The sequence below is a fragment of the Richelia intracellularis HH01 genome (assembly GCF_000350105.1).
Lineage (GTDB): Bacteria > Cyanobacteriota > Cyanobacteriia > Cyanobacteriales > Nostocaceae > Richelia > Richelia intracellularis.
Window position 1 is genome coordinate 57672 of sequence record NZ_CAIY01000029.1, and the last position, 57671, is coordinate 115342.

Annotated in this window: 36 protein-coding genes and 1 pseudogene (2 of these 37 cut by a window edge); 14 read left to right on the top strand and 23 right to left on the bottom strand. The window is 34.8% G+C overall.

Going from position 1 to position 57671, the window contains the following annotated elements; translation table 11 throughout:
• Positions 1 to 326 carry the 5' portion of a DUF1997 domain-containing protein gene (locus RINTHH_RS03430; RefSeq protein WP_008232931.1) on the bottom strand. The gene continues 250 nt to the left of window position 1, outside the view, so 326 of the gene's 576 nt are visible here — the first part of the coding sequence; its start codon is at positions 324 to 326; its stop codon lies off the left edge, out of view.
• A 1007-nt stretch (positions 327 to 1333) separates the two neighbouring features.
• Here RINTHH_RS03430 and pheA point away from each other — a divergent pair.
• Positions 1334 to 2212, top strand: coding sequence for a prephenate dehydratase (pheA, locus tag RINTHH_RS03435; RefSeq protein WP_008232932.1), 879 nt, complete (start codon positions 1334 to 1336; stop codon positions 2210 to 2212).
• Between the two features lie 427 nt (positions 2213 to 2639).
• Here pheA and RINTHH_RS03440 read toward each other — a convergent pair whose 3' ends face one another.
• The 6 genes from RINTHH_RS03440 to rpsL form a co-directional block, all read right to left on the bottom strand.
• Positions 2640 to 3290 (bottom strand): LON peptidase substrate-binding domain-containing protein, encoded by a 651-nt coding sequence (locus RINTHH_RS03440; protein ID WP_008232933.1) that lies wholly within the window; start codon positions 3288 to 3290, stop codon positions 2640 to 2642.
• A gap of 464 nt (positions 3291 to 3754) precedes the next feature.
• Positions 3755 to 4072 (bottom strand): 30S ribosomal protein S10, encoded by a 318-nt coding sequence (gene rpsJ / locus RINTHH_RS03445; RefSeq protein ID WP_008232935.1) that lies wholly within the window; start codon positions 4070 to 4072, stop codon positions 3755 to 3757.
• Between the two features lie 220 nt (positions 4073 to 4292).
• Positions 4293 to 5522, bottom strand: a complete 1230-nt coding sequence (gene tuf / locus RINTHH_RS03450; RefSeq protein WP_008232937.1) for an elongation factor Tu — start codon at positions 5520 to 5522, stop codon at positions 4293 to 4295.
• A 30-nt stretch (positions 5523 to 5552) separates the two neighbouring features.
• Complete coding sequence (gene fusA, locus RINTHH_RS03455; RefSeq protein WP_008232939.1) at positions 5553 to 7631, bottom strand: elongation factor G; 2079 nt, start codon at positions 7629 to 7631, stop codon at positions 5553 to 5555.
• A 125-nt stretch (positions 7632 to 7756) separates the two neighbouring features.
• Entirely contained in the window at positions 7757 to 8227 is a 471-nt protein-coding gene (rpsG, locus tag RINTHH_RS03460; protein WP_008232941.1) for a 30S ribosomal protein S7, read from the bottom strand.
• 334 nt (positions 8228 to 8561) lie between these two features.
• Positions 8562 to 8933, bottom strand: a complete 372-nt coding sequence (rpsL, locus tag RINTHH_RS03465) for a 30S ribosomal protein S12 (RefSeq protein WP_008232943.1) — start codon at positions 8931 to 8933, stop codon at positions 8562 to 8564.
• Between the two features lie 394 nt (positions 8934 to 9327).
• Between rpsL and RINTHH_RS10675 the strand changes: the two genes are divergently transcribed.
• The 3 genes and pseudogenes from RINTHH_RS10675 to RINTHH_RS03475 all read left to right on the top strand — a co-directional run bounded on the left by RINTHH_RS10675 (position 9328) and on the right by RINTHH_RS03475 (position 10612).
• Complete coding sequence (locus RINTHH_RS10675; protein ID WP_155943896.1) at positions 9328 to 9468, top strand: histidinol dehydrogenase; 141 nt, start codon at positions 9328 to 9330, stop codon at positions 9466 to 9468.
• A 374-nt stretch (positions 9469 to 9842) separates the two neighbouring features.
• Positions 9843 to 10007: a hypothetical protein gene (locus RINTHH_RS10680; RefSeq protein WP_008232954.1), complete on the top strand. Its 165-nt coding sequence runs from the start codon at positions 9843 to 9845 to the stop codon at positions 10005 to 10007.
• Between the two features lie 187 nt (positions 10008 to 10194).
• Positions 10195 to 10612, top strand: a pseudogene (locus RINTHH_RS03475) (universal stress protein).
• A 396-nt stretch (positions 10613 to 11008) separates the two neighbouring features.
• On the opposite strand, the gene infB reads toward RINTHH_RS03475, so the two are convergent.
• The 5 genes from infB to rimP all read right to left on the bottom strand — a co-directional run bounded on the left by infB (position 11009) and on the right by rimP (position 17249).
• Positions 11009 to 14104, bottom strand: coding sequence for a translation initiation factor IF-2 (infB, locus tag RINTHH_RS03480; protein ID WP_008232961.1), 3096 nt, complete (start codon positions 14102 to 14104; stop codon positions 11009 to 11011).
• Positions 14105 to 14244: 140 nt separating this feature from the next.
• Positions 14245 to 14418 carry a hypothetical protein gene (locus RINTHH_RS10970; RefSeq protein ID WP_196794877.1) on the bottom strand — a complete coding sequence of 58 codons (174 nt, stop codon included), beginning with the start codon at positions 14416 to 14418 and terminating at the stop codon, positions 14245 to 14247.
• Positions 14419 to 14520: 102 nt separating this feature from the next.
• A complete protein-coding gene (locus tag RINTHH_RS03485) occupies positions 14521 to 14790 on the bottom strand; it encodes a YlxR family protein (RefSeq protein WP_008232964.1) in 270 nt (89 codons plus the stop codon).
• A 78-nt stretch (positions 14791 to 14868) separates the two neighbouring features.
• Positions 14869 to 16212 (bottom strand): transcription termination factor NusA, encoded by a 1344-nt coding sequence (nusA, locus tag RINTHH_RS03490; RefSeq protein ID WP_008232972.1) that lies wholly within the window; start codon positions 16210 to 16212, stop codon positions 14869 to 14871.
• A 575-nt stretch (positions 16213 to 16787) separates the two neighbouring features.
• Positions 16788 to 17249, bottom strand: coding sequence for a ribosome maturation factor RimP (rimP, locus tag RINTHH_RS03495; protein WP_044304528.1), 462 nt, complete (start codon positions 17247 to 17249; stop codon positions 16788 to 16790).
• A gap of 258 nt (positions 17250 to 17507) precedes the next feature.
• Between rimP and RINTHH_RS03500 the strand changes: the two genes are divergently transcribed.
• On the top strand, positions 17508 to 18704 hold the full coding sequence (locus RINTHH_RS03500) for an NAD(P)/FAD-dependent oxidoreductase (protein ID WP_008232977.1): 1197 nt from the start codon (positions 17508 to 17510) through the stop codon (positions 18702 to 18704).
• A gap of 1226 nt (positions 18705 to 19930) precedes the next feature.
• Here the strand turns inward: RINTHH_RS03500 and RINTHH_RS03505 are convergent.
• Together RINTHH_RS03505 and RINTHH_RS03510 are read right to left on the bottom strand one after the other, a co-directional pair.
• Positions 19931 to 20266, bottom strand: coding sequence for a hypothetical protein (locus RINTHH_RS03505; protein WP_044304530.1), 336 nt, complete (start codon positions 20264 to 20266; stop codon positions 19931 to 19933).
• Positions 20267 to 21367: 1101 nt separating this feature from the next.
• A complete protein-coding gene (locus tag RINTHH_RS03510; RefSeq protein ID WP_008232982.1) occupies positions 21368 to 22363 on the bottom strand; it encodes a metal ABC transporter solute-binding protein, Zn/Mn family in 996 nt (331 codons plus the stop codon).
• A 2481-nt stretch (positions 22364 to 24844) separates the two neighbouring features.
• Here RINTHH_RS03510 and RINTHH_RS03515 point away from each other — a divergent pair.
• Both RINTHH_RS03515 and RINTHH_RS03520 read left to right on the top strand, forming a co-directional pair.
• Positions 24845 to 26395, top strand: coding sequence for a helicase C-terminal domain-containing protein (locus RINTHH_RS03515; protein WP_008232984.1), 1551 nt, complete (start codon positions 24845 to 24847; stop codon positions 26393 to 26395).
• Between the two features lie 340 nt (positions 26396 to 26735).
• Positions 26736 to 26951 (top strand): DUF2839 domain-containing protein, encoded by a 216-nt coding sequence (locus tag RINTHH_RS03520; protein ID WP_008232985.1) that lies wholly within the window; start codon positions 26736 to 26738, stop codon positions 26949 to 26951.
• Between the two features lie 1989 nt (positions 26952 to 28940).
• Here RINTHH_RS03520 and ftsZ read toward each other — a convergent pair.
• Positions 28941 to 30221 carry a cell division protein FtsZ gene (ftsZ, locus tag RINTHH_RS03525; protein ID WP_008232986.1) on the bottom strand — a complete coding sequence of 427 codons (1281 nt, stop codon included), beginning with the start codon at positions 30219 to 30221 and terminating at the stop codon, positions 28941 to 28943.
• 1348 nt (positions 30222 to 31569) lie between these two features.
• On the bottom strand, positions 31570 to 32376 hold the full coding sequence (locus RINTHH_RS03530) for a cell division protein FtsQ/DivIB (RefSeq protein WP_008232987.1): 807 nt from the start codon (positions 32374 to 32376) through the stop codon (positions 31570 to 31572).
• A 933-nt stretch (positions 32377 to 33309) separates the two neighbouring features.
• Here RINTHH_RS03530 and RINTHH_RS03535 point away from each other — a divergent pair.
• Together RINTHH_RS03535 and RINTHH_RS03540 are read left to right on the top strand one after the other, a co-directional pair.
• Positions 33310 to 34581 carry an ATP-binding protein gene (locus RINTHH_RS03535; protein ID WP_008232988.1) on the top strand — a complete coding sequence of 424 codons (1272 nt, stop codon included), beginning with the start codon at positions 33310 to 33312 and terminating at the stop codon, positions 34579 to 34581.
• Positions 34582 to 34674: 93 nt separating this feature from the next.
• Complete coding sequence (locus RINTHH_RS03540) at positions 34675 to 39678, top strand: WD40 domain-containing protein (protein ID WP_008232989.1); 5004 nt, start codon at positions 34675 to 34677, stop codon at positions 39676 to 39678.
• Positions 39679 to 39720: 42 nt separating this feature from the next.
• Here the strand turns inward: RINTHH_RS03540 and RINTHH_RS03545 are convergent, their stop codons facing one another.
• Positions 39721 to 40038: a hypothetical protein gene (locus tag RINTHH_RS03545; RefSeq protein ID WP_008233008.1), complete on the bottom strand. Its 318-nt coding sequence runs from the start codon at positions 40036 to 40038 to the stop codon at positions 39721 to 39723.
• A 676-nt stretch (positions 40039 to 40714) separates the two neighbouring features.
• Between RINTHH_RS03545 and psbO the strand changes: the two genes are divergently transcribed.
• From psbO to RINTHH_RS03560, 3 genes are all read left to right on the top strand, one after another.
• A complete protein-coding gene (gene psbO / locus RINTHH_RS03550; protein ID WP_008233010.1) occupies positions 40715 to 41557 on the top strand; it encodes a photosystem II manganese-stabilizing polypeptide in 843 nt (280 codons plus the stop codon).
• Positions 41558 to 43470: 1913 nt separating this feature from the next.
• The gene (locus RINTHH_RS03555) at positions 43471 to 43704 is read left to right on the top strand and encodes a hypothetical protein (protein ID WP_008233013.1); all 234 of its coding nucleotides are present in this window, start codon (positions 43471 to 43473) and stop codon (positions 43702 to 43704) included.
• A 708-nt stretch (positions 43705 to 44412) separates the two neighbouring features.
• On the top strand, positions 44413 to 44904 hold the full coding sequence (locus RINTHH_RS03560) for a phosphate-starvation-inducible PsiE family protein (protein ID WP_044304533.1): 492 nt from the start codon (positions 44413 to 44415) through the stop codon (positions 44902 to 44904).
• Positions 44905 to 44944: 40 nt separating this feature from the next.
• Here the strand turns inward: RINTHH_RS03560 and RINTHH_RS03565 are convergent, their stop codons facing one another.
• The 4 genes from RINTHH_RS03565 to RINTHH_RS03580 form a co-directional block, all read right to left on the bottom strand.
• A complete protein-coding gene (locus tag RINTHH_RS03565) occupies positions 44945 to 46018 on the bottom strand; it encodes a tetratricopeptide repeat protein (RefSeq protein WP_044304534.1) in 1074 nt (357 codons plus the stop codon).
• A 90-nt stretch (positions 46019 to 46108) separates the two neighbouring features.
• Complete coding sequence (locus RINTHH_RS03570; protein WP_044304535.1) at positions 46109 to 46855, bottom strand: 16S rRNA (uracil(1498)-N(3))-methyltransferase; 747 nt, start codon at positions 46853 to 46855, stop codon at positions 46109 to 46111.
• Positions 46856 to 48874: 2019 nt separating this feature from the next.
• On the bottom strand, positions 48875 to 50788 hold the full coding sequence (gene sir / locus RINTHH_RS03575; protein ID WP_044304536.1) for a sulfite reductase, ferredoxin dependent: 1914 nt from the start codon (positions 50786 to 50788) through the stop codon (positions 48875 to 48877).
• Positions 50789 to 52895: 2107 nt separating this feature from the next.
• Positions 52896 to 54215 (bottom strand): sensor histidine kinase, encoded by a 1320-nt coding sequence (locus RINTHH_RS03580; RefSeq protein WP_008233024.1) that lies wholly within the window; start codon positions 54213 to 54215, stop codon positions 52896 to 52898.
• Positions 54216 to 54515: 300 nt separating this feature from the next.
• Here RINTHH_RS03580 and RINTHH_RS03585 point away from each other — a divergent pair, with 300 nt between their 5' ends.
• Entirely contained in the window at positions 54516 to 54851 is a 336-nt protein-coding gene (locus RINTHH_RS03585) for a DUF3155 domain-containing protein (protein ID WP_008233026.1), read from the top strand.
• 522 nt (positions 54852 to 55373) lie between these two features.
• Here the strand turns inward: RINTHH_RS03585 and RINTHH_RS03590 are convergent.
• Positions 55374 to 55904, bottom strand: coding sequence for a cofactor assembly of complex C subunit B (locus RINTHH_RS03590; protein WP_008233027.1), 531 nt, complete (start codon positions 55902 to 55904; stop codon positions 55374 to 55376).
• A gap of 52 nt (positions 55905 to 55956) precedes the next feature.
• Positions 55957 to 56304 carry a PadR family transcriptional regulator gene (locus RINTHH_RS03595; protein ID WP_044304545.1) on the bottom strand — a complete coding sequence of 116 codons (348 nt, stop codon included), beginning with the start codon at positions 56302 to 56304 and terminating at the stop codon, positions 55957 to 55959.
• Between the two features lie 929 nt (positions 56305 to 57233).
• Here RINTHH_RS03595 and RINTHH_RS03600 point away from each other — a divergent pair.
• On the top strand, positions 57234 to 57671 hold the 5' portion of the coding sequence (locus tag RINTHH_RS03600; protein WP_044304537.1) for a DUF3611 family protein. The gene runs 132 nt beyond the window's last position; 438 of the gene's 570 nt are visible here — the first part of the coding sequence; it begins with the start codon at positions 57234 to 57236; its stop codon lies beyond the right edge, outside the window.

The following is a 57671-nucleotide window of genomic DNA, read 5'->3' on the forward strand; positions in this document are numbered from 1 at the left end:
GGTGATAAGTGTCCTTTTAGATCTAAGTTGAATCTGTGGTTAATATAATCAACACCAACTATTTCGCAACCTATTGAATGCAAATATATTGTACCGTCAGATGCTGTCCAAACTTTTATATCGACGGTAGGTTGAATCTTCAATGAAACAAATACTAGTGGGCGCATGTGTAGGCGAAAAACGTTGTTACTCAGGGATTGAATACGACTGCTATCGGCTAAGGCGTTAATGAGGCGTTTAGGCTGATGCAAATACTGCTGGATAGGGATAGATTTTGGTGGAATATAAATATCCACTGACTGAAAAGCATTAAATTGGGTAAACATTAATTAGGTTGTCAAATTTTCTATGAGAGTCAATTATATTTATAATATCATTCAATTTATGCTGTTTATTTACTATTTTTATAGTATAAAAATAGTAAATAAACATAGTGATTTTAATTTTATACTAGTAATCTAAAAATATTTTACTGTTGTAGTAAAATATAATGAGTAATACCATATAAATGGTATAATTACACAATTTTAAATTTATTATCAGGCATGAATTCATGTAAATTATAAAGTCAAATCTCTCATTATATCAGACTTAGATAAATCACCATTTTTAGAGTTAAAGTAGTTATTTTTTTATCATCATAAATAGTTCGAATTAAATTATAAAATTGACTCTTAAATCTCTTTTTTAATACTGTAGATAGATATTATCAGTAATTCCTATAATCAGATTAGTCCTATATGTCCTTGAACTTATTTATAGATAAATAACAAAATCATCTGACTGAAGCTATGGCTAGTTATTTGTAGTGATATATATTTTTTCCATTTGTTAAACCTATTGTTGAAATAGATGATTTATGTCACAATCATTTTTAGTTTGGATAATAGTTTTGATGATTAATATTAATTCAATATTTAATTAATTGTGTCTTTTCTCTCATGTCTTTTATTTTTATCCTTAACTACTTGTAGATAAAACTACTTGTAGATAAAACTACTTTTCTAAATCCATAGCTGAACTTAATCTGAGCTATGTAATCATCGAGTATAACTCTTACAATAGCATTCAGTTCTAACCATGTTAGGTGTGGGTCATTTGATCCTTCATTTATTAGGTTATTTTGCAGCAATTGCTGCAAAATAACTCTATTTAGTTTTTAAGTAGAGCAGTATGACATGATACTCTGGCCATATTTTTTATAATTCCTCCTCTGTCTTTCTCACTTAAAGTTATTAGGAGATATATACAAATATAAATCGCTATTAGGGATCGATGATTATTAGTTAAAAGAATAAGCACTACAGTTAGCAATCTAAAACTTAAAACCAATATGACTATTTCTATTGCCCATTTAGCTCCTCCTGGTACTTATGCAGAACAGGCAGCAATCATCTATCGCAATTGGCTTACTCAAGTTACAAATGAACAAGCTTTTTTGTGTCCCCACTCTACCATTCCCCAAAGCCTACGTTCCGTTTCTGAAGGTGAGACTTCCTTGGCAGTTGTACCTGTGGAAAATTCAATCGAGGGGAGTGTTAATATCACTTTTGATACCTTATGGCAATTAAATAATTTACGTATTCAATTAGCTTTGGTTATGCCTATTACTCACATGCTAGTATCCTGTGCAAACGACTTGGCAACAATTCAAACAGTTTATTCTCATCCTCAAGCCCTAGCACAATGCCAAAAATGGCTAGAAGATTTTTTACCCCACGTACAAGCAATTTCTGCCAGCTCGACAACAGAAGCATTGAAAGTACTTAAAGAAGATATCACAGTTGCAGCGATATCTTCCCAAAGGGCAGCACAGTTATATGATCTACCAATATTAAGAACAAGTATTAATGATTACCCAGATAACTGCACACGTTTTTGGGTCATTAGCCAAAATCAGCAACCCAATACCTATAAGAGCCTTAAAAATACTGCTAGTTGTACCTCTATAGCTTTTACAGTGCCTTCTAATATACCTGGTGCTCTGGTCAAGCCACTACAGGTATTTGCCCATTTAGGTATAAATTTGAGGAAAATTGAATCACGCCCCACGAAGCGCTCACTAGGCGAATACCTATTTTTTATTGATTTGGAGGCAGATATAGCTTCCCCATCAATGGATTCTGCTCTGGCAGAATTATGTAATCATACAGAAGTAATTAAACTATTGGGTACTTATAATGTCATATCTGTTACCAACACTTCAATTTAAATTCAAGGATAATTACATCTCGATAAAATCTACGGCTTTGAGTCTCAACCTTGGAATATTGCAATGTTGACAGGAAACCTAAGGGGAGAAATTGTTACCTTATCACTCAAAATCAAAAAAACTACAAAAGTCCAGACATACTTGAAATTCTCTAATGATTTTTGTATTTAGGCTTAAATTCTTAAGTATTTTTGACTTGGTTTTTCAAATCCTCAAATCTAATCCGATATCAGTCACTTTAAATTAAAAGCAATTTTTCTGCTATTAATATTCTGGGGATTACCCAATGATAATTATCTTGTTATTTATCAATAAAATTTGAAAAGTTTCAGAAATCAAGTTATGCCTCATAATCCACTGTGATCTTTTTATATTTCAGATGTAGTTAAATTTAATAGATGAAGACTAATTTATGGCAGACCATAAATTAAAAGTTATTGTCAAAAGTGTCTTTTAAAACAGTGCGGGCAGCCAAATGGTTACGAGTTGAAGTGAGGATTTCCGATTCTCTCTGTAAACGCATACCTACATCCTGCATTTCCAACAATGCTTGCTGTTCCGTAGCCACTCCATATAAGTTACTGGCAATCCAATAAGAGAGTTCAACAGGTAAATTTGGTATATCTTCCGGTAATTCAATTTTCTGCCCAGTTAACTTACCTGAAAGGCGCATTACATCCCGTAATAACTGCCCTACTTCAGTCGTCATAGGATGCAGATCCTCTTTGCTTGGTATATCCTCAATCCATTCTACCAAACCTACTCGATAGGGTTTTTCCCTCATATATTCCAAAAGACGAAATCTTTGCTGTCCCATCGTTACCATTCTCATCCGTCCATCTTGCAGCCTCTGGCAATCAGTTATTTTTGCACAGCACCCGACTTGGGCAAGTGTACCCTGCACTGGATCTACCATTAGCACTCCAAACCTGCGATCGCCAGATAAAATAGTATTCATCATAATACGATAGCGGAATTCAAAAATATGTAGTGGTAATGAACGATTGGGAAAAAGAACTACTTCTGGTAATGGGAAAAGAGGTAGCTCGCAAACAGCAATGTTAGGGGATGTTGTCATTATAATTAGTATCGATTGAATCTTTTAAAAATTTCTAATCAGCTTTTTCCCTCATTCCCAATATGTTTTAGCATATTATTTCCCCCAGAGAAAAGTTCTCGAGAAATTATTTCTAGGATGCAAGTCAACAATACTAATATTTAACTCAACTTTAGAGATTATTCACAAAGTAAATTATTAAATACGTAGTTTCGACTATTACTAGTTTTATAAGCGATTAAATACACTGAGTCCTCGCATAACAAACTGCTGGGAATTTTACCCTTCAGACTATTTAAAGGTTACCTCATAAATAGCCTCTTCTCTAAAATGAATAACTTGCTTGTCTCTACCATTAAAAATCCTGATTTTTAGCAAATTTTGCTTAAGTGTCACCGATCAATCAATTATGAAATTTGAATTATACATGGTGATTTTAGAGTAGACACTTGCATTTTTTTTTCATCTAAAAGTGGGGTTTGACACTATAATTTGACTTCAATATCTACGCCAGAGGGTAAATCCAGCTTCATCAAGGCATCAATTGTTTTGGAAGAAGGCTGATAAATATCAATAATGCGTCGATGGGTACGAGTTTCAAAGTGTTCACGCGAATCTTTATCAACGTGGGGTGATCGTAAAACACAATAAATGCGGCGTTTTGTTGGCAAAGGAATTGGTCCAATAGCTGTGGCATTAGTACGATTAGCCGTATCTACAATCTTTTCACAAGATGTATCCAAAAGACGACGATCAAAAGCCTGTAAACGAATTCTAATCTTTTGTTGTTGCAGAGTTGCCATATTAAATTATTCTGGTCTTTGTTAATTGTAAGATTTGATATTTGAGATTTTGGACTGTTAGTTGGTTATTTACAGTTAGAAATAACGTAACATAAGATTCTTGCCTGTATATTACCTAAAAAAATCATTATTCAGTATTCAGTCATAACAGTTCATGCAAAAAGAGCAGAGAGAAATGGCAACCATCTCTGCTCCTGATATTTATTACAGTTTGAAGATACTAATCCGCGATCTTAGAAACTACACCAGCACCAATGGTACGACCACCTTCACGAATTGCAAAACGCATTCCCTGCTCAATTGCAATAGGGCTAATTAACTCTACGGTCATTTTAATACGGTCACCAGGCATAACCATTTCTACTGAACTACCATCATCAGAAGTGAAAGTTGTAATTGTTCCAGTTACATCGGTAGTACGCACATAGAACTGAGGACGATAGCCAGAGAAGAAGGGTGTTTTACGGCCACCTTCCTTATCGGTTAACACATAAACCTCACCTTCAAATTTTAGATGGGGGGTAATAGAAGTAGGTTTAGCAAGAACCATGCCCCTTTCTATATCGTCTTTCTGCACACCACGTAGTAGCAAACCTGCATTATCCCCAGCCATACCTTCATCAAGACTTTTCTTAAACATCTCGATACCAGTAACAGTTGTATTGCGGGTTTCCCTAATACCTACCAATTCCACAACATCACCAATTTTTACCTTACCACGCTCAATTCTACCAGTAGCAACAGTACCACGCCCTGTAATTGAGAACACATCTTCAACAGCCATCAAGAATGGTTTATCTACATCACGCTCAGGAGTAGGTATGTAGGAGTCTACACTATCCATGAGATCATAAATTTTATCTATCCATTTACTATCTCCACGTTGGGCTTTGGGATTAGCTGTCATAAACTCTATTGCCTGTAGACCAGAGCCAGAAATAATAGGGATGTCGTCACCAGGAAAATCGTAGCTAGTAAGCAACTCGCGTACTTCTAATTCCACTAGTTCCATTAGTTCTTCATCATCCACCATATCTTCCTTATTCAAGAAGACCACCAAGTTTGGGACGCCTACCTGACGTGCTAATAGAATGTGTTCCCGGGTTTGGGGCATGGGTCCATCAGCTGCAGATACAACCAAGATAGCACCATCCATTTGTGCAGCACCGGTAATCATATTTTTCACGTAGTCAGCATGTCCAGGACAATCCACGTGAGCATAGTGACGCCCATCTGTTTCATATTCTACGTGAGCTGTATTGATTGTAATACCCCGTGCCTTTTCTTCAGGGGCATTATCGATTTGGTCATAAGCCCTTGCCTGAGCTTGACCGAGAGCTGACAATGTCATCGTGATGGCTGCCGTTAACGTGGTTTTACCGTGGTCAACGTGTCCAATGGTGCCAATGTTTACGTGGGGTTTAGTTCTTTCAAACTTTGCGCGTGCCATGTTATATTGATTTCCTTTTCTAATTCTAAATTAAGCGTTCCCTTTGCTTTTAGCTATTATTGCCTCAGACACGTTGCGAGGCACTTCTTCGTAGTGGCTAAACTCCATGGAGAAGACGCCCCGACCCTGAGTCTTTGACCGGATATCAGTAGCGTAGCCAAACATCTCTGCCAACGGTACTTTAGCAGTCACATTGGACAGTCCATCTTCGGAACCCATCCCTTCAATTTGCCCACGACGAGAATTGAGGTCGCCCATTACATCCCCAAGGAAGTTTTCAGGCACTTCTACTTCAACTTTCATCATTGGCTCCAATAGGATGGGTGAAGCCTTTATAGCAGCTTCTTTAACTGCCATTGAGGCGGCAATTTTGAAAGCCATTTCTGAAGAGTCTACATCATGATAAGAGCCATCTACCAGTGTTGCCCTAATATCTATAAGGGGATATCCGGCTAAAATTCCTGATTCACAGGTTTCTTTTATACCTGCTTCAACTGGTTTAATATACTCTTTGGGAACTGAACCACCAACTATTTTAGAAATAAATTCAAAGCCACTTCCTGGTTCTCCCGGCTCTAAATTAACTACAACATGACCATATTGACCTTTACCACCACTTTGACGAATGAACTTACCCTCAACTTCATTCGCAGCTTTACGGACTGTTTCTCGGTAAGCCACTTGTGGTGCGCCAATGTTAGCTTCCACCTTAAATTCCCTCAGCATTCTGTCTATTAGAATTTCGAGGTGCAACTCTCCCATACCAGCTATTATGGTTTGGTTGGTCTCAGAAGCTATACTCACACGGAATGTTGGGTCTTCCTCTGAAAGTATTTGCAGAGCCTTGGAAAGCTTATCCATGTCATTCTTGGTTTTAGGTTCGACTGCCACCGAAATCACGGGTTCAGGAACATATAACGACTCCAATACCACTGGGTACTCCTTATCACAAAGAGTATCTCCTGTCAGTGTGACTTTTAAACCGACAGCAGCACCCAAATCTCCTGCATGGAGTTGATCAACATCAATTCTCTCATCTGCTTTCATCACCACTAAACGCGCAATACGCTCTTTTTTCCCTTTAGTGGCGTTATAAATGTAACTCCCTTTTTTCAAAATACCAGAGTAGACACGGATAAAAGTCAGACGACCATAGGGGTCAGCCATAATTTTGAAAGCTAGTGCAGACAATGGTGCATCATCATCTGCATATCTTTCTGTATTGCCACCATCAGGTAATGTACCTTGAATTGGTGGTACTTCAGTTGGGGAAGGTAGATAATCTACAACGGCATCCAGTAATAGTTGTATTCCCTTATTCTTAAATGCAGAACCGCAAAGCATTGGTACAATCGTACCTGTAAGTACTCCTTGACGCAGAGCCCTACATATTTCTTGCTCTTTAAGTTCTTCACCCTCGAAATATTTACTCATTAACTCATCATCAGTTTCTGCTACTGCTTCTACTAACTTGGTATGGTAATCTTCTACCAAATCCCTCATCTCATCTGGAATATCTGTTTGTTGAATGTCAGTTCCTTGGTCATTGGAGTATATGTAAGCACACATTTTCACCAAGTCTATAATTCCTTGGAACTCATTTTCACTACCAATCGGCAACTGAGTAGCAATCGCATTAGCCCGTAAGTTATTACGTACTTGTTCCAAGACCCTATAGAAGTTAGCACCAGTACGGTCCATCTTATTGACAAAAACTATACGTGGTACCTTATAACGATCTGCCTGTCGCCAAACCGTCTCTGTTTGTGGCTGTACACCACCCACAGAACATAAAACGGTTATTACACCGTCAAGCACGCGCATAGAACGTTCTACTTCAATTGTAAAATCTACATGCCCTGGAGTATCAATAATATTCACTTGATGGTCCTGCCAACTGGTGCTAATCGCAGCTGCTGTGATGGTAATCCCTCTTTCACGCTCCTGCTCCATCCAGTCCGTTACAGCTGTACCCTCATGGACTTCACCAATTTTATGAATGATGCCAGAGTAGAATAATATTCTCTCTGTAGTTGTTGTTTTCCCCGCATCTATGTGTGCTGCAATGCCTATATTGCGAATTTTTTCCAGAGGATGGGTACGTGCCACAGCTGCCTCCTATAGTCTTGGCCTGATGAGACTTGTATATTATGGTTATTTGGGACTCTATTTTCAGTTTAAAAACATACAAGTCATACCTCTTAGATTAGAGAATAGCTTCAATGGTTTTGAACCTAGTAACGATAGTGCGCAAAGGCTTTATTCGCTTCTGCCATTCGGTGAGTTTCTTCCCGTTTGCGGATTGCATTGCCGGTTTCATTGGCAGCATCCATTAACTCGTTTGCTAATCTACCAGCCATTGTTCTCCCAGAACGTTGGCGTGAGAACTGTACTAGCCAGCGTAACGCCAGAGTGGTTCCCCTCTCTGAACGAACTTCCATTGGTACTTGATAAGTTGCACCACCTACACGACGAGCCTTAACTTCTACTAGAGGAGTAGCATTTCTAACTGCTCTCTCAAAAGTTTCTAAGGCCTCACTACCAGTACGTTCCTCAATCATTTTCATGGCACTGTAAAAAATCCTTGCTGCCAAGGACTTTTTACCATGACGCATGATGCGGCGGACCATCATACTGACAAGACGGCTATTATAGACTGAGTCAGGAGGAACTTGGCGCTTTTGTATAACACCACGACGAGACATATTTCAACCTTGAAATTGTAATTTGGTAAAAAATTAAGCCATTTAATTTAGACTGAAAACCCGTAAATGGGATATCACTGTCTTTAGCGAAAAAATAACAGATAGAGCGACAACTAATTATATAACCCTAATAAGCAGATTAAAATATACCTGCGGCTCATAGCAGTTAAAAATTGCCTGCATATCTTGTGAATAGCAGACAATAGTAGGTCTTACAGGTTAGGAGATTGTTGTGTCTAATAACCAGTACCAGCAATTACTTACTAGTCTTGGCACATGAGATAAAAGCCATAGCTAAAATCAACACCAAAATCATTGATTTCCTTGTATTTCCCTACTTAGGACGTTTAGTTCCATACTTAGAACGGCCTTGCTTACGGTCTTTGACGCCGGCAGTATCCAAGGTACCACGAATGACATGGTATCTCACCCCTGGGAGATCTTTAACCCTACCGCCACGAATCATGACTACAGAGTGTTCTTGTAAGTTATGTCCAATTCCTGGGATGTAAGCAGTAACTTCAAACCCAGAGGTAAGTCTAACCCTTGCTACCTTACGGAGAGCAGAATTAGGTTTCTTTGGAGTAGTTGTGTAAACCCTAGTACACACCCCACGACGTTGTGGGCATTCCCTGAGAGCAGGAGATTTTGTCTTTTGACTTGCTTTTTCACGTTCGGTTCTTATTAATTGCTGTATTGTTGGCATGGTTTACAGCACATAAAGTGACTTGCTATGTGTATGAGAGTTTGAGTAAATAACAATTGTATCGTCTTCAACTTTTTTCTGTCAAACCTTTCTTGGCTTGTAACATATTAACTATAAATGTTGTAAATTTTGGAGTTCTAGATTAAGGGATATCAACAAGATATTGAGTATGCTAAATAAGTTGCATTAACATAGTAAGTATAATGAACTTCTGGTTATTATGTAGTAGTTTGAACTGGCAAAAGAATAAAAATGAAAAATGTGGATCACCCAGATTGAAATTAAATTTATGTTACAAGAATAATTCATAAGTTCTGCTTATAATTAATCACATCATGGATGGCTGCTTATAAGTTGATGACTGCAAATATCCGCTTACTTTCCATGGGTTGTTATGGAAAAACCGTCAGTGTTAGGTAAGATAATTCATCCAGTAATGTTAGTGGTTGACCAGCAGGTAGGAATTAGGGAAATTTATCAGGGGGTCCATGCAATTGCAGCCCTAGCCTATGAAATACAAAATATACCAAAGTGACGTAAATGTTGCCATGTCCCATAATCATATTTACGTCATTTTAGCAATGAAACCAGTTTATCGCTTTGGGGTTGATTGTCTATCAAAACTGGGTGAAGTCATAAATAATTGCCGATAAAATAGCTAATGCTCTTCATAGTAGGAACAGATTTGGTAATATAAGCGGAAAAGGACCTCATGGTGTCACCAATTTTAATGACAAGGGCTATCAAATTAGCCGAGTGTGGACGATACTCCGTAGCCAGATAATTAGTTAGGTATCCCAGATACTTACTGATAGAAAAATACTTGCAGATTATGGCTTAATTGCTGCCGTTAAATTATTAGCGATTACAGCAAATCTTTGGAATGAATTCGCACCTCAAAATCTATAATTGCACACAGAAGAACTCTGGAAATTGTTGCCATTAATTCATCATGTGGGAGTAATTTCTATTGGTTACTCAACACCAGAATTTACAGGAGAATATATTGAGAAACTTTCTCCTCTCGGTAATGCATATCAGGCAAAGACTCCAAAGACGATAAATAAATACTAAATTTCTAGTTTTTTGTATATATTTTTGAGATAATGGGAATTACATTTGCACACTTAAATCTTAAAACTACACAAATTGTAAAACTCTATAAGGAAGATATAGTTAGGGATACAACTCCTATAGTGACTGGTAATTTATGCTTTCCTAGTACTGGTCTGGAGAGTTAGCTTTCTTGGAGATAACAGGATTGCTTAAAACTATTGTCGTAGCTTTAGATGTTTCGGAACTTGCAGAGCAAGTGATACAAACCTTGCAAGACTTGGGTTTGATAGATCAAGGAAGGATAATACTTTGTCATGTATTTCAAATACCAGATGTAGGAGGAGAAACTCCTGCTGATATACCCCATACAGGATCAGCAGAAATTTCTTATTTACAAGCAGAAAAGCTATTACAGTTTTTTCAAAAACAGTTAATCAATACAAAATTGGAATTAGTTATGGGTGATCCTTCAGAGGAAATTATTTGCCAATATTCACCAAGCTGACTTAATTGTGATTGGCAGTCGTGGCCTCACAGATATGAAGCGGATTATTCAAGGTTCTGTGAGTAGTCAAGTAGTTGAAGATGCCCATTGCTCGGTGCTTGTAGTTAAACCTAAATAGCTTACAAGATATATCAGAATAGATAAAAAAAGGAAATAGGAAATACATAATCATTAAACATAGGTCAAGTTTAAAAACTTGCCAGTAAGAGCTCTTAAACTTTATTAAATTGCACTGAGTCTCAGATAAAAGAGTAAACTAATTGGTTTTAAGTCATTTCTTAGGGGACCTTATCCCATAAGCTGTAAATTGTCTAATTTTATCTAGACACTCAGCCAGCCAATTATCTAATAATATCTGATTTTTGTTACAAACAAATTGCTCAATTTTTAGTGTTATCTATTTTCTCTTATTTACTAAAAATTATATTAACTAATGGAATGTGGTAGGTCGAGACAACTACCACATTAACCGCTGCGGATTCGATGATGTTTATAGAATAAAATCGCACTCTTCCTATTTAGCCACGGAGAGGGTACGACGCTGAGTTACCATCTGGAAGGCTTCAATCATATCTCCCTGTTCCCAATTAGTATATTTATCAATACCAACACCACATTCATAGCCGGCATTAACCTCTTTCACATCATCTTTTATACGTTTGAGGGAATCAAGAGCATTTTCGTGAATTAAAGCACCATTTCGCATAATGCGAACTCTACAATTACGGAGCAACTTACCAGACTGCACATAACAACCAGCTACTGCACCCTTGCCAACTGCGAACACAGCTCTAACTTCAGCTTGACCCAAAGTTTCTTCTATCAATTCTGGCTCTAACAGACCTTCCAAAGCATCTTGTATGTCCTCCAGCAATTTATATATGATATTGTACTCACGCACATCAACCCCAGCTTCGTCAGCAGCATGACGTGACCCACTTGCATAGGTAGTATTAAAACCAACAATTACTGCCCCACTAGCTGCTGCCAGGTCAATATCTGTCTGGGTAATTTCTCCAGCAGATGCCAATAATAGTCTAAGTTGTACTTCATTTTGTGGAATTTGTTTCAACGAACCCACAATAGCCTCAATAGATCCCTGTACATCAGCTTTAAGAATTAAGTTAAGTTCTTTTAAATCTCCTTCTTGTGCCTGAGCAGAAATACTGGTTAAAGTAACCCTTCCACCTTGCAATAGGCGGGATAAACGCTGTTTCTCAGTACGCTGGGCAGCTAATGTTCTGCCTTCTTTCTCATTTTGGAATACATCAAATTCATCTCCAGCAGCAGGTACATCACTCAAACCTAAAACCTCTACAGCAAAGGAGGGATAGGCTTTATCTACACGATAACCGTGATCATTTACCATAGCCCTGACTTTACCAAATACAGGTCCAGCTACTACTAGATCTCCCACACTTAAGGTTCCGTTTTGGATAAGTAGGGTTGCCACTGCTCCTTTAGCTTTATCTAGGTGGGCTTCAATCACAGTACCCTTGGCAGGACGATTGGGATTAGCGGAAAGTTCTTCTACCTCTGATACCAAAAGAAGCATTTCCAAAAGTGTATCTAGGTTTTCACCTTGAATTGCACTTACTGGAACCATAATGGTTTCACCACCCCATTCTTCTGGGGTTAAGTTATATTTGGTTAGTTCTTGCTTAACTCGGTCTGGTTGTGCTTCCTCTTTATCAATCTTATTGATCGCAACCACAATGGGCACCTTTGCTGCTTGAGCATGACTAATAGCCTCAATAGTCTGTGGGCGTACACCATCATCAGCAGCAACTACCAAAATAGCAATATCAGTTACCCGAGCTCCTCTAGCTCGCATTGCAGTAAAAGCTTCATGACCAGGAGTATCTAAAAATACTATTTGCTGGGTTTTGCCATTATTTTCAATGTCCACATGGTAAGCACCAATATGTTGAGTAATACCTCCGGCTTCCCCTGCAGCTACCTTGGTCTTGCGAATTGAGTCTAACAAAGTAGTTTTGCCATGATCTACATGGCCCATAATAGTAACTACGGGAGGACGACGCTGAAGATTTTCTAAATCAGTCACATCCAGCATCTCAGTTACTTTACGGGCTTCTGCTTCTGGCTCTCTAATTTCAACTTCAATTTCAAGTTCGTTCGCAACCAGAGTAATAGTAGGTATATCCAAATTTTGGGTAATACTTACTGCCATTCCTTTCAAGAAAAGAATTTTAACAATCTCTGTATCTGCAACAGCCAAAGCGCCAGCAAGTTCTTGGACCGTCATCGTACTGGTGATAGTCAGGCTAGTTGGGCGTTCTAACTTTATTTCTAATTCCTTACGACCTTTTACCTCTCGTGGAGTACTAGATTTTTTACCTCTAGTTAATGGTGCTGCTGCATGAGATTTGGCTGTATTAGGCTGAGACTGCTTCAGAGATTTTGGTTTAGGAGGTCTAACAATAGCATTGCTAACTTGTATGGTGTCATCCCCATCTAGGTCCTCACCATCTAGTAAATCATCTTCAAAATCATCTTCAACTATCGGTTTACTTCGTTTTCCTTTACTACTGCTACCCTTACCAGGCCGAATAGACTCCTTGATCTCTTCAACTTCTTCAGATTTATGGCGTTTTTTATTAACCTTGTTCAAACGAGGAGGAGTTGGCCGTTTAAGCTCGAGAACATCAGATTCTCCTACAACATCACTATCATCAGTGTCCTGATCTTCTGTCTTAGTAGAAACCGATTTTTGTGGTCCTGTGATTAGAACTGGAACGGGTGTACTTACTTCTGAGGGTACAGAACGGGAGGGTCTTATTTTTACTGGTTCTAAGCCAGATTTTGTACCTTTAGATTCAGGTTTGACAGATAATGCCGGGCGTGAAGATTTTTGTGCTGGTGTTACCGAAATATCCTCATGATTTGCCTCAGACTTGCTTTGTATCTTTGATTGATCACGATTACGCTTAAGAACTGGGCGTTCACTCAGATTTCCTTGACCGGACTTGCCTGGTTTCTGAGAAGAAGGCCTGCTTGGAGGAGATACTAATTGTTGTTTTTTTGGCTTTTCTAATTTGCCTTTAGAGTTATTTATTTCTTGATTTGCATATTTTTTTTCCTGAGTAAGATTTTTCTTCTCTTCACTCACAGTATCTGGCTGAGAATCTTGAGAATTTTCCCTAGATATTGGTCGGGTTGGTGCCGTTGGCTTCATGGATGGGGCTGGTGGCGCAAAGGGTTTGGGTGGAGAAGGATGAGAAGCTTCAGAAGACAAAAACTGTTTGTTAATGGTAGCTTCTGGGGCTGGGTTTATAGAATCTTTCAATTGAATTTTGGGGGGCCTACGAATTTCCAAAATTTTTTGTTTGTTAGCGTCAACTTGATTAGGTGAACTGGCTGAGTCGTCGGAATAATTGATTTGGGATGTGCGATCCTGTTTTGGCATTACATTTGTTGTTATTGCCACTTTCATCGCAGCCGTCCTAATTCGTTCCGCATCTAACTCTGTAATTGTACTACTATGGCTTTTAACTGCAATGCTGAGCTGGTCGCAAATTGCTAATAGCTCCTTATTATCCAAATTCAATTCCTTTGATAATTCGTAAATTCTAACTTTGCCGTTGTTCATCCACTCTTCCCTTTTCAAATAACAGTAGTTTTAGCGGATGGTTGCCCGCCGTTGCGACACCTTCATCCTACGATTACTGTTTTTGGTTGCCGTTGTTTGTGTTGACGGTGCCTCCAATCAGGAAAGAGAGATGTTTCGGTCTATTGTTGGCATCTCCACCGATAATGATGACTGATGCTAAAGTGCGCACGGGCGCTACCAATTTGCTGTTTTGTAATTATTAATTTTGCTTTTTTGGATTGTGAGTCTTCCACAAGTCCATTTATTAAATCCTGTTTTGGAAGTTTTAGTTTGCCCCTTTGGATGTTGGACATTTTTTATTTATGCCACTCTTTTTACTATTTTGGCATTTACATTTACTTTAGTGATTACAGTACTGGTTGTTCGAGAAGGTTATCTAACTTTCAAAACGGTTTTTACGATGATGTATCATCTCCCGTTTGGATTAGACGTTGCCATAACAACTGGTACAACGCTTTTGGTACCAATGTATTTAGTGACCGTCCTAGTCGGTTTTTTTTCTGAGCTACAGATAGACAATTAGATGTCGGGCAAATATAAGCAGAACGCCCCATACCCTCATCTAATTGTACCTGTCTAGAGGGAAACACGCGGATAACCCGCCAAAATTCCTGTTTCAGTCCTATTTTACGGCAACTAATACAACGACGATAATTTGCTTTCATTATCCCAAACTATAATTACCTAGTCGAAGCTAGTAGGTAATAAGAATAACCTAATATTACCCAATTAATATTATGTAATTAATCCCCATTTTTTGCCTCATCATGATCATTTGTTTCTTTTAAAACTTCTTCAATCACTATTTTCTCAGTATCCATGTGCATCTCTATTGTATCTTCTTGTGGCTCTGGTTTAAGGTTTTCATCTGTAGCTTCTACCTCCAAATCTTCCTCTTCTTGGTCTGTATGATATTGTGCTCTAGCTTCAGCAAATTTTTCATCTTCTCCAGCATGACTATACTTGGCTTTATCCTTAATATCTATTTTCCAGCCAGTAAGTTTTGCTGCCAGGCGAACATTTTGTCCTTCTTTCCCAATGGCTAAACTTAGTTGGTCTTCTGCTACTAAAACGTGAGTTTGCCTAGTTTCCGGATCCATCAGACGTACTTCATCTACTCGTGCTGGACTTAAGGCATTAGCAATATATGTTGCTGGATCTGGAGACCAACGGATTACATCTATTTTTTCTCCTCTTAATTCATTCACCACCACTTGAATCCGCGATCCCCGAGCTCCAATACAAGCTCCTACAGGGTCTACATCCCGGTCTAATGTATCAACTGCAATTTTAGTTCTAGGACCAACATGACGAGAAGGAGGATTTGCCTCCCTAGCTACAGCAACAATTCTAACGACCTCATCCTCAATTTCTGGAACTTCATTGGCAAATAAATAAACTACTAACCCAGCGTCAGCCCTAGACATCAAAAGTTGAGGTCCCCGTTGTTGAACTTGGGAAACTTTTTTCAAATAGGCTTTGAATCCTGAATTTACCCGATAATTATCATTAGGTAGTTGTTCCCGTTTGGGTAATTCAGCTTCTACCTCTGGCTGACCAAAACTGCTGGTAACTGCCAAAATTATGGATTGTCTTTCAAAGCGCAAAACTCTTGCATTTAATACAGTACTTTCCAATTCCTGGAACTCTTCTTGCACCATTTGGCGCTGTTGATCCCGAAGCTTTTGTGCTAGAACCTGCTTAGTTTGCATTGCTGCCATACGACCAAAATCTTTCTGTCCAGGAGTCACATCTAGTACAACAGAGTCACCCAATTGTGCTTCAGGAGCTACTTCTTGAACTTCTTGTAAAGAAATTTGGTGATCAGAGTTTTCTACTTCTTTAATAATTGTTTTAGTTGAAAGAACTCTAAAACCCTCCTCTTCAATATCCAACTCTACTTCAAAATTATCAAAGTATTCTTCATCAAAATGATTACGTTCTAAGTTCTGGGCACGACGGTATCGTTCATATCCTTTGAGCAATGCCTCTCTAAGTGCAGATTGTACTGCCAGACGAGGCAAATTGCGTTCGCGGCCAATACTTTCTATCAGTTCCTTCAATCCTGGTAAATTTACCATTGACATAAAATCAGCTCCCTAAATTTTTCCATAAGCACTTAATTGTTATTGATTATTTGGTCTTGTTTGTGTATAAATTTCTGCATGCAACCCATAATCATTAATTTACTAATGAGATAACCCCATGAATTCATTCATATTAGGGAAATATACGGTAATCCACCAAATTTTACATCCCGCCCACTCACAATTTTTTATCACTTGGGTATTCTGAAAGATTTTATTCTCAATGGCCAAATTCCTTCTTTCCTAATAGTTAAGAGCCAAAGCTTCATGTATTTCGGCTCATCAAAACACTATGTATAAACTTGTACTTGTTATCTATTCTCCTAGGTTTTACTGCTTTAATGCCTTTAGTGAAGGAGATAACAACCTTAGGAGGCTAGGGGCAATCATTTCTCCGTTCTTGTCTCCTATATGGTGAATGCTAATATACATTCTTAAGTAATCAAAATAATAATGTATTAGGATATTATCTCCAGATCATGAATTTTACTTTGGGCAACAAACTTGCTACCTGATTATTGTGTTGGCGTTGGGAACATATATATCGGGTAATTCTTGTATATGAATTATATGAATTAACTGCCTTTGCCTAGCAGCACCATGGAAACTTTAGAACGAGGAATACTGACCATACGACCTTTTTGATTTAAGTAGATGGTCTCATTGTCTCTACTGATTAATGTACCTATCCACTCTTGTTGCCCTTTAAAGGCTGGGGAAGTAGAGACAATTATCGTAAACCCTTTAAAGCAAATAAATTCCCTATCTGTTGTTAAGTATCTAGAAATACCAGGACTAGATATTTCCAAAGTGTAGGCCTCTGGAATGAACTCCGCCGCGTCTAAGTAGGCTTCTAAAGCATGACTTATACGTTCGCAATCATCTAAACCAGTTTCTTGATAAGGATTACGGATATCTACCCGTAACACGGGTGGGTATTGGTTAGTATGGAACACCACACCGACCAAATCCAACCCCAGGTCTGCCACCACCGGTTTTGCCAAATCAATAATTTTCGGAACTAAGGGATGAGTCATGCAAAAATTCCAATAAAAAAAGTGGGTCCCGACCCACTTCTTGTAATAGGGATATCTTCCAAGAAGCATTTTTAACGAATTGCCACTAATTCGTTTATAAAATGAGTGTAGCGCATTTTTTCTGGGACGATGAGACAAAAATAATATTAACTATCATCCAAAATTATACGGCCCTCAGATTATACATATTTATGGGTTAGGAGTAGGGACAGAAAAAGCAGGAAAATATTAACATTTAAGTTAAAATCTAAAATCTATATGACTGAAAAACAACCTATAGTACTTATTCTCGGTGGAGGCTTCGGTGGACTCTACACTGCTTTAAGACTAAGCCAGTTACCATGGGACAATTCACCCAAGCCAAAAATTACAGTTGTAGACCGCAATGATCGTTTTGTCTTCTATCCTTTACTTTACGAATTACTCACTGGAGAGTTGCAAACTTGGGAAATAGCGCCTCCCTTTGTAGAATTACTTCAAAACACTGGGATAATGTTCCATCAAGGGGTCGTATCAAATATCAACTTACAAGAAAAAAGAGTAAGATTCCAAGACAATTTAGAGATTAGTTGTGACCGCTTAGTTTTAGCCCTGGGTGGAGAAACTCCAACTAAATCCACTCCTGGAGTTGCTTCTCATGCCTACACCTTCCGTACAATACATGATGTTTGCCAATTAGAAAAACAACTACAGCTCTTAAAAGAATCTAATACTGGGAAAATACGAGTAGTGATTGTTGGTGGAGGTTATAGTGGTGTAGAACTAGCCTGTAAATTAGCTGATAGGCTTGGTGACCGCGGTAGATTACGACTTGTTGAAATCAGTGACTTTATCCTATGTAATTCTCCAGATTATAATCGCAAAGCTGCAACTAGAGCTTTAGATGCTAGAAGAGTATTCATTGATTTCAATACAAAGGTCAAAGCTATAGCACAGGGTTCTATAACTTTAGAATATAAAGGAACTACGGATACAATTCCTGTAGATTTAGTAATTTGGACAATCGGAAATGAGGTAAGCCCAGTTATTCAAAGTTTAGATTGTCATAAAAACCAACAGGGACAAAAAATAGTGGTTTTTCCCACCTTGCAACTTGTAGAACACCCACATATTTTTGCGTTGGGAGACATCGCTGAATTTATTAACACTAAAGGTAAGGAATTTCCAGCTACAGCACAGGTTGCTTTTCAACAATCTGACTATGTTGCCTGGAATATCTGGGCGACTCTAACCAATCGACCTTTACTCCCCTTCCAATATCAAAATCTAGGAGAGATGATGACATTAGGAGTTAATAATGCAACGCTTACAGGCTTAGGTTTGAATTTACAAGGACCATTAGCATCATTTTTCCGTAGTCTTGTATACTTGTACAGGATGCCCACCTTAGAACATAAGTTGAGAGTTGGGGTTAATTGGCTAACACGCCCAGTGATAGATATCCTGCAAAGATAAGGTGAGGAATCAATAAATTAATCGAAAAATGAAAGAGAATGATCAACTGATCAGCAGATGAGAAAAAACAAAGAATTAAGTGAGGAATGACCAAGAGTGAGTAGTGCAGTTAATTAATTATCCCCGAATTAGAAAAGAAAAACCCTGGTAATTGATTCAGCAACTTTGTTATGAGCTATAAGCAGAAAATATACCCTTGTTTCACCCAACATGATTTTTGAGCAAGACATAAACTTAAGTAGTATTATTCCTAGAATAAATTGCTTTTAATTCTGTTTTAATCTGAATTACAAACAAACTAATATTAGCCAGGGATTTCAATTGATAGGGGCAGTACTTGATCTGATGATTGGAAAGTATCATAGGGATTTAAGATTATATTTTTATCGAATAAAGATCGAACCTACAACACAAATAAAATTACACGGAAAATTTAATTAAGCACTTTTCTAAAATGTAAAGACTTGTGACCAATTAAGGTAAGTATTCCCATTCAGACTCTTATAGACTAATAAAAACAAAAATAATGGTTATTCTATTATTAAGCAGTAATAGACTTATCAGAAATTTGTGCTCTACTGGATCAATACAAGGGCAAAAATTAAACATACATCAATAGAATATTGCAAAGCAGACTTGCAATATTCTATTGATGTAAATCTGGGTTTTCTTGGTTGATAAACACGTAATGAAAAATATTCCATTACGTGTTTATCAACCAAAAGTAAGTTAATTCACCGAAGAATCAAAATAGAAGTTTGCGTTTATTTAGGTAAGTTTGTCAAAAAGCTTTTTCTGTAGGGTAAAATACTATAGTTTAGCAGGGGCTCAATAACAATCAAGTATAAATATTTCATAATGAAGTTTGCTTCATAAACAAATGGGATTCAAGGATTTCAAATTAAAATCTGAGTTATCAATCAATGAATTTGTTATTTACTTCGAGTATTTATAGCCAGATATTGTTTCTAAATTTATTACTAACCAAACTTCATTTCAAAGAATTAATATTAAATTCGCATGAAGTTTAGGGTAGGTAAAAACAAGAAGTATTTGATTCATAGTCCTTGTAATTACCTCCCAGACCCCTTTTACTTTTGCATCAACTTGGATAGTTTTTATGAGTTAATCCATTCCCATGTAATGTATTGGAAGTTAAGGGGACCTGAGAAATATCGGCTTTAGTATGTTTTTTATTAGAAACAGACTAAAAGCAAAAAATTGCATCAATCCTCATCAAGCATAGGAAACATTTCCTCAATAGTCCATAATTCATCTTTGTTCTCAATGAACCATACCCTAGTTTCTAGTGACATTTTTCCCCAAATAATTTCTGGTGGAACGTGAGGGGAGGAATATTGATATTCCTTTCCTAGGGCTTTTAAATTTTCCAGGACATCATTAGGAATACCTATTATTTCCCAATTAACATCTGCATAAACCCTAGAAATACCTTTAGATGGTAGGAATATAAGTTGGCATGCTCTGATCAAATCAGCAAAATGGACTTCTCTGACTTGGTAAAATTGCACTGGGGTGTCGGATTTCTTTTCTGCGGACATAACAAAATTTTAGTAGTATTTCTGTGTAGATTTGCAGAATTTATCACTAGAGATATCCACCTCAATATTTATTAGTTTAGCCTAAGAGTTTAGTTCAAGCTATTGTTAAATTTGATATTATGTATTACAATAATGGCTATTTCCTCTTACTTATGCTCCGGTCTTAGCTAACCAATCATTAAAGCTAAATTCAGTAAGTATAGGAAGTTGGGGTTTTACCAGCATCATCTATTTCAAATAATGTAGTTTCTTAAAACTGAAAAGTTTTGCTAGTTCCTAACATTATCAGTCTCACAGCAGTATTAATTACCAGCGAGAAATACATCTCCAGTTTGTGTATACAATTGTAAGCAACTTTTCTATTATTCCTAATCTAAAATAGGAATAGAAGTGATGTCAGTTTCTATAATCACAAATACATACCATAAGATACCAGGGGTTTTTATAATTTTGATAAAGGCTTTTTATAAAAAACCATTAGTTCAAAAGTTCAAAGAACTACTTTAAGAAAAAATATCCATTCGGTTTATAAGAAGAAATACAATCCCTAATTTTTTTATCTGAAACTCAGTACGTAAGATTATAGTTATTCTAATTTGCTTTGCAGCAATTGGGTAAAGAGTAGTTGATTCCTCACTGCATTTATAATTAAGGCTTATATCGAGTTACAAATTGGTATTATCATTGCATTTATACATCTTGTGCAAAGATTATGTATCTCGATGAGTTTAGTTGTTGTTAAAATTGCATAGCAACTCTATTAGTATTTTTTGAGGGTAATAATAAAGGTAAATTAATACTTTATAGTCAATCATATTGCTGAAGATAATTACTTATGGACTGATAATCAGCTTTGTAACTGATTTCTCTGGTGGTAAAATGTACTACTGATATAGTACATTTAGTATTTTTCTTCAAAATAGATGCCTTTACCTCGTGACATAAATATTAGGAGAAGATATTAAAATTTAATAACCTATATTTTAGGATTATAAAGACTATTAGTCATATTAAGTCTTGCTTTCCCTCCACAATTCATAATTACCAGAATAATCTTTATATTTCCACATTTTTAAAGAGTAAATATATTTAATATTTATACTAATTTGGTGTGAAGATAAGATAAGTTCCCCCCAATGCTTCGATAATAGTACGGGTATTTGTAGTCATCATTTTTTGATATGTATCAGCCTCGCTTCCTGGATTACTTAAAGCATCAGTATATAATTTTTTGTTAGCAATTTTAACTCCTGCTTGCCTCGCAACTTTTATGATTAACTCGGTGTTAATAGTAAATTCGGGAAAAATTGTGAATACCTTGGCTTTTATTATACTTTTAGCCAATGTTTGTAAATGGTTAGAATAGGGCTGAGATATTCTGCTGCTATTATAGAGAGAACCTGATAAATTGAAGTTATATTTTTTGGCATAATAGCTCATAGAATTATGGACTGTAATTAGTTTTCGTTTATGTTTAGGAATACTTTTTACCCTATTTGTAATCCATGTATCTAGTTGGAATAATTCTGATTTTAGAGTATTTGCATTTTTCTGATATATATATTTATTTTGAGGGAACTTTTGTCCTAAGAAACTATTAATTACGGCTATCATACGTACGGCATATCCCACATTATGCCAAACATGGGGGTTGGGGCTTTGATGCCCTTTATTTATAAAATATAAAGGTTTTTTAACTGCGAACTTGGCAACGGCTACCTTAGGTGATCTATTTTGAGTAGTTCTAATAGCTTTTATTATTTGTGTTTCCAAACTATAACCATTATAAAAAATTAAATCAGCTTGATTAATTGCCTGCTGATCAGCATTACTTAATTGATAAGTATGAGGATCAGTATTTGGAGGAATTAAACAATTAAGGTTAATAGTTCGACCAGTAATTTTACTAACTAAATCACATATAATAGTAGTTGTGGCAACTACTTTAGGCAACTTATTATGTACATGTTTATCATTAGTAGTGGTTACAGAGACAAAACTAGGTGTATTAACAAGGTTGTTACAACCAAATAAGCTCCAACCAAGAGTAAATATTACTATATATAAACTAGGAGCTAAATTTACTTGCTTTAACATAAATGAAAAAATGATTTTTGAGCATCAAATAAATTGTCCCTGCTGACTTTTATAAAAGGTTTATAAGTATTCATTTATGTTGTAATTGCTAGCGCACTTAGCTCAAGGAATTACAACCAACTTACAAAGCAATGTAATTATGCTTATCAGTACAGAGCAATTTTTCAGCTAGTCATAATATTTGCTGGTTATAAGGTATGACATAAAAACTTTAAACTTGAACTCTACTGGCAAATACAATGGGACAAGCAAACACCAAACTTATATTAAAAATCAACGAAAAATACAAAATAAATAATATTAATTATTATTCTTGACAGCTACTGCTTTTACTAAAAATAGCGAACTAATACTGATTAATTTATTAGTTCCTGATTCTGCCCAAAAAATAAATCAAGAAAAGTTATTCTAAGGATAATTAGATATTGAAACTAATAAATTAAGATTTATGAAAGATTTGTAGTTCTTCAGAGATATTTTGTTTTCGGATTTTAGAGGTACATATGAGTTAAAAGTGGCACTTCAAAAGTGGTAATAATTGTAGATCTGAGTTGAGTTTTTATAATCAAGTTATCTTGCAGTTTTTTACTTCATTCAATATGTAAATAGTTTAGGATGGTTGAATCAATATAGTGTTGTTAAGCCAAAAAAATTTCAATGTCATTGAAATTCCCTAAAATAAAATTTATTAGTAATAATGCCATTATAATATGTAATGATGGTTTTACAAGCCTCCTGACTAAAAAATTGTTTTCTTATAACCAATATCGAATAGGAAATTATTGAATTACCTTGCTACTAAATGAATAGTAAGCCTTATCCTAATATTAAGATAGTATAAAGCAGTTATAATTAGGATGTTCAGAGCAGAGCCCATCGATGTTTCGATTCAGAGAACTGCCTTATGAAATAGTAAAACCATGTTTCCACTTGTAATTATTATCAGTATTGAGATATAGGCTGATATTTATGTTTAACATGATAGTAAGTATCATTTAATTAATCAAAATGCTATGCATATATACTCACATGTATTGAATTCATATAAAACTAGACTATTTGGTAAAAAATTTGCCCACAAGAGTAAATTTTCCTTCCTGCTCATTAGTAATAATTATACTGATAAAATAAAAGAGTTTAGTTATTTAAAGTAATTAGAGTAAGTATATTTACATTCTTCTTTACTTGATATGATTATAATTTAAAACCAAGCACATTATCTCAGACAATATAGTTTCAACGGATGATTATTGTTTTGGAATTATTATGGTTCTAATGATGTAAGAATAAATCCGTAGATAGTCTACATTTACCCTTGCTCGAATTTAAGAATTAGTTATTGGATAAATAACCCTACATACATAAATATTAGTAATTTAAGTTACAGGAATGTAACTTTACATTCCGTTGCTCAATTTACACCATAATCCGAATATCTTATGGCTAATCCTTTACTATAATAAGAGTAATTTATGTCCTAGTTGCAGAAATTAAATGTGATTATTTCGAGTTAAAGTTGATTACCTTATGCAAGTAAATATTCTCCCAGAAAATGCTCATATTTTTATGAAATTCTTCGATTTTTTTTATTTACAGGTTAATAGTATTTATATCAAAATTAATTTGATTACTAAACATTTTTGTTATTTTAAATAGGCTAATTAAGTGTGTTGTTGAACAAATATAAACTCATTGTTTGAGGTTATTTAAAGTCTAGGAATTTTCTACGAAACAAATCATAGTATAGGCAGTCAGTAGTAAATTTACAAGTGATATTAATTTAAGATAAGAGTTAACCCCCAGCAATCTGGCATATCCACAATATTAGTTTATGAGCAATTTGATTTCTATAGTCAAACTAGATGATTATGAACTTAAAGGCAATATGCTAGAAACCTACTATTAGGATAAGATATGAAATGCAATTCTCCATATTTTGCCCAAAGTGTTGAGATAAATAGGTTAACCTAAGACCTTTTACTACAGTAGAAAGTATACACATATTTCCGTAACTCGCTTAAAATAGATATCTCAGGATGTATAGTATTGGTTAAGATTAATGTCCAATTCGTAGGCATACCACCTAATTTATACAGATAAATAGTGGATATTAGTAATGTAAAACTCCGATAGAGTTATACATCAGAGAAATTTCTTTAGGAAATTCATAAATAAACTTCACAGGGTTATGGATGGATAAATTAAATCCTGGTAGGCTGTGCAATAATTGGTATGTTTTTATGTTTCATGAGAATTGGGGATTTTGACTCAATAGAGGGTAACAAGAAAGTCGTATGTAAACGCTAGAAAAACTAGGTAAGGCTTTTCTTAGGATTAAGAGAGAAAGAATGACATATAGAAAGAAAAAATGTAAACATCTCATCCACAACTTAATTAGATGTTACACTTTGTAACTTAACAGGGCATATAAAACAAATGGGGAAAATAGAAGTAACAATGACTTTATGGGGCTAAAAGCTTGTGATTGAGGCAGAAGTTCATTTATCTTTACACAACTTCCTGCGGTCGCAGGTGGGTTTTCCTTCTTGGAATCACCATCTTACTATGGCAAGATTGGTAGCGCGAACTTTGCGGACCGGACGTAGTTCCTTAATTCAAGTGGGGGCAACTTGTGGTTATCAGGGACTATATCGTACTAGTTTTGTAGCTTCTGCCTTGATTTGGTATGGTGCTGTAATTATTGTGGCCACTGAAGAGGTACAAAACCGATTGTTAAGAGTTGAAATTCCCAAGCTCCAGCAGTGGTTACAAGTTGATAAACCCATCCGTATTGGCGATACTTTCCCTGGAGAGGATTTTCCTGGGCTTTTATTAATTTCTCCCCAAGCTTGGTTAAAGGCACAACTTTTACCTACTAATAGTAACTTTCCTATAAATATCCCTACAATTATTGATGGAGTAGATGATTTAGAAGATTGGGTGCGTGAGGAATTAACCATTACAATTCAACCCCAAGACTGGGAAAAATTACAACTGGCTTTCCCCCAAGAGGTAGAAGTCATTAGTAATGCCAAGATACAACTCACCCATAATATCTTCCAACACCCAGCTAATCCCTACAAATGCCATTTAATCTCTTCTGCAGAAACAGAGATATTGCAACGTTTATACTCAGTTTTGGATATTTTCCATCTTCTGGAACCTTGGCAAAAGTTCCGGAATTTATTTATGAATATAACTTCTGCTTCCCCCACTTCTCTTTGTTGGACAACTATTGCCCGTCGCCAAGGTTTATTTTCTCTACACTGTGCTCCCATTGAAATTAATGCATTACTTACACCAATTTGGCTAAGGCAACCTGTAGTTTTGATTGGGAGCGTCTTGGAAGTAGATACAGAGGCTCCGTTATTTCGTAAACGTATGGGTTTAGAGGATGTTACCTGCTTAAAGTTTTCCGGTGATCGACAAACAGAAGCAGTTCAGTTGTATATTCCTTATCAGTTACCCTTGCCCAACACCCCAGAGTTCCAACCAGCATTTATGCATAAGCTCCGTACCCTAATTTGTTTAAGTGCCACTACGTCAGGATTAACAGTAGTCTTATTGGGTGATATACCTTTAAGGACACAGGTCGCTGCTATACTTGCTGCTGAATACGGCTCACGGTTACAGGTAGAGAAAACCTGTTTGGATGAAAATAGTATTTTAGTTAGTGGTTGGGAATTTTGGCGATCAAATCAAAATATTTTACCATCACCCCAGTTATTGATTATTTCCACCTTACCTTTACCATCCTTAGAGCATCCGCTCGTTGCTGGAAAAGTAGCTCATTACAAACGCTTACACCAGGATTGGTTCCGCTTATATTTGCTGCCGGTTGCCACAAATAAGTTACAAAGAGCTATCGCTCCTTTAAGAGAAAATCAAGGCATTGTTGCCTTATTAGATAGTCGGGTAGTAAATCGGAGTTATGGAGCACAAATCCTAGAAGCTTTGAGTCCCATGTCGAGAATCAATTACCTTGAACCCAGCCTGTTTAATCCAAACCAAAAAGATAGTTATGACTTATAATAAGTTTTGACTTATCAATGTTTGGAAAAATCAATTTATTGGTCAATCCCACCAAAATACAATTATTAGTCCTCTATGGGGAATCAATTTAGAAGGATAAAGCAAGCTAATAAATAACTTTCAAGCTTTGAGTTTAAATTGTTGAGGCTTTGCTTCTTAAAGTACCGGGACTTATTCTCATTTAGAAGCTTAGCAATAAGATACATTAGGAACTTGACATTAAGTCAATACTAATAGAGACTTGCACTTACTTTATTGTTTATAATTACTATTCTAAGTTCGATTAGTAGCACTACAAACGTTATCATCTAGCTATAGACGATATTCGAGTTTTAAATATATGGGTGAAGCAAAACGTCGTAAAACTGCATTAGGAGAAAAATATGGTCAGGAATTTCGCATTCTTCCCTGGATCCCAATTACCAAAACTCAAGCAGATAAATTTATGAAGTTAACAACCAGGGTTAGTTGGTTTGGTATTGGTCTGATGGTATTAATTTGGCTTACTATCCGTTTTATTGGACCAGTTTTTGGTTGGTGGGAAGTAGTTGGTTAGACTTAATAGCATAGTATAAATTTAGGTATTATAAGCTGGTTATCGATTATGTTTGTAGATTATTATAATTAGTCAAAAGATATTTAAAGATATTTTTGGAATATACATAATCTTTAAGCTAATTATGTAACATCATAAGCAAATTTTACACAGAAATACCTATCCATACCGGGGCTCAATATAATTATACTTAGATTTATATATATTGATTTACATACAGAATAAATTATACGTCAAAAAATACTTAGAAAATAATAATTATGAAAATAATTAAGGATTAAATCCTAACAGATAAATTTTGCTTTGGGAAAAACTGTAAACAGTTTTGATTAATTTTATATTTAGACAATAAGTTATTAAGATAGTGACTTTTATAAATAAGATATATAATTCAAATTAATTATAAAAAGTTATAAATTAATTATATTTTGGATATATTGATTATAAGGCAATAGTAAATCAAGGTAGTATAGTTAATATTAAATAAAAAAATAGAGCAATAATTAATTACACTACTGCAGAATAACATAAGCAAGTAATAACAAATTATAAACCTTTATGATGGAAATTGAATCCATAGCTAAAGTTTTTTGCAAATAAAGAAGTAAAGCTGCTAATCTAGCATAGTGAGATGTATCCGATAATAATTAATAGTCTAATTAGTAATTAATATCTTGGATACAAGAAAATTAACATTCAATTGTCTACATTAGCTAATATAGAAAAGGTAATGAAGAATAGAAATATATACTCTGAGATAGATATAATTTTTGTATATCTTATTTAATGTCTGTATGACAGATGAAAATACTTTGTTGGTTTAATTTATTGATAGTAAATATTTTTCAGTCTCTTAATTGAAGAGTATCAATAATTTGGTTGATATGTGGCTAATATTTTAGTAGGAAATAGATTATATATTCAATTAGTATAATGAGTTTAAAAATTTATATGTGCTCTAAAAAGTCTCTCATCGTATAAACTCTGAATAGAATAGGTTAAGCACTTGCAGGTAAAATAAGCAAAACAGACTTCATAAACCCGGTATATAAGCATGTGAATGTATTGTTAATCTCACTCCTTAAGCTAAATTAGGTAGGTCTAATTAATGAGACTTTCTATATTTTCGCCGAATAGTTAGAACAGGAGAATTTAACTGTAGACTTTCCACAGCGGTATATGATAAAAAAATATTTATTATTTAAAGGGTAATTTATAGTTATTAACTCAGATCCTTACTTAGGAAAGATATCAGAAATTTTTCCGCCTTTGATATTTAGAGTAACAAACTCATCATATTTATATACTAAATCAACAAATGTTATTAGAGAAAAAGTAGCTTATAAACTAAATATGGTATTGTATTCTCTTACTTTTCTATGATGACTAAAAATAGTAACAACTGCCATCAGAAATATTTGGTTTTCGGATGTAGCAGGATCATTTAAATTTGAGTAAATTATCGTTATTATATTCGTTTAATGGAACTATAATTAATTTATAAATAAAATCATAATTTTTGTCTGATAATATTTTAGTGGTATAGTCAATTTTTCATTTGACCATATTGATGTTTAGGCTTGTTTAATAAATAACTTATTATTTATAATCATAATGTATTTTTACAAATATTTATCAGATAAGTATTTCAAAGATAATCTGCCAGTACCATTCATGAAAAAATTCAATCTTTCATAATAAAAGTGTTACTAATATTAAACTTAGCCCTTTTATTTTGCAGCTAGTCATCATTATTAATACTTTTTATAAAGTAAGTAATATTAAGGTTTTTACCTATATAAATGGATAAATTGCTAGGTTATTAATTTTCGTAAGTTTCTTTTGCTCAGTTATGGTGTAAAGCAAATGGAGGGAAAACAGCCCTTGATATTTACCTATATGTGATATTTACTTATATGAAAATGGGGTAAGCATAATGTCTAATAAGGATAATTAGAAATAGATAAGCATATATTTTATTAAGACTTTTCAATTACGTGAACCTCGTCTTCTTTGTAGAAAATCTGGAATATCTAAACCTGGTTTTGGATAGCTGATTCGTGTTTGTGATTGTAACTGGTATTTTTGTTGAGATTGTTTTCCAGATGAAACTGCTGAAGAAGCCTGGTTTCTATTTGAATTTTGCTGTGGCGCAGCCACTTCCGTAGTAAAACCAGTTGCAATCACTGTAATTCTTACTTCACCTTGTAAACGATCATCAATTACAGCTCCGAAAATAATATTAGCATTAGGATCTACTACCTCATAAACTGCCTCAGCTGCAGAGTTTACTTCATGTAAAGTTAGATCACTACCACCAGTAATATTAAATACAACCCCCCTTGCTCCCTCTATCGAACATTCAAGCAAAGGTGAAGAAATGGCTGCCACTGCAGCTTCCTTTGCTCTAGATTTACCAGAACTAATACCAATACCCATTAGTGCTGAACCTGCATCTGCCATAACAGCTCTTACGTCGGCAAAGTCTACATTTACTAATCCTGGAATAGTAATAATATCGGAGATACCTTGTACACCCTGACGTAGTACATCATCTGCATAACGAAATGCCTCCTGTACTGGAGTTTGTTCAGGGATCACTTCCAGTAACTTATTATTGGGAATAATAATTAGAGTATCTACACAATCCTTTAATCCCCCAATACCTTGCTCAGCTTGCGTGGTACGGCGACGGCCTTCAAAAATAAATGGGCGAGTAACCACACCCACTGTCAATGCCCCCATTTCCTTTGCCACTTCAGCAACAATAGGAGCCGCACCAGTTCCAGTACCGCCTCCCATCCCTGCTGTGATAAAAACCAAATCTGCCCCTTCTAGGGCTGTTATAATCTCGTCCCGTGATTCTTCTGCTGCTTTTTGACCAATAGCAGGATTTCCTCCAGCACCTAATCCCCTAGTTAATTTCTGTCCAATTTGCAGACGACTAGGAGATGAAGCCAGAGTCAATGCCTGAGCATCTGTATTAATCGTCCAAAATTCTACGCTTTCAACATCAGAGGCAATCATTCTATTAACAGCATTACCGCCACCACCACCTACACCAATTACTTTGATGTTAGCTACTCGGCCAGGAATGATATCACCAATATTGCTATTCTCATGGGAGATTTTCTGGCTATGGTGATTATGTCCTAAGTTCACTTCAGAATGACTAAAGGGATTATTTTCACTTACTGCTAGGGAAAATGCTGACTGCCCAGGATGTTGGGGATTCGCATAGCTGATTTCTTGGTTATTATCAAGTGTCATTAGATTTATAAAGGTAGATAAACAACTTTTTTGATGTACTTAAACTGAAGATGTAACTATCACAATATGACTTGCTTGCTGATGAACACTTTTTACTAACTTCATACCTAAATTGGTATTAGTTAATTTGTAAGCTTACTGCGATACGTGTAAATAACCTATATGCTTACACAGCTAATTTTAGAGAAGTATACCTAATATTTAACTAAAATTGACTTATCTTAAGAGCAAGCAAATGGAGTAATTTTACTTTTGTAATATTCATGTGTATGCTCTAAAACTCTCACACATTGGTTTATTTAGCAGTGCCTGACTAATAATTAAGTGTATTACCATAGTTCACGTTACAACTTACGGGGTTATATTTTTACTGTTCTCCATACTATGTAAACAATTAAGTGTTGATATAAAGCAATACCTTTATTCAAGGTTTATGACTAGCATAATTAAGATGATTAACTTAAAACTACTTGTTTTTTGCACATATAACTTTTTTTGTCAATTGTTTTATTATCTGTTTACTAAATAAGTAACTATATTATTATGTTATGGGTCAAGAGCGTGATTTTCCAAAAAACAACTTAGGAATAGGACCTATAACTTTCTCGCAATCCTGAATTGAACTAAGATTTATTGAATACCCGATTAGAATCTGAAATTGTTGCTGGCAACATATGAACCCATAAGAAAAAAGTACAGAGAAAAAAACAAGTAGGAGTTTATATGTGTTTACGAGGCTTGTGATAGGCTTTCTCCTCTTTATGATCCCCAGTTTAAATAATGATTTAGGATTATTGGATGAATAATAGTTTTGTATTTGCAGCCATCTAGACAAGTAATTATTCTTGTGATTACAAATTTAAGGAAAATGTAGATGGGAGTAATCTATTTGTTAAGTTTGCCGATTTATATTAATGCAAAAATCTGATGGCATATAATTTCTTAAATACCAAGGAAATATAACTGGCTAAGTCTTTACTAAAGATATTCTTTGATAAAAAATTCACCAAGCATATTTATCAAAGCTAATCTCAAACTCTAACTTGATTTCTCTAAACAGAGTATATCAGAAATGTAATAAAGAAAACTAATACATGCTCAATCTATAGAGAGAAGAGCTGACTATAGTTAAATATAGAGTGTATATATCCTCAATAATCCCCATAATAAGGATGAAATCTAACAATTGTAGTCTTCCCACTTTACATGGAGAAGAGCAGTATGTTTTTACCCAATTATCAATCTGAAATATAAGTATATTAAATACATAGTTTAAATAAATATAAAAAAATATATCGATTATGATAGCTATATGTGGAAGATTTTACTAAATTAGAGTTTTTGAAGATTATTTCTGTCCCTGTTTATATTTCGTATATATTATTGGAGAGCTTGGATTTTTTAAAACAATATAATCAATACTCTGAAGGGAAACTTTTTGCGGTAGTTGCCGCAGGTGAGAAAGGGCTTCTATCTTTTCCGATAGTTTATTAACTGGGGAACCAAGATGAATCTCACCTAATTCTGTTGTCAGGATCAAATTTGTTTGATCCTGAAAGTCTATTTTTGTGATTTCAATTTTAGCTATCTTAATTAATTTATAGAGTTTAGTCCAGAAAGAACGATACTGTTCAGGAAGTCCAATAATTTTTAGCTTAGGTAGTTTTAATTGTGAATTATAGGATTTATATTTCTCTAGAGAAATCCATAAGCCAGTGATGTCTAATAAACCGATAGATGTCTTTTTAGTATTGGATGATTTTGGTAGTTCAGCGATCGCGACTGGAATTCTTTCCTGAATCTCAATTTGTAACCCTGCAGGGAAAAGACGCCGACTAACTTGAACTTGGGTAATCATTGGTTGTTTTCGTAATAAATTAGCAATTCGTGATGGTTTTACCCTCAATAAAAATTTGGGGTAAGATAAATTAATCAAAGATAGAATGAATTTATCGGAAAGTACTCGATTTCCTGAGATCTCAATAGCCTTAGATGTTTTGATCACCCACATCGGTTGAGATACTCCCCATAGTAACCCTCCAGCAATACTAGCAATAGTCAAGGTTTGGCAAACTTTCTGCAAGTTTTTGAGTTGTCGACGTCGACGCAAACGCTGACGACGTTGAACTAAATCTGTATCTGAAACTGATAACATTCTAGTTATAAAAACCCCTTTATATTTCCAACTCAGAGTGATTTCTAAGCTTAATGCCGAGAATAATTCATTGTTACGAACGGCTACGGGTAGCTATAATGCAAACTTACTTGTATCGGAACCTAACTACATATTTGTTATTTGAATAATATCTCAGCTTTAAAGCTTTAAAGAAATTAAAACTTTATCAATACTAGTGATACATACTACATTAGCAGTGACGATAATTACTACAGTGTACGTTGCAATTATTACCACTAAACTAAACAGACAAAAAATATAAATAGAAATCAATCGAACATTCTACGGAAAATCACTATCACTCAAGCTTCCAACTGCTTTTATTAGTAAAAATAATTCAGACTAGCTACTACTTTAACCGTAAAATTACGGTTGTGGTAAGAAAAGTCCACTAAAGAGTCGCCATTTTGACATATATCAATTATCCTGTAGAGCATAATTACCACACCTGGTAAGTTCAAAATTCCAAGAGAGGGGGTTTTTCAAATAAGGAAGTTATTAAATTAGTTCTGAGCTTATGTGATATTAACTAATTATTTCCTTAATTTCTGTTTAGGGGATTGAATACTTAGACAAATTAGACAAAAATGAAATCTTTGCATTAATTGTAAAAACATCACATTGGAAGTAGTTTAGTCTAACAAGAAAGTTTACTGATCAAGAAAATAAATTTCTTTTCTCTAAAAAGGAATTTATTTAAGTTAAATGAATTATATGGACTTCAAATAATTCATTTAACTTAAAATTTTGCTGACTTGCGAAAAGAGAAAATAATATACAGATACCTAAAATCAGGCCATCATCACTCAGGGCATTTGTATCTCACAATACAAATTCATATGCATCTACATGAACAGAATACTTGATTTACCACGTTTTTTCAAAGCCTGTAATCCCAGTAAAACTCTAATTATGGGTGATTTGATAGACAGGCAATATTACATAGATTTTTCAGATGTTAGAGGTTGCAAGATAGTTGAGGAATTGCAACGTACAATTACTCGTATTTCTCCAGATGAACCAACTTGCCAGTTATTTACAGGCCACATTGGTTGTGGTAAGTCTACTGAACTGCAACGCCTGAAATCAGAGTTAGAAATGGCTGGGTTTCATGTAGTTTATTTTGAGTCCAGCCAAGACTTGGACATGGCGGATATTGATATTAGTGACATCCTTTTGAGTGTTGCACGTCAAGTAAGTATTAGCCTAGAAGAAATTAATATCACTATAAAACCAGGTTATTTTGTTAATCTCTTCCAAGAGATTGGAGAATTTTTACAAACACCAATTGCAACCCAAGCAGAGCTATCTGTAGGTATTGCGAAAATTAGTGCCAAAGCTAAAGATAGTCCTCAAACACGTAATCAGCTACGGCAATATCTGGAACCCCGTACCAATAGTATTCTGCAGGCAATTAATGATGAGGTTCTAAACAGAGCAATTCAACTGCTAAAGCAAAGGGGTCAGAAGGGACTAGTAGTTATTGTTGATAACTTAGATAGAGTTGACATGCGTCCTCTTCCATCTGGGCGTTCACAACCCGAGTATTTATTTATTGATCGTGGGGAGCAACTGCGCAGATTAAATTGTCATTTGGTATATACAATTCCTCTAGCCCTAATTTTTTCCAAAGAGTATGAAGCTCTAAAAAATCGTTTAGGGGGAGGTATTGCTCCCAAGGTATTGCCCATGGTGCAAGTACAGAAAAGAAATGGTGATGATCATGAACCAGGGATTTCCCTACTTCGCCAATTATTATTAGCTAGGGCATTTCCAGAAATTCCTATCCATCAAAGATTAGAGTTGATCCACGAATTATTTGATGATTGTCAAACCTTAGATCGTTTGTGTCGTATTAGTGGTGGTCATATTCGTAATCTATTGGGACTATTATATAGCTGTTTGCAAAGGCAGGACCCCCCTTTTGCAAGTAATTGTTTAGAAACAGTAATTAAAGACTATCGTAACGATTTGCTATTAGCCATTAATCAAGAAGAGTGGGATTTACTGTATGAAGTGGTTCATCAACAAAATCTCAAAGGTGAAACCGAATATCAAAGGCTTTTACGCAGTATGTTTGTCTTTGAATATCGTGATATTCAAGGCCGATGGTTTGGTATCAGTCCTGCTTTGGCAGAAACTGAAAAAGTTCTTGCATGGCAGGACCGGGAATTATATAGCTAACCCTTAACAGAAGATTCCCCAGTAAACCAACCAGCTGATAAATATCATAACTTTTAAAATGCAATTCTTGTTGATGCAGTTAGATTGTAAGCTATGACCGATTGCAAATTGACAACAGTAAATACAGCCAGAGACAATCAGCGTTCTTTGCAAAGACTGATTCGGGCAATTAACCTTTCCAAAGGTCAGTTTGCTTTAATTCTCGTTCGTTGTAATTATCAGCAATTACGTCAGAGAATGTTAGATAATCTGCGTGCCGTAACTAAAAGCTTATATCTCCGAGAACTATTCCTAGAATCTTCTACAAAAGTACTCCACACTACTATTATGAGAGAGTTGGAGTTGTATTCAGATAATCCAGCCATAGCCACAAATTCTTTCCCATCAGCTGTCACGGTTTTTGGATTGGATACTAACTTATTTCTTGAAGATTTACTCACCGGAATTAACCAAGCTAGAGACACATATTCTACTATTTTTCCTTTCCCTATAATCTTTTGGCTTACAGATGAAGTAGCTATATCTCTTTCCCGACTTGCTCCAGATTTTAAAAGTTGGGCAGCAACCACTATTAAATTTGAAATGGAACAAGCCGACTTGATTAATTTAGTTCGGCAACAAACAGAAAATTTGTTTTCTCAGATTTTAGCTGCAGGAGCTGATAAATTTTTACCCAATGCAGCTCTTAATTTAGATCCATCATCCCAACATCGACGTGAAATTGAGGCAGCACGCAATGATTTGCTGCATTTTTATAGAGTTAAATTAGAACCCAAATTGGAAGCCAGCTTGGAGTTTGTTTTGGGCAGAGATGGTTACGCTAATGATGAAATCGACACTGCTTTAAATCATTTCCATCGAAGCTTAGAAGTCTGGCAACAAGAAATAAGAAAGCAGGAAAATATACCTGATCAATCCCAATTAAATTGTCCTATTGTCCGCAAGGCAATAGTACTATTCCATTTAGGCTTGTGTTATCGCCGTATGGCCGAGCTGCAACCACCGAAAAGCAATAGACATTGGCAAAAAGCTCTACTGTGGTTTAAACAGTGTGTTGCAGTTTTACAAGCAGCACACCAAACTGATTTGGTTGCCAAATTTATAGCTCCTACCTGCGAAATGTTACAGAAACTCGAAGTGTGGGATGATTTGAGTCAACTAGCCAAATTTGCCTTAAAAATTAATGATAAACACCAACAGAAGTATCAGTTAGCCCAGAATTATGGTTTTTTAGCTACTGTTGCTGCTGCTAAATCTGACTGGTTACAAGTCTATGAATTGGCCAACATGGCCCTTGTCTTATCGGAAGATGCCGCTAATATTTCCCGTCAGCAAGAAAGTAGATATCTTTTATTATTAGGACGTGCCCAGCGTCATCTGGGAGAATGGGAAGAAGCAGTTAATAATTTGGAATGGGCAAAATTAGTTTGCGAACTACAGTATGAGCCATCTCTATATCTAGAGATTGTAGAAGAATTACGAAATCTTTACTTTATCGAACTTCATAATTACTTAGAAGCGTTTAGACTCAAACAAGAGAAAATCCAGGTTGAACATCAATATGGTTTTCGAGCTTTCATTGGAGCCAATCAATTACAGCCACAACGTTATAGAATCAACCCTGCGATTCAAACACCTAATTTATCTTTTATATCAGAAGGTGTAGCACAGGAAATAGCTGCATCTGGAAGACAGGAAGATGTTAATCAGTTGATAGAAAGAATTAGTCGTGCTGATTATAAATTAACCATAATTCATGGGCCGTCGGGTGTTGGAAAAAGTTCTATCCTTAAGGCAGGACTATTGCCTGCTTTAAGACAACAGGTAATTGGAGGTAGGATTCCTTTACCCATTATTTTATCTGTATATAGTGATTGGTTAACAGCTCTAGGCCATAGTTTGAATCAGGCTTTAGCACAAACAGACTTGACGGCAACTTTAGAAACTACTTCTGCAAGCATTTTAGAAAAGCTAAGATTTTTAGCGGAGAATCACCATACTGTAGTTCTAGTATTTGACCAATTTGAGGAATTATTTTTTGTTGTCAAGGACATATCTCAGAGACGAGAGTTCTATGATTTGTTTTGTAGTTGTTTAAATATTCCCTATATTAAGGTAATTATTTCATTAAGGGAAGATTATTTACATTATCTATTGGAAATTGAGCGTTTGAGCAGAAGTATTAATAATACAGAAAATGATTTAGCAATAATTAATAGAAATATTTTAGATAAAGATATTCGCTACTACTTAGGCAACTTTTCAATTCAAGATGCCCAAGGCATTATTTATAGTTTGACTCAACGCTCTCACTTTGAATTGAGCAATGATTTAATTCAGCAGTTGGTTAAGGATTTAGCCGAGAATACGGGAAGTGTACATCCTATTGAACTGCAAATAGTGGGAGCTCAACTACAGTCTGAGGGTATTACCACATTGGGTCAATATCAACATAGTGGAGGAGTTAAGAGGCTAGTAGCCCGTTGGCTAGGTGAAGTCGTCAAAGATTGTGGTCGGGAAAATGAAGAAGTTAGCTGGCAATTGCTCTTTGAATTGACTGATCTTAAAGGTAGACGACCCCTAAAAACTAAACAGGAATTAGCATTGGCTGTTATGACCCATCCAAATGCAGCATATAAGTGTAATTACTCGTGGGAATTAATTTTAGAGCTTTTAGTTGATTCTGGTCTGGTATTGCGTATGCGGGAAGAGACTGGTAACCGTTATCAGTTAGTTCATGATTATTTGGTCGCACCAATCCGCCAGCAAAAAAAACACGGCATAGTAGTGGAATTGGAAAGAGTAAGACTTGAAAAAAGCCAAGCAGAAATAGCTAGGAAAATTAGCCAAGGACAACTTACTGCTGTCCTTAAAAAACGCCTCAAGGAAGCACGTATAGTTGGTGTTGTATTGGCAACGATGTCATCAGTCATTGCTGGATTATGGTGGCAGGCAGATTTGCAGAAAAGGTCTGCCATGCAGCAAAGTATTAGAGCAGAAAGTAGCGAAACCAACTTGAAAATTAGTGCTTTAACAGCTGCTTCCGAGGCTTTATTTGCTTCTAACAAGGAGTTTGATGCTCTTTTAGAAAGTTTACGTGCATGGAGAAAATTACAACAGTCTTCAAGTGTAGAACCAGAAACCCGGATGCGAGTAGTAACAGCTTTGCAACAGGCTGTCTTTGGTGTCAAGGAGCTCAACCGTTTAGAGGGACATAGTGAAATAGTTTGGGGCGTGAGTTTTAGTCCTGATGGTCAATTGATTGCTTCCGGGAGCCGTGACCACACAATCAAAATTTGGCGACCTGATGGAACTCTACTGCAAACTCTCAATGGTCATAATGGCGCAGTAACCAGTTTAAGTTTTAGCCCTGATTCCAAAACTTTGGCATCTGCTAGTTTGGATAATACCGTACAAATTTGGAGTAGGAATCCTACTACAGGGGGGTTTATTACTCGACCAAAAGTAACATTAAATGCCCACGAAGACTGGATTTACAGCGTAAATATTAGCCCTAACGGCAGGGAATTAGCAACTGCCAGCAAGGATGGAACTATTAAACTTTGGAATCTGGATGGAAAATTAATACAAACCATAGGAGGACATAAGGACTGGGTAAATTGGGTTAGCTTTAGTCCTGATGGAAAGTTATTGGCATCTGCAAGTGAAGATGAAACAGTTAAAATTTGGCAAAGAGATGGAATACTGGTTGCCACATTAAACGCACATAAGGGCGGAGTTACTAGTATTGATTTTAGCCCAGATGGTAAAACCATTGCTACTGCTGGAAGAGATAGAACAGTGAAACTTTGGCTTAGAAAATATAACAGTCAAAATGACCAAGTATTTGTTCGGCAAACTACCTTGAAACAAGTTGCCAGCGTAGTTTGGAGTCTCAAGTTTAGTCCAGATGGCAAGTACCTGGCCTCTGGGGGTGATGACAACATAATTCATTTGTGGAATAGCAAGAATAGAACTTTAGTTAAAACTCTAAAAGGACACAGCGATGCGATTGCCAGCCTGTCTTTCAGTTCTAACAACCAGCTATTAGCCTCAGCTAGTTACGACAAAAGCATTAAGATTTGGAGTTTATATCCTCCACAATTAGTAACTCTATTAGGACATAAAGACCAGGTCCTGAATGTAAGTTGGAGCCCAGATGGAAAGTTAATAGCCTCTAGCAGTCGTGACAAAACAATTAAACTATGGCAAAGAAATTTAAGTGATTATCATCAAACTAGTACTAGACTATATAAAACTTTAACTGGTCATAAAGATGGGGTTTCCAGCATTGCCTTCTCCCCTACGAAGAAGATATTAGCATCAGCTAGTTATGATCGCACTATCAAGTTGTGGGACCATAATGGCAAATTACTCAAAACACTCGTAGGACATAAGGATAGTATTATGAGTGTTGCTTTTAGCCCTAATGGTAAGTTTTTTGCTTCAGCTAGTAAAGACAAAACAGTAAAAATTTGGGACTTACAAGGTAACCTAATTAGTACATTAATAGGACATGGCGATCAGGTGAATCATGTTAGATTTAGTCCTGACAACCAAATAATTGCCTCTGCTAGTGACGACCAAACTATTAAGCTTTGGCAGATGGATGGGACTTTTTTAGATACTTTATCACCCCATAAGGGTTGGGTCTTAGGACTTAGTTTCAGCCCGAAAGATCGTCTCCTCGCCTCAGCAAGTTGGGATAATACAGTCAAACTTTGGAGTTGGGATGGTAAGTTATTAAAAACTTTATTAAAGGGCTATAGTGACAGTGTTAACGCTGTCACATTTAGTCCCAATGGAGAAATTATAGCTGCAGCCGGCTGGGATAGCACTGTCAAACTGTGGAGCCTAGATGGTAAGTTAATAAAAACCCTTAATGGACACAATGCCCCTGTTCTAAGTATTAGTTTTAGTCCAGATGGTCAGACCTTGGCATCCGCTGGTGATGATAACAAAATTATCTTGTGGAATTTGGATATGAAAGATCTATTGAGACGAGGTTGCAGCTGGGTAAAGAATTATCTTCAGCATAACTACAATATAGAGAAGAAAGAGCGGATGTTGTGTGAGGAGATTCTTAGGGATAAATGATTAATATACTTAACTATTATACCTTCTATTTTGTTAAGTGTTCTAAGCATTATCACTATCATTTTCTATGACAACCAAATTCCTTAGAAGTTTTTGCACATTCATCCTTTCAATGTATGGCCACCCACCCTCTGTCTCAATGTTTTTAAGGAATGTGTACAGTGCCTGACGATTATTAGGCAAACTAGACTGAAATGCATTGTCACATATTTCTCTGTGCAAATTTTCTAACTTTCTTAATAAGGCTAATAAGGTTATCGCATCCCCCTGACAATTCTCTGCTGTTTCATCAATAGCACTTGCTATTTGTTGTAATCTAATATTGAAAACCTCTGAGTCGATTTTAATACTTTGATTCATCCTAATATTTGATTGCCTAAAGTTCAATCTAAAATTTATCGAAATTTTCCTGTGTGGTTTGTCTAATATGAAACCCAACAATTAGAAAATTCCATTAACTATTTATCAATTAGGATATTTTATTGTTTCATAAAATTCAGCAGGTCAATATTCATCTAAAATACTCCCACATACACATACTAGTTTATATGTCATGTAGATAGTTACTTTTACTAAAATTATTAGGCCAATTATACTGATATCACCAAACTATATTTTTCAGATTGAGACCACAGAATTATGGGTAAATACCAGACCACTTTGATTTTAAGTTTGAAAAAATCGTATGATCTGGCTGAATGGCCCATAAGGTCACTAAGTGTAAGTAGTGGCAACAAACACACGATACATTAATTACACCTGGTAGTACCCTAACAGTCAATCAATGCCAGAAGTAATCTGTCTGAGTTTTGTTATCTGTTGTTATATCTGTAGTTTGGTAAGGTTCTCCTAAAAGTTGTGTGTTGGAACTTAATTGTTCAATTCATAATACTTTCAAGAAAATCAAAACTGCTGGAATCCACCAGAAATAAACTTTGCACAGCGTCGTTATTCATGAAGGGGAAGTCTCACAAGAGACAAATACCTTGGTGTAGTTTCGCAATTTAAACATTAATTTTTGAGATTGAGGTTGGCTATGAGGTTTCGTACTCTAATTGTTACAATCTTCGTTGTATGTATTTGCTTTCTAAGTGCCTGTAGTAATGTTCCTGATAACATCACCAATTCTGAATTCCTCACCTATGAACAAATTAAAGGTAGTGGTTTAGCTAATAAATGTCCTCAATTATCTGCAATCAGTCGTGGCTCTATCCCCATTGATGGCGATAAATCATACATTATTAAGAATATGTGCTTGGAACCAACTAATTTTTTTGTTAAAGAAGAGCCAAAAAATAAACGACTAGAAGCAAAATTTATCCCCGGAAGATTATTAAGTTTTTCAACTAAAGCTTACTCTTTGTTAAATATAGAGGGTCCTCTAAATATTAATTCTAATAGGAGTCTCACATTTAAAGAAAAAGATGGTCTTGACTTCCAAGCAATTACCGTTAAACTACCTGGTGGTGAAAGTATTCCCTTTTTATTTACTGTAAAAGGTTTAGTAGCTGAAACACAACCTGATATCACTAATATTAATACTTCTACTGATTTTAAAGGCTCATTCCGAGTACCCTCTTACCGTGGTGCAACTTTCCTAGATCCAAAAGGCAGAGGTGTTGCAACTGGTTATGATAATGCCGTGGCACTACCTGCAGATGCTGATGACACAGACCTTAATCGAGCGAATGTTAAGAGCTTTTCAGTATTAGATGGTAGTATTTCTCTGTCTGTTGCAAAGGTAGATGGCTCTACTGGTGAAATTGCTGGCACTTTTGAAAGTATACAACCATCCGACACTGATTTAGGTGCTGACGAGCCTGAAGAAGTTAAAATTCGCGGTTTGTTTTATGCTCTTATAGAAACATCTGAAGCTTAAATCAAAATCATTAGTGTTCATAATTAACACATAGAATTTTTGTCTTTTGCCCTTCTATTTAGTTTTTAATCCTGGAAGGGCTTTTTCATACTTATCAACTAAACCTTGCCTTTGCTATCCTGTAACTTTAAGAATTCAGTTGGGGAAGTAATAATAAGAGCAATATGTACCAGGGAAATATCATTTAGTATGTCAACAGCCACATATTTAAATTCAGTAGATAAAAGAGGATAGAGCAGCTAGTATCCAGACTCTATTACTCTGGATACCTCAAGGTAAATATGAGTTTAACCAGTAAAAAATTATCGAAGCTACTGTTATCAAATCTTTGAAATATAAAGCCGTAACCAATAACTACTAGTAAAAACATCATGAGAAGATATTAAAATAAGAATTTTAATATCTAGAAATTGAGTTGAGAATTTTGTGGTGTTTGTTTATATCAACTGTTACTAAATTATATTATTTTTGCTTGATAGTAGTTTAAAGTTAGTTGCAAAAATACAGGGCCTTGCAAATTAATTTCTGAGTTGTTATACAATGACTTTATCCTTTTGGCTGTTAGAATTAATCTAAAATTTGAGCAATAAAACCTAATAATAGTAATTATATTATGGTTTCATTATGATATTTGATCTGTGGTTATATAAATTTAACTGCAGTTGGTAAATACATAAATTTGTTATTGCTATATGCAACTGTAATCAAGCCGGATTGTGGGTTTTAAATAAACCTAACCATAAATAATTAGGGAAGAATATCCATCTTCTACTGTTTTCTTTAGCTTGAAAAGCTTTACACATACAATTCTCTTATTTTATAGTTATCTAAGATACCTTCTTGTAGCTTATGGCAACTTTTACAGATAAATATTGTTAACTTATTAAGAAAAGTACAATTATTACTTGATAAATTCCTAATAAATTCCTAGAAAGACTGATGTATTCTAAAAGCTAATTATCTTGATAATTAGCTTTTAGAATACATGCATAAAAATCATAATGAGCAGACATTAATAGAAAAACTTCTATAATAACTTTAAAGCCTATTTTTATGGGTAATTTATAATGCAAAAAAATGCTATTTTTTATTATCAAAATCTCTTTTATTTTTCTGGTAAAGTTCATTCATTATCATAATCTTTATAGTGTAATCCAAAATCAACAAAAATAACCGAATAGCCTTCTATAAACCTAGTGATCTCGACAGATGAGAAATTACAGTAGATTGTATTAATGGCATTCAACTAAATTTAAACTGCAAATGCATAAGAGCAAAGAAACCTTATCATATAAAGGTTATTCTAATAGATTTATTTGAATTATAGAGTAGATATTCCCAACCCTGAATAGAAGTACAATAGGAAATTAGAATAAATTAGTTATAATTCTGACTAAATTGTAGAATCTTAAATTCAAATCGTCAATTATCGTCAATTTCTGCAAATACATATGTAAAGCCTCATGTCAATACATCTTAACTAATAGCCCAACATAAATTTCCATATTTTCAAATGTATTACCCTAAATAGTTATTACCCAAAAGTTAGCAACATTGATACTACCATCACCCATATAGGAACCCATATAGGAATTAGCTGGAGCTAGAATTATTTCAGGGATGATTGCAGTAATTAATAACACACTCCAAGTAATTATTAAAGTTCCTAATAAGCTTACAAGTTTTCATTTGAAGACATAATATAGTCTAAGAAATAGTATATTGATGGAATAGATCCACCTCAATAATGATTTGGAAGCCAAAGTCATTTTGGAAAAATTTGTTGTAAAAGTTGCAAAAAATGTAGGGAAAACTTTATCTTATACATAAGATATGTCAGGCTTCTAAAAAAATAAGACCCTCGACAACAGTCTAAAAATTACAACTATAATTTAAATAAAAACGGAAAAATAGTGGAGACAAAAGAAAAAGTTGAGTTCCATAATCTGCCCTTAGCTATTTATAGAGAGATTGCAGCTCATTTAAGTCAATTAGAAGGAGTAATAGTTGAATTAATCCCTCAATCATCCCCAGAATTTGATTATAACCAAAGCCAAATAGCTGGATTATGGGTTAATTACACTCAAGATGTTGCTCAACAAGTAGAAACGATTCTTGCTTTCTACCGTACTCGCTATGAAGTTTAATTTGTTTTATCTTGCCAATATTTTGCAGGCTATAAAATAACATTAATAATTTTTGTAAAAGCCACCAAAATATTTTTTCTGCTGCTGCATTCTAAATTAGATATTTATATTTCTAAGTAACATTGACTATCATTTGTTAATAATGGTAACAATTTCAATGTTATCAAACATACATAAACTATTCATAGGGAAATTATAATGCAAACCCTAAAAATTACTTGGTATTAATTGTTGCCTACCTATCAATCTTTTCTACAAGTTGTCATGAGTATACATTTTCTTAAAATTACTGATTGTATAGTATTGACTATAACGAAAATTTTCCATGAACTGAGTAAAATTATCCAATCATCCAGAAATAATAAAACAAGCCAAGAAATTAAGAATAAGAAGTATAAGAAAAACCAGTCCTGAGAATTAAAGTTTTTATAGCATAATTATATAGTTATCTATAAGCATGTTAAATCGCTAATTATATAGCAGTAAATATCTTCACTGTCTTACCCATATCACTTTTTCGACCACTATTTTGTAGGTGACATAGTTACCAATAAGTCCTTTTAATTTAGTTAAAAATAGAGCATAAAGTTCTCGTCATATAGCAGGTACGTAAAGTTATTTCATACCATCTTGAACAAAGGTGCAAAATGTCAATATTCCAAACCGAAAAGTACTAAAAGTTGTCCTGTATCAACATTAAAAATATCAATGAGTAAACGCTTCAAAAGTCGGTTTTTATTTTGTAACCGCTGGCTAGATAGACGGACAATTGTAAGTAATATGGAGGCTTTTCAAGACTTAATAGTAATTGTACTGTGTCTGGGGTTGTTTGCCGTAATGCTAACACAGTTGTGGGGAATCTTTGCTATTCTCTCCCAACCTTCCGGCTATAAGCAAGTAACCGCAAAAATACTTTTTATTTTGATTCTGGTAGAATTATTTCGACTTTTGATAGTTTACCTACAAGAACATAGTATTTCTGTAGGTGTTGCAGTGGAAGTGACAATTGTCTCTGTGCTCAGGGAAGTTATTGTTTACGGTGCGCTGGGTATATCTGAAGTAAAGACTGCATCTATTTGTGGATTATTGCTAATTCTGGGGGGGTTATTATTCGTATGTTCTAAAAAGCCCTATATAGATTGTAAGAGTTCGAATAAGAATTTTTGCCCCCTCATCGAGCAAGATAAGCTCAACTCCTGAATTTAATGTGTAAAGCTATTACAACAGTAGAATTAAATCGTTAGCTCATATTTCTCTTGAAAGCTAACCCACTGTACAAATGAAAAACTGGATCCCACTTGGGTTTTTCCTGATCAAACAGATACATGTTAGAGGGAATTTTATGTAATACTTCTGTCTCTCCTAGAATTGTTTCTGTAAAGATTGCAAATTCAGACCAAACCCTTCCTGGAGGTAAGTACTTTTCTAACCACTCCAGGAGGTTATTCCAATTTATTTTCATTGTGCTCTGGGTATTTAGGGGAGCTAATATTGCACCTTGCTGGAATTCATAACCATGATCATAAATTCTTAAGATACAACTGCGACTGGGTAAATGCAAGTCACAGAAGTGGATATAGTTTTCAATTTTGGTTGTTCGTTCTAATTTTCCCCGTATGTTAAAATCCAATCCCTCCTCAAAGATTGGTATTAATCCCAGTACTCGCTGTTCTACTTCTGCCCAATCAAAATTTAGAATACCGATTTGGTTTAATGCATTCCGACAAACTACGTTACCCTGGTTGACAGATTCAGTAAAATAACAGACTTGAAACACAGTAATATTTCTAATATCAGATAAATTAACCCAGAAACAGGGTATACCTGCATTTTTTAATTGTTTCCCATAAAATTGAAGTTCCTCCATTCCAGCACTGCGATAAATTCGCCATCCCTTATTAGGTATAACTGAAATGGCAGTATAGGGATCTATATGCATAATTTGAGCAAATTTGTCAGCTACTTGGGTTTTTGTTTCACCACTTACTGGTTCTAATACTAAAACGCCGATTTCTGTATTACCAGACTGAAATTTAGCTTGAGTTATTACCTGTTGAGTTTCCGCCTGTTTAATATCTTGTAATCTTTGCATACCTTCCCGAGCTTGGGCGAGTATTTTCAAGTTATTTGTACTGCGCAGCAGCTGCATATACATTTTTTCTGCATCTTGGTGTTTACCAGATACTTCCTGTAATTGACCCAGGTAAAATTGCACCCATAAATTTTCAGGAGATTGTTTCAGTAGCTGTTTGATTAATTTGGCTGCAGTACGGTAATCTTGACTAGCAAAAGCAGTCGCAACTTGCTCAATCATAAATAAATTTGTTTTATTTTACTTAAATCAAATTTTGGCATGTGAGTATGCAAGCCAAATTATTCCATATGAATTAGGCATATTCTGGAATTATAGTGTACCTTGATGTATAGAATGCCTAACGGTTGCTTCCAACTCACTTGTAACCACAGATAAAGCCAGTATAGGAGCTGTTACTGCCCGTAATATACGTTTTCCTAGAGATACTGGCTGAAACCCATTAGTAATTGCTAACTGTATTTCTGTTTCTGTCCACCCCCCTTCTGGTCCTATAGCAATTACTATTTCACTTGTAACATAACTTGACGATACTATCTGTTTCAAGTGAGGGTAATAGTCATGACACTCGCAAATAAAACTATATTTAGCTGTATTCTTAAGTATTGCACTTTCAAAGTTGACTGGCCCAATAATAGTAGGAATAAAAGCCCTTTTTGACTGTTCTGCAGCCTCTTTGGCAATCCTATGCCACCGTGCTAATTTTTGGAGACTGGGTTTGAGGAGAGTCCGAGTACTCAGTACCAGAGTGATACAAGTCACTCCTAGCTCTGTACAACAACGTATTACCTCATCGAATCCATTACCCTTGGGTAAAGCTGCGATGAGAGTAACTGGAACTGGCAATTCTGTTTCGACTTGAAGAGACTTAACAATTTTTGCTGTCCCCTCGTTTAGCTTGGCTAACCACCATTGTCCCATACCATCCATAGCAATAAAGCTACCATTATTTTGTAGCCGTAGAACTGTGGATAAATAATGTTTTTGGGGAGATGTAAGGTTAATTTTTCCATTACCAATTTGATCAGGTGCTATCACTATGCGTTGCAATTGTGCCATAAAATAAGAATGGGGAATATTTAATTAACTGGTATCTATACAGGAAAATCATAAAATAGTACAAAGTTAGAAATTTCATGTGGATTAGTGAGAAAATGAATCAATAAGGTTCTTAAACCTAATTTATGTCGTTTTTCCCTTTTAATCTTGATTGTTTATTACCGTATGGTATTTAATTCTACGCTGAAGCTTTAATTATGGTTCCTATCTAGCAAAATTTTTTCTGGGTATTAATAAAGATTATAAGTTGATCAAATAATTACCGATATAGCAATTGCAGTTTATATAAACTCTTTAGAAGTTTCATTTAGAACATTATTTTTACCAAAGTTAATAATCTCCAAAAATATATTAAGGACATTAAATTTTTATGCCTGTTAGACTGTTCATAAGTATTAGTTTTAGTAGTATTCAGAATGCAGCATTTATTTTGTATAACGATAACAATCGACAGCAAACCATAACAAACACGGTTATAAAACTTCCGTATAATGAGGCACGGATTTTCTAGTTAAAGCCAGAATCTGAACATAAAATAATTCTGTGCTCTAAGTATTAAGAAAAATTTATTGAGTTATCAAAATTTTCTATATTGGTTTTTTCACATTAATTATCCTTTTATACCTTATTGGAGATTTCTTCTAATTTTAGAATTGAAATAAAGGTAGTGTATTGATCGGAAATGGTGAATACTTTTCCCGAAAACTAACTATAAGTTTATTATAGCAGGTTTATAAGTGTAAACTTCCAATTATTGATTATGCCCGTTTGATACAAATTCTCATTAAACTTTCTATTTTTTTGTATATCTTGGAATAACTCATTGATAGGTGACAATGTAATAGAAAATCTTTAAAAAATAGGCCTATTATGTTAATTTAATTAACTGCATATCCGTATTAATAATTGCCGTAAATATGTAAAATGTAGAGGGATAATCGATGCTAACTACCTATAGCTCTTACCTAGAGAAATAAAGTGGAAAACAAACAGGATGTATTTTGTATAGTTGACCATTTCATAATAAGAATTGTTTTACATCCTTCTTTCAATTCAATATCTAAGGTAGAGCAAGACTTTTGCCTAACATCGTTTCTTCTTAAGCCTATGATTAATAAGTGTTATAAAATCCTGTTCTGCGGTATTTTTTATGGATGAGTAACAGGACCAAAATATAAGTTAATCAGTACATGAGTAATTATTTAAGTATTTTGAGAAAGCTAAATGGGATTTTAACCTCTTCAAAACTCAAAAAAATAAACATTATATTTTTCTTGTAAAATAAAAATTAAAAACACACTTGTAATGACCTGATAGCAGTACATTAATCCTAAATTAAGGGGGTGGTATTGATAATATTCGATACTAAAATGAATTTGGAGTTTCTATAACTTTTGAAATATGATAATTCTTCTATCAACTATAAATATATTTAATTTAAAAATGGCAAATTTAATTAAGAATAAAAAAATCAATATCTAGAGTTTGATAAATCAGATATAGTACATAAATATGCCCTTACTCAAATAAGATTCCGTATCAGAAGAATCTCAGATTATTGCAATATAGCCGTAAATTATAATGATTATTTAGGGTTTACTGTACTATGTATTGGTAATAGTATGAAATGTACTTTATAAAAAAATATGTTTATGATATTAAAACTTTAAATTTTTTAACCTTGATAAATTTCCCTATGGTAATATTATACTGAAATATTGTTTGTTCTCAACTTCTGGCTTGATTGGATTTAAACTCCTAACAGCCAATGAGTAATTAGCAAAATAAGTGTAGAAAATATGATAATTACAGCGCAGGAGCAGTTGTATTCCTGGTAAGCAAAAATTGCAACCAGGAAATTTAGTAGAGGATCAGGCCAGGATGTCTTGTTTCATAAGAGTTTACATCAAAGAGAGTCTTGCAAAAAATATGTTTAATTTAGTTATCCTCAAAAATAATAATACCCTTACCTATTAATAAGTAATTCAACCCAAAAATATGGGCTGATTTATGATTTTTTTACTCAGTTTTTAAATATGCCTTGAGTGCAGCATCCAATATATCCGTCATGGATTTACTCTTAGTCTCAGCAGTGGCTTTTAGTTGATTGTAAACATCATCACGCACTGTTATTCTATGGCCCCCTGTGTTTCTGCGTTTATCTACTCTACTCTGGTAATTTTCCACAAATGTACGGATAGCCTCAAAACCAACACGGGTACAAAAATCACCAAAGCTTTCATGATTCTCACGTGAATTTTTAAAGAAGACAAAAATTGGTTCTAGAAATTTTTCCAAATCATTATGATGCAATTTTTGAATATAAGGTTTTGCTAGTCTGGTTTGATTAGGTGAACCTCCTAACCAAACTTGGTAATACTCTGGTGCACTACCTACAAATCCTAGTTCTGCCATATAAGGGCGGGCACAACCATTAGGACAGCCAGTCATCCTAATTACAAAATGCTCTTTCTTTAAACCCAATTTATTTAAAAGTGCCCGAATCCTTTCTAAAAAACCTGGGATAGCTCTTTCCGACTCCGTAATAGCTAGGCCACAGGTAGGTAATGCTGGGCATGCCATGGAATATCTGACCAGAGATTCAATCTTTTCAGGATTGGTAATAATACCAAAACGGTAGAAAACTTCTTCAATAGCTACCTTGTTTTCTGGTGCTATTTCATATAGCAATAGATTTTGGCTGGGAGTAATACGGATTGGCAGATCAAATAGCTGTATAACTTCCCTTAAAGCTGTTTTTAATTGGAAATTACCTTCATCTTTAATTCGGCCATTATTAATAGGAACTCCCAAAAATAGCTTGCCATCGCCTTGCTGATTCCAACCCAAGAAATCCTGGTATCTAAACTCTGGTAGTGATTTGGATATTTCTATAGATTTACCAAAATAATTTTCTACCATGGAGCGAAATTTTTCTATGCCCCAGTCATGTATTAAGTATTTTAATCGGGCACGACGACGATTGGTGCGATTACCATAATCTCTCTGAGTAGCAATAATAGCCTTTACTAAATTATAAACTTCTTCCTTCGCCACGTAACCAAAAGGAACAGCTGCTCTAGCAAAGGTTTCTTCCTTATTATGTGTTCTTCCTAAACCTCCACCAGCAAAAATATTAAAGCCTCGTAATTCTCCCTCTGTACCTGTAATTACTACTAGGCTCAAATCTTGAGTATATATATCAATGGAATTGTCCCCAGGAACTGTAACCGAGATTTTAAACTTACGTGGCATATAGTGATTGCCATAGATAGGTTCCTCCTGGCCTCTTATAACGGTACCATTGGGATCATTTAATCTGGCAACTTTTACCTCTGGATTTTCCTCACCACTTATTGCCTTTTCCCCATCTAGCCAAATCTCGTAGTATGCACCTGTTTGTGGTGTGAGTACATTTGCAATCTTGTCAGCATACTCCCAAGCATACTTGTATTCTGCCCGATTTTTAAAAGGTGCAGGTGGTGCCATTACATTGCGATTTAAATCTCCACAAGCCCCTAAAGTCGAACCCATATTCCTAATAATGGCTGCAACTGTTGCTTTAAGATTCTTTTTTAAAATCCCGTGCAATTGAAATCCCTGTCTAGTAGTAGCTCTTAGGGTATTATTCCCATATTGATAAGACAGTTTATCCAGAGTTAAGTAAAGCTGAGGAGGAATAAAACCACCAGGACTTCTGGTACGTAGCATCATCTGATAGTCTTTTTCCTGCCCCTTGACTCGATTATCACGGTTATCCTGCTGGTATGAACCATGAAACTTAAGAATTTGTATGGCTTCTTCACTGAAGTGAGTTGTATCCTGAAGTAACTCGGTTGCTACAGGCTCGCGCAGAAAATTACTGCGTCCCTTAATACCTTCTAGTTTGGAAGGCTTTTGGCTAGTTGTTGCAGGAGGAGCAGATTTCACCATTTCAATTGTTGTCGTTTTCTCAATAAGGCATAAATAAAAACCGAAGTAGAAATTCAGCAGCACTAAATTCGGCTTGTTTCCACGGGGACCGGGTCGCATTCTAGAAGAATATATACAATATTACCATGGGTAAAAGTTGGGTTCATTAGCAATACAATATTTATTGTAAAAACCAATCATAAAGTTGCATTGCTGCTTGATTGAGCTAATAAATTATTGAAAGCCCAAACTTATGATTAGCATGTTGTTACTTCTTACTTTCCACTGTTAGCTGGTGTATATCATTATTCTAGTTGTCTATTTTCAGTTATGAATTATACCTATGTTAGAAGTATACGGCTTAATTGACACTTAATTTGATATAATAGTTAATTGAAAGTCTTTTAACTTATTATTTCTAATATCAATGCTATTATCAACAAATTGAAGCAGTAGTAGATGTGATAATTAGTGATAACTATAGGAACATAAGTTTATTCTTATGATGAATGAACTTATGTTCAGTTCCATACTTTGCCCTAGATTTTTGTTGCTTGAGTATCTTTGAATAATATTCAAAGATACTCAAAAGATTGGCCTTACCATATTTATAATGCAAAGTAATAATACATATTTATCATGTAAACAAACCTAGTTTTCCAGTAATGAGTGAATATAAAAACACTTAATAAATATTATTATCATATAATCATTTCGTAGAAAGTTACCTTAGGCAGATGTGGAAAATTTTACCACTGAAATAGACTAATTTCTCCATATCAAATCCTTCCCTCTCATAAGTAACTTCAGAAAATATGCTGACATTAGTATCCCTGGTATTTATTCTCTATGTGGACTTGCCATATACTTGGTCATCTATACTAAAAATAAATATAAAAACAAGTTAAAATAATACAATAAATTTTTGTGAGAACTTATAGAAGTTTAGGTCCAAAAAGACAAATATTCTATTCAAAGAAATTGCACCATTATTTAAATATATTAAATCAACGAATTTGCATCATTTTTAAGGGCTTCACTTTAACGATAACTTGCATAATAATGCCACTAACAGGTTGATTATTGTACAATACCAAATAATTTTATGTATATATAAGTTATTATGTGTATGGGCTAGGAAATTTTCTATTTTGAATCGAGTTTCTAAGTATTTATCTAAAAAAATACTAAGAGCATAATAATTGCGACTTTTATTAAAATTCTGAAGATTCCTATATGTCAAATTAATAGATGCCAGACTTTATAATAATAATAATTGGTTATAAAAGTAAACAAATCTGATTATTAGTTGAAATAGAGGAAAATATATTAGTACATAAGATGTCCCAGGAGAATCAAAAATCAACTATTTTTTTACCTAAATTTTGCAAATACAAAGTCTATATTATTAGTTAATTAACTTTTATTAGTGAGGATATTCTTTTTCGGATATATTATGAAATTAAAATTTATATGTATTGCTCTAAATATGGATTTTATAGTCGCTATTTTAGCATAACCAAAATAACTAAACTCAGAGAAAATATTTCAGCATTTATCTATAAGTAATTGGTTGCTAATAATTAATAATATTCTAGTTAAACTAACCTATTTATCATCATAGGAGTTATTATGGTTTACAAACTAGTCAATAACTATCACTATTATAAATATAGCTACCGTATAACATGACAAGTTAAATAAAAGGTTGATCGAAAACTAAATTTACCATTTTGACCTGACAGTATCTCAAAATGTAATTTTTTAAGATAAACATGATTTCCAATTGATATTGGGGTATATTTAAATTTAAAGCACTGGTAAAATATCGAAATTAATTTAGTTTTAGAATTTAAAAACTAAAACCAAAACCATAGGATAAAATAGTATTACTGATTATATAAATATAATCAGTAATACTATTTTCGTAAGTGCTAGTAATAATAAAATTTCATACAGATCATTTATTGAATTTTTATTAGATTTATATTAGGCAAAAAAGTGATATTATTGCTGTCTACCTTAATACCTATCTATCAACAATTACATCAATATTTATCATAATCCATAAACTACAAAAATATTGGGATTAAGAGAAATAAAAGTATATGAAAATAAAGAGAAAATATTAGTCCTTTCTACTATTGCTATCTTCCTGATGCAAACAAATGATAAAAGTGGACCCTGGCGAATTATTTGATGAAATTATGGACTCTAGGGCAGGGCTAAAAACTTCTAACCTACCTTGCATTTGCTCGATTAATTGTTTAGCAATTGCTAAACCTAAGCCTTTTCCAGAAATTTCTGTTTGAGCCTTGACACCACGGTAATACCTGACCCCGAGATGTTGTAAATCCCCAGGGGGAATTCCGGGGCCTGTATCACTAACAATTATACTGTAATTATTCTCTTGCTTTACAGTTTTAATCAAAATTTTTCCCCCACTGGGGGTATATTTGAGGGCATTATCAACTATATTAGTCAAAATCTCTGTTAGTGCCTTCTGATTAATCCTGATTGTATCAAAATTATCTTCTAGTTCTGTTATTAATTGTAGATTGCTTTCTTGAGCAATTGCCCTAGCAGATGATAATACAATATCTACTATTTCTTGCAGGTTACAGTCAGTATCTCTTTCTCCTATTCCCGGTAATAACAAGGGTATTTGTTTCTCCTCTGATAAATTTGCTTCTACTAAAAATCCACTATCATTAGTTAATTGGAAATGCTTGAAATCATCCGCTTTCAAATCGATTAACTCGTCAATTTTCTTTAGTAGTTCCTGTAAGTGCTCACTTTCTCTAACAATGCCAGCTGCCACACTTCTATTTGGTTCTCCTGGATGTAATCGCTTCATTAATAATTTGCCAAATGTACGCAAGGCTGTCAGGGGATTTCGGAATTGATGTAGCAAGCTGTCAAGTAAATCCTGCTGCTTTTCTTGTAATATTTGTTGTTGGTGTAATTGATGCTGAAGCCATGCACGACGCTGGTCTAGAATACAACCAACTGCTAGAGTTTGAGCAATTCTTTCTATTTTATAATGCTCTCCTTGAGACCATGGACGATCACCTCTAACTGTCACTAGCAAACCTATCATTAAACCTTCATGGATGAAGGGTAAAATTATCTTGTTTTCATTTAAAACTGATTCTTCCTGGAAATACTCTTTTGCTTGTGGAGGTATATAAGACTGTATAGAATCTAAACTGCCTGAACCCAATAAATTTTGACTTAACTGAGGTAACCCTTGAGAGTTAAAGCTATGTCTCAAAGTGGCTGTTTCCGGATAAACTATAATCGGTATTAATTCAGTCTTTCTTGCTGAAACTTCCTCTAATTCTTTTGTTAAATAGACAATGCTTAAGGAAGCTCCTAATCCTTGACTTAACAACACCATTTGTTCTCGGCAAAGAGCAATAAACTCGGGACTCGTAGAACTTAACATTGGCAGTGCTATTGCTCGCTCACTAAAAAATATTACTAAAGGAAAATTTTGTATCCATCAATAATTTTCATGATTAATGGCTGCATAAAATTACCTGTATTTTTAAATTACACATAGTTTGAAACTAACGTCTACGTTGCCTTGTTATTATCTAGTCTCAATACAAGATCCCTAGTGTAGATGTATCAAAAGCGTAGATTACTATTGATTTTTTTAGTTAAAACTTTTATAATATCCACGGATTTTGTAGCTACAACTACAATAACTACAATATGTAGTTTTCAAGAGGAGGACAATAGATTGGCAAGGAGACGGAAGCGGAAGAGCCGTCGCCGCCAAGAGGGACGGCGAATCTTGGAGCATGTTGCTCAATATAGCATTGAAAGTGGCGAAGATAAACCAGTAACAGCAGCAAGAAAATTCATTCAAGCTGAAGGCATATTACCGCCAGCACTTCTACTGGTAAAAAGAAACGAGCACACCACAGATAGGTATTTTTGGGCAGAAAAGGGCTTGTTTGGAGCTCAGTATGTTGAGGAGAACCACTTCTTGTTTCCCAGTCTCAGGACACTTGAGCCTGTCCCAATACAAGAGGTAATGGTTGCAGCAGATGTAATGCTTGCAGCTGGTTGTTGAAGTAGGAAGATTATACACATCGGGCTTGGCTTTTTGCAATACATGAGGTGCTACAATTGCTCAGTTTCTTGGGAAAACTAATCTTTTTGTTTTGAAGTCAATTTATTACTACCTAGTCAGATTCTTAGCATTGCAACAGTTTAAATCATCTCAGGGCTTAACTTATGCTGGCTGACCACATCGTTATTACTTAATTGGTCATTCACCATCTGTTAAACCCTGAGGTTTTATCTAATAAGTTCAAGCATACTTGCAAACCCTATGTATGAAACGGTGGTTACCATAATAATTTAGGATTACTACTTTGCCTCCGGATTTTCAGATATGACCATGATTATAGTTCGTAGATAAAATAAGCTAGATTCGGAATCTAATATTCCTGATTTAGAAGACCCTTGCCATCTGGCTAATATATGGGTCTTCTTTATTCATCTACTGTAAAATTACCCCACAGAGAATTAAGATTTTTCGCCAGGAATCATATTACTATGTAGGCAACAAACAAAAAAATAATTTCTTATTTTAGTCGATTTGTTTTAATTGCAACTTTTTTTGTAACCCGAGCAGCTCGTCTCTATGAGCAATTACAGTTATTTTACTAGAGTCATAGGGCTTATTATCCTGGTTGGATAATTTTAGTATCACTTTCTCTAGCTTTCCCGCTTTTTTCCAATAGAAAATTCCACTCATCGGAGATATTCCAATCATTCCGAAAAATAGCCACATCAATTTAGGAAACAGATAGGACATCACCAATGATAGACAAAGAATACCAATAGCACTTAATGTGCTTAGAAAGATAGCCAAAAACCAACTTGGCTTTACAAACCCTTCAAATATAACTTGATTTTGTTTACGGTCTACTGCTGCCACTCGGTAAGACCGTGTCTGAAAGTATTCTTGCAGTTGATTTATTAGAGTGTTTTCATCTTGTTTACCTATAAGTTCTAGGCTTTGCAAACGTTCTTTTGTAGAAGCACGAACGAAAAATAATAATCCAACTGCTAACAATAGAGAGAGTATTAGGGTAGATGGCAGGGTAATGATATTCATAACAGACTACTATTTTGTTAATGGAGGAGATCTATTCATAATCAATTATTTGCTAGTTTCCCCTCCTATTCATATACTGTTGCCACAAAGTAGATAAGTCCTCCGCTATTTTTTGCCATTCTGGGGAAATTTGATACATCCGTCTAGGGCGACCACGTCCTTCGAGCTTCTTCCAGTATCCAATAACAGCTCCCTCCTCTTCCAAAAACTTGATTGCGCTGTAAAGCACAGTATCAGAAAGGCGATAAGTAGGATATTCGGATTCTAGCTTTTGAATCAACTCAGTACCATAGGACTCCATATGTATCAAAATATATAATATATAGCAAGTTGCTAGCTCTTGACAGAGATAGGTTGGCGGAGGACTCTCAAAAAATTGATGTATATCCTCTAGTTTCATGGTTGCTGAATTGCTAAGATTATGCATTTGGGTTAAGCCTACAAACCATGTAGTAAGTATATAGTGCTACACCCTGATTAGTTAGTGAATAGTACTGCTTAAGCATAAATGCTAAGGCAAAAACATCTAAACAGTACTCCAAGCCAATGGGGCATAGAAGTCAAGCAGAGTCTTGTAGATGCAAAGAGCATATGCTCTCACTTGAGTTTAATGTAATTAAATGAGAAGCGTTTGGACAGTAACATTACTGCTGTCTTGGTGTCAAGTGATGCTAAGTTACTGAGAAATAAAAAAGTTGGAGAAACCTTTTAAGGGATGCGATGGAATAATATGAGAGATATGTTGGATAACACTTAATTCTTCCTGAAAAGATTAATATTCAATTTTGTAGAGCTACAGAATGACTAAATATTCAGTATATTTAAATTGGAAAGTGAAAATAGTAATACATATTAATTCAGTACTAGGCATAGAGAAAATAAAATTTTTATACTAGGCTTAGTAAATATACTTGTCAGTATCATCAATAAAGCTTCAAGAAATTTGGTAGAGTTGCTGATAATGGAGAGCACACCCAAATACAGGGTGTTCAGCAAATTGTATAAAACTGAGTAATTAACACTAGCAGGACTTGCAGGGTTAAAATAATTTAGTTCCGGTAACATAACACTAGCAATTACCTAATCACCTTAATTCATATCTATTCAAAAAAAGGCTACTCTGTATTAATGACTTCGAACAAAAATTCTAGGATTGATTACTACGAATATTTATATTTTACAATTGAATGGAAAGAAGAATTTCTTTAAAAATCAAATGCTGGCACTTACAACTATTTTTATACTAGCTTTTTAAAATACAATTATATTTAAGAAATAAGTTAAGTTTTAAGTTATTTATGTTAAGGAACTGCAATTTCGGTAATTAGTATGACAGACAAAACAGATAGCCAATCATACTCCAGATTAGCTATCGCTAGGATATTTAGTTTTGTTGGCTGGGTGAGTTTTTGGACACAACTATTACTAGGTGTAGTTGCTACAGGAATTTTTTTGGGTTTCAAGATTCAAAGGTCTGGTAATCAAATAGGTAATCCCGGATCAGGTTTTGGTGTATTTTTTGCGGCCCTGGGGTTATTAAGCCTAGCAGGAGGGGTTGTTGTAGCCTTCCGCTATACTAGAATTGGGAAGAAACTAGCATCTTCTAATTACTCTAACCATCCACGGAGAATAGAAACCCTAAATGTAATACGAATGGGATTTATGGTGAATTTAATTGGAATGCTATTAACCTTATTTGGAGCACAGGCAATTAGTGGCTCTCTATTATTAAAGGCACTGAGCGTTCCCCAAGGTGCAGTTGGATTC

Bases quoted from the DNA above. Each gene is read 5' to 3' on its own strand.
- pheA (WP_008232932.1), top strand. From the start codon at position 1,334: ATGACTATTTCTATTGCCCATTTAGCTCCTCCTGGTACTTATGCAGAA.
- RINTHH_RS03440 (WP_008232933.1), bottom strand. From the start codon at position 3,290: ATGACAACATCCCCTAACATTGCTGTTTGCGAGCTACCTCTTTTCCCA.
- rpsJ (WP_008232935.1), bottom strand. From the start codon at position 4,072: ATGGCAACTCTGCAACAACAAAAGATTAGAATTCGTTTACAGGCTTTT.
- tuf (WP_008232937.1), bottom strand. From the start codon at position 5,522: ATGGCACGCGCAAAGTTTGAAAGAACTAAACCCCACGTAAACATTGGC.
- rpsG (WP_008232941.1), bottom strand. From the start codon at position 8,227: ATGTCTCGTCGTGGTGTTATACAAAAGCGCCAAGTTCCTCCTGACTCA.
- rpsL (WP_008232943.1), bottom strand. From the start codon at position 8,933: ATGCCAACAATACAGCAATTAATAAGAACCGAACGTGAAAAAGCAAGT.
- RINTHH_RS10675 (WP_155943896.1), top strand. From the start codon at position 9,328: ATGGAAAAACCGTCAGTGTTAGGTAAGATAATTCATCCAGTAATGTTA.
- infB (WP_008232961.1), bottom strand. From the start codon at position 14,104: ATGAACAACGGCAAAGTTAGAATTTACGAATTATCAAAGGAATTGAAT.
- RINTHH_RS10970 (WP_196794877.1), bottom strand. From the start codon at position 14,418: ATGTCCAACATCCAAAGGGGCAAACTAAAACTTCCAAAACAGGATTTA.
- RINTHH_RS03485 (WP_008232964.1), bottom strand. From the start codon at position 14,790: ATGAAAGCAAATTATCGTCGTTGTATTAGTTGCCGTAAAATAGGACTG.
- nusA (WP_008232972.1), bottom strand. From the start codon at position 16,212: ATGTCAATGGTAAATTTACCAGGATTGAAGGAACTGATAGAAAGTATT.
- rimP (WP_044304528.1), bottom strand. From the start codon at position 17,249: ATGACTCATCCCTTAGTTCCGAAAATTATTGATTTGGCAAAACCGGTG.
- RINTHH_RS03500 (WP_008232977.1), top strand. From the start codon at position 17,508: ATGACTGAAAAACAACCTATAGTACTTATTCTCGGTGGAGGCTTCGGT.
- RINTHH_RS03505 (WP_044304530.1), bottom strand. From the start codon at position 20,266: ATGTCCGCAGAAAAGAAATCCGACACCCCAGTGCAATTTTACCAAGTC.
- RINTHH_RS03510 (WP_008232982.1), bottom strand. From the start codon at position 22,363: ATGTTAAAGCAAGTAAATTTAGCTCCTAGTTTATATATAGTAATATTT.
- RINTHH_RS03520 (WP_008232985.1), top strand. From the start codon at position 26,736: ATGGGTGAAGCAAAACGTCGTAAAACTGCATTAGGAGAAAAATATGGT.
- ftsZ (WP_008232986.1), bottom strand. From the start codon at position 30,221: ATGACACTTGATAATAACCAAGAAATCAGCTATGCGAATCCCCAACAT.
- RINTHH_RS03530 (WP_008232987.1), bottom strand. From the start codon at position 32,376: ATGTTATCAGTTTCAGATACAGATTTAGTTCAACGTCGTCAGCGTTTG.
- RINTHH_RS03535 (WP_008232988.1), top strand. From the start codon at position 33,310: ATGGGTGATTTGATAGACAGGCAATATTACATAGATTTTTCAGATGTT.
- RINTHH_RS03540 (WP_008232989.1), top strand. From the start codon at position 34,675: ATGACCGATTGCAAATTGACAACAGTAAATACAGCCAGAGACAATCAG.
- RINTHH_RS03545 (WP_008233008.1), bottom strand. From the start codon at position 40,038: ATGAATCAAAGTATTAAAATCGACTCAGAGGTTTTCAATATTAGATTA.
- psbO (WP_008233010.1), top strand. From the start codon at position 40,715: ATGAGGTTTCGTACTCTAATTGTTACAATCTTCGTTGTATGTATTTGC.
- RINTHH_RS03560 (WP_044304533.1), top strand. From the start codon at position 44,413: ATGAGTAAACGCTTCAAAAGTCGGTTTTTATTTTGTAACCGCTGGCTA.
- RINTHH_RS03565 (WP_044304534.1), bottom strand. From the start codon at position 46,018: ATGATTGAGCAAGTTGCGACTGCTTTTGCTAGTCAAGATTACCGTACT.
- RINTHH_RS03570 (WP_044304535.1), bottom strand. From the start codon at position 46,855: ATGGCACAATTGCAACGCATAGTGATAGCACCTGATCAAATTGGTAAT.
- sir (WP_044304536.1), bottom strand. From the start codon at position 50,788: ATGGTGAAATCTGCTCCTCCTGCAACAACTAGCCAAAAGCCTTCCAAA.
- RINTHH_RS03580 (WP_008233024.1), bottom strand. From the start codon at position 54,215: ATGTTAAGTTCTACGAGTCCCGAGTTTATTGCTCTTTGCCGAGAACAA.
- RINTHH_RS03590 (WP_008233027.1), bottom strand. From the start codon at position 55,904: ATGAATATCATTACCCTGCCATCTACCCTAATACTCTCTCTATTGTTA.
- RINTHH_RS03595 (WP_044304545.1), bottom strand. From the start codon at position 56,304: ATGAAACTAGAGGATATACATCAATTTTTTGAGAGTCCTCCGCCAACC.